General features: G+C 70.1%; 37 protein-coding genes and 1 pseudogene. 19 read left to right on the top strand and 19 right to left on the bottom strand.

Annotated elements, in window-relative coordinates; all coding sequences use genetic code 11:
- Positions 1–109: 109 nt before the first annotated feature.
- The 6 genes from ACRDSK_RS06465 to ACRDSK_RS06490 all read right to left on the bottom strand — a co-directional run bounded on the left by ACRDSK_RS06465 (position 110) and on the right by ACRDSK_RS06490 (position 3,577).
- Positions 110–466 (bottom strand): helix-turn-helix domain-containing protein, encoded by a 357-nt coding sequence (locus ACRDSK_RS06465; protein WP_431439018.1) that lies wholly within the window; start codon positions 464–466, stop codon positions 110–112.
- A gap of 25 nt (positions 467–491) precedes the next feature.
- Positions 492–1,238 (bottom strand): hypothetical protein, encoded by a 747-nt coding sequence (locus ACRDSK_RS06470; RefSeq protein ID WP_431439019.1) that lies wholly within the window; start codon positions 1,236–1,238, stop codon positions 492–494.
- Positions 1,239–1,511: 273 nt separating this feature from the next.
- The gene (locus tag ACRDSK_RS06475) at positions 1,512–1,826 is read right to left on the bottom strand and encodes a hypothetical protein (protein WP_431439020.1); all 315 of its coding nucleotides are present in this window, start codon (positions 1,824–1,826) and stop codon (positions 1,512–1,514) included.
- Between the two features lie 115 nt (positions 1,827–1,941).
- Positions 1,942–2,460 carry a hypothetical protein gene (locus ACRDSK_RS06480; RefSeq protein WP_431439021.1) on the bottom strand — a complete coding sequence of 173 codons (519 nt, stop codon included), beginning with the start codon at positions 2,458–2,460 and terminating at the stop codon, positions 1,942–1,944.
- 258 nt (positions 2,461–2,718) lie between these two features.
- Positions 2,719–3,039: a hypothetical protein gene (locus ACRDSK_RS06485; protein ID WP_431439022.1), complete on the bottom strand. Its 321-nt coding sequence runs from the start codon at positions 3,037–3,039 to the stop codon at positions 2,719–2,721.
- Positions 3,040–3,088: 49 nt separating this feature from the next.
- Entirely contained in the window at positions 3,089–3,577 is a 489-nt protein-coding gene (locus ACRDSK_RS06490) for a hypothetical protein (protein WP_431439023.1), read from the bottom strand.
- A 303-nt stretch (positions 3,578–3,880) separates the two neighbouring features.
- On the opposite strand from ACRDSK_RS06490, the gene ACRDSK_RS06495 reads away from it, so the two are divergent.
- From ACRDSK_RS06495 to ACRDSK_RS06515, 5 genes are all read left to right on the top strand, one after another.
- Positions 3,881–4,891, top strand: coding sequence for a hypothetical protein (locus ACRDSK_RS06495; RefSeq protein ID WP_431439024.1), 1,011 nt, complete (start codon positions 3,881–3,883; stop codon positions 4,889–4,891).
- A 19-nt stretch (positions 4,892–4,910) separates the two neighbouring features.
- Positions 4,911–5,573: a YdcF family protein gene (locus ACRDSK_RS06500; RefSeq protein ID WP_431439025.1), complete on the top strand. Its 663-nt coding sequence runs from the start codon at positions 4,911–4,913 to the stop codon at positions 5,571–5,573.
- An 11-nt stretch (positions 5,574–5,584) separates the two neighbouring features.
- Complete coding sequence (locus ACRDSK_RS06505; protein WP_431439026.1) at positions 5,585–6,298, top strand: WbqC family protein; 714 nt, start codon at positions 5,585–5,587, stop codon at positions 6,296–6,298.
- A 572-nt stretch (positions 6,299–6,870) separates the two neighbouring features.
- Entirely contained in the window at positions 6,871–7,764 is an 894-nt protein-coding gene (locus ACRDSK_RS06510; protein ID WP_431439027.1) for a hypothetical protein, read from the top strand.
- The gene (locus ACRDSK_RS06515) at positions 7,761–8,600 is read left to right on the top strand and encodes a hypothetical protein (RefSeq protein ID WP_431439028.1); all 840 of its coding nucleotides are present in this window, start codon (positions 7,761–7,763) and stop codon (positions 8,598–8,600) included. Before ACRDSK_RS06510 ends, ACRDSK_RS06515 begins: the two co-directional genes overlap by 4 nt.
- Before the next feature lie 137 nt (positions 8,601–8,737).
- Here ACRDSK_RS06515 and ACRDSK_RS06520 read toward each other — a convergent pair whose 3' ends face one another.
- Together ACRDSK_RS06520 and ACRDSK_RS06525 are read right to left on the bottom strand one after the other, a co-directional pair.
- A complete protein-coding gene (locus ACRDSK_RS06520) occupies positions 8,738–9,106 on the bottom strand; it encodes a hypothetical protein (RefSeq protein WP_431439029.1) in 369 nt (122 codons plus the stop codon).
- Positions 9,107–9,979: 873 nt separating this feature from the next.
- Positions 9,980–10,777, bottom strand: a complete 798-nt coding sequence (locus ACRDSK_RS06525; RefSeq protein ID WP_431439030.1) for a DUF2637 domain-containing protein — start codon at positions 10,775–10,777, stop codon at positions 9,980–9,982.
- Positions 10,778–11,289: 512 nt separating this feature from the next.
- Here ACRDSK_RS06525 and ACRDSK_RS06530 point away from each other — a divergent pair.
- Positions 11,290–11,595 carry a hypothetical protein gene (locus ACRDSK_RS06530; RefSeq protein WP_431439031.1) on the top strand — a complete coding sequence of 102 codons (306 nt, stop codon included), beginning with the start codon at positions 11,290–11,292 and terminating at the stop codon, positions 11,593–11,595.
- Between the two features lie 6 nt (positions 11,596–11,601).
- On the opposite strand, the pseudogene rocD reads toward ACRDSK_RS06530, so the two are convergent.
- The 3 genes and pseudogenes from rocD to ACRDSK_RS06545 all read right to left on the bottom strand — a co-directional run.
- A pseudogene (gene rocD, locus ACRDSK_RS06535) lies at positions 11,602–11,771 on the bottom strand (ornithine--oxo-acid transaminase); the annotation flags it as partial.
- Positions 11,772–11,826: 55 nt separating this feature from the next.
- Positions 11,827–12,219 carry a hypothetical protein gene (locus tag ACRDSK_RS06540; RefSeq protein WP_431439032.1) on the bottom strand — a complete coding sequence of 131 codons (393 nt, stop codon included), beginning with the start codon at positions 12,217–12,219 and terminating at the stop codon, positions 11,827–11,829.
- A 322-nt stretch (positions 12,220–12,541) separates the two neighbouring features.
- On the bottom strand, positions 12,542–12,718 hold the full coding sequence (locus tag ACRDSK_RS06545) for a hypothetical protein (protein WP_431439033.1): 177 nt from the start codon (positions 12,716–12,718) through the stop codon (positions 12,542–12,544).
- A gap of 392 nt (positions 12,719–13,110) precedes the next feature.
- Between ACRDSK_RS06545 and ACRDSK_RS06550 the strand changes: the two genes are divergently transcribed.
- The 7 genes from ACRDSK_RS06550 (at position 13,111) to ACRDSK_RS06580 (ending at position 22,082) form a co-directional block, all read left to right on the top strand.
- Entirely contained in the window at positions 13,111–14,154 is a 1,044-nt protein-coding gene (locus ACRDSK_RS06550; protein WP_431439034.1) for an inosamine-phosphate amidinotransferase 1, read from the top strand.
- A 37-nt stretch (positions 14,155–14,191) separates the two neighbouring features.
- The gene (locus ACRDSK_RS06555) at positions 14,192–15,478 is read left to right on the top strand and encodes an ATP-grasp domain-containing protein (protein WP_431439035.1); all 1,287 of its coding nucleotides are present in this window, start codon (positions 14,192–14,194) and stop codon (positions 15,476–15,478) included.
- A gap of 64 nt (positions 15,479–15,542) precedes the next feature.
- Positions 15,543–16,382 (top strand): DUF6597 domain-containing transcriptional factor, encoded by an 840-nt coding sequence (locus ACRDSK_RS06560; RefSeq protein ID WP_431439036.1) that lies wholly within the window; start codon positions 15,543–15,545, stop codon positions 16,380–16,382.
- Positions 16,383–16,435: 53 nt separating this feature from the next.
- Entirely contained in the window at positions 16,436–17,767 is a 1,332-nt protein-coding gene (locus tag ACRDSK_RS06565) for an FAD-binding oxidoreductase (protein ID WP_431439037.1), read from the top strand.
- 22 nt (positions 17,768–17,789) lie between these two features.
- The gene (locus ACRDSK_RS06570; RefSeq protein WP_431439038.1) at positions 17,790–18,707 is read left to right on the top strand and encodes an NAD-dependent epimerase/dehydratase family protein; all 918 of its coding nucleotides are present in this window, start codon (positions 17,790–17,792) and stop codon (positions 18,705–18,707) included.
- A gap of 10 nt (positions 18,708–18,717) precedes the next feature.
- The gene (locus ACRDSK_RS06575) at positions 18,718–19,101 is read left to right on the top strand and encodes a PPOX class F420-dependent oxidoreductase (protein ID WP_431439039.1); all 384 of its coding nucleotides are present in this window, start codon (positions 18,718–18,720) and stop codon (positions 19,099–19,101) included.
- Positions 19,102–19,199: 98 nt separating this feature from the next.
- Complete coding sequence (locus ACRDSK_RS06580) at positions 19,200–22,082, top strand: BTAD domain-containing putative transcriptional regulator (protein ID WP_431439040.1); 2,883 nt, start codon at positions 19,200–19,202, stop codon at positions 22,080–22,082.
- Here ACRDSK_RS06580 and ACRDSK_RS06585 read toward each other — a convergent pair.
- Positions 22,079–22,558 (bottom strand): DUF2690 domain-containing protein, encoded by a 480-nt coding sequence (locus ACRDSK_RS06585; protein ID WP_431439041.1) that lies wholly within the window; start codon positions 22,556–22,558, stop codon positions 22,079–22,081. The two genes, ACRDSK_RS06580 and ACRDSK_RS06585, sit on opposite strands and share 4 nt — an antisense overlap.
- Before the next feature lie 1,015 nt (positions 22,559–23,573).
- On the opposite strand from ACRDSK_RS06585, the gene ACRDSK_RS06590 reads away from it, so the two are divergent.
- The 6 genes from ACRDSK_RS06590 (at position 23,574) to ACRDSK_RS06615 (ending at position 39,604) form a co-directional block, all read left to right on the top strand.
- The gene (locus tag ACRDSK_RS06590) at positions 23,574–28,466 is read left to right on the top strand and encodes a WD40 repeat domain-containing protein (protein WP_431439042.1); all 4,893 of its coding nucleotides are present in this window, start codon (positions 23,574–23,576) and stop codon (positions 28,464–28,466) included.
- Positions 28,467–28,542: 76 nt separating this feature from the next.
- Entirely contained in the window at positions 28,543–32,007 is a 3,465-nt protein-coding gene (locus ACRDSK_RS06595) for a hypothetical protein (protein ID WP_431439043.1), read from the top strand.
- Positions 32,007–34,046, top strand: a complete 2,040-nt coding sequence (locus tag ACRDSK_RS06600) for a WD40 repeat domain-containing protein (RefSeq protein WP_431439044.1) — start codon at positions 32,007–32,009, stop codon at positions 34,044–34,046. The genes ACRDSK_RS06595 and ACRDSK_RS06600 overlap by 1 nt, the downstream gene beginning before the upstream one ends.
- 25 nt (positions 34,047–34,071) lie before the next feature.
- A complete protein-coding gene (locus tag ACRDSK_RS06605; RefSeq protein ID WP_431439045.1) occupies positions 34,072–35,307 on the top strand; it encodes a neprosin family prolyl endopeptidase in 1,236 nt (411 codons plus the stop codon).
- A gap of 34 nt (positions 35,308–35,341) precedes the next feature.
- Complete coding sequence (locus tag ACRDSK_RS06610) at positions 35,342–36,886, top strand: FAD-dependent monooxygenase (RefSeq protein WP_431439046.1); 1,545 nt, start codon at positions 35,342–35,344, stop codon at positions 36,884–36,886.
- A 150-nt stretch (positions 36,887–37,036) separates the two neighbouring features.
- Positions 37,037–39,604, top strand: a complete 2,568-nt coding sequence (locus tag ACRDSK_RS06615) for an SGNH/GDSL hydrolase family protein (RefSeq protein WP_431439047.1) — start codon at positions 37,037–37,039, stop codon at positions 39,602–39,604.
- 56 nt (positions 39,605–39,660) lie between these two features.
- Here ACRDSK_RS06615 and ACRDSK_RS06620 read toward each other — a convergent pair whose 3' ends face one another.
- From ACRDSK_RS06620 to ACRDSK_RS06650, 7 genes are read right to left on the bottom strand one after another with little or no spacing between them, the layout of a single operon-like run.
- On the bottom strand, positions 39,661–40,395 hold the full coding sequence (locus ACRDSK_RS06620) for an SDR family NAD(P)-dependent oxidoreductase (protein ID WP_431439048.1): 735 nt from the start codon (positions 40,393–40,395) through the stop codon (positions 39,661–39,663).
- 2 nt (positions 40,396–40,397) lie between these two features.
- Positions 40,398–41,690, bottom strand: a complete 1,293-nt coding sequence (locus tag ACRDSK_RS06625) for a B12-binding domain-containing radical SAM protein (RefSeq protein WP_431439049.1) — start codon at positions 41,688–41,690, stop codon at positions 40,398–40,400.
- Positions 41,690–43,126: a B12-binding domain-containing radical SAM protein gene (locus tag ACRDSK_RS06630; RefSeq protein ID WP_431439050.1), complete on the bottom strand. Its 1,437-nt coding sequence runs from the start codon at positions 43,124–43,126 to the stop codon at positions 41,690–41,692. Before ACRDSK_RS06630 ends, ACRDSK_RS06625 begins: the two co-directional genes overlap by 1 nt.
- On the bottom strand, positions 43,123–44,514 hold the full coding sequence (locus ACRDSK_RS06635; protein ID WP_431439051.1) for a coproporphyrinogen-III oxidase family protein: 1,392 nt from the start codon (positions 44,512–44,514) through the stop codon (positions 43,123–43,125). The genes ACRDSK_RS06630 and ACRDSK_RS06635 overlap by 4 nt, the downstream gene beginning before the upstream one ends.
- 22 nt (positions 44,515–44,536) lie before the next feature.
- A complete protein-coding gene (locus ACRDSK_RS06640) occupies positions 44,537–45,247 on the bottom strand; it encodes a TauD/TfdA family dioxygenase (protein WP_431439052.1) in 711 nt (236 codons plus the stop codon).
- A gap of 11 nt (positions 45,248–45,258) precedes the next feature.
- Positions 45,259–46,689, bottom strand: coding sequence for a hypothetical protein (locus ACRDSK_RS06645; RefSeq protein WP_431439053.1), 1,431 nt, complete (start codon positions 46,687–46,689; stop codon positions 45,259–45,261).
- 7 nt (positions 46,690–46,696) lie between these two features.
- Positions 46,697–48,046 (bottom strand): 2-hydroxyacid dehydrogenase, encoded by a 1,350-nt coding sequence (locus ACRDSK_RS06650; RefSeq protein WP_431439054.1) that lies wholly within the window; start codon positions 48,044–48,046, stop codon positions 46,697–46,699.
- Positions 48,047–48,354 lie beyond the last annotated feature (308 nt).

Here is a 48,354-nt window from a genome sequence, read left to right on the forward strand (position 1 = left end):
CCGACCTGGACCGCTTCACCTTCCTGCTCGGCGGCAACGACGGCGAACCACTCTTCGACCCCGAATAGCCGACCCGGGGCCAAAAACCGCGGCGACAAGTGGGGCCAACTCACTTGACGAGACTCAGCGGGTCGACCGCCAGCGCGGTGAGATCGACGTCCAGCGCGGTTCGCCCCAGATCTATGTCCGCATGCCTCATCGCCCGACCAAGAACATCCGGGGCAGGCGAACCCACCGTGCGGCAGACCTCGAGCAGACGCACCACCGAGCAGTGCCGAACGCCTTGCTCGTAGGTGGCGAGCGTCTTGACGTGCAGGCGCGACGGCATCCGCGCCACGAGCTCGGACTGCGACCAGCCGACGTGTTCACGCACTCGCCGCAGCTCCTCACCCAACGCCCTGGTGAACACGCGGTCCGCCACCCCGTCGTGCACATCCCCGGTACTCGGCATCTCTGTGCTCGGCATCTGTCTCCTCCGTGACCGGCGTCGGCTAGGCGGTCGTCGCCTCGACGCCGCGGACGCTGGCGATCGGCGCGAACACCGTGTGCACGTGGTCGCCGCTGTTGAACTCCTCTTTGAGGTGTTGGGCGTACCAAACCCGCGCCTCGGTCAGGTCATCAGCGCCCAGCCGGCCGAAGACGCGGCCGGCGATGAAGATGCCGACGCAGTACGCGGGCATGGTCATCGTTCCGTCCGGCCACCGTTCCTGGCCGCGTCTGGTGGCCACGCGGGCCTCGGCCTTACGGCCGGCACCGTGATACCGGAGCCATTCACAGTAGAACGCTGCCGCGGCCACCAACTCGACGTAGCTGTAGGACTTCCCGACGGGGCCTACCTTGTTCATGTCGATTGCGTGGATCGCCGCGAGGATCTCCGCCAGTCCGAGCTCGGCGAACACCTGCTCGTACTCGTCTTCGCGATGACGCAGCTGCCGAACGAGCTTGACCACAGTCGGATGCGCGGCAGGAGAGTTGTTCCGCCGGAACAGTCGCCGTAGGTCTGTGACCAGATACCACGGCCACACGATGACGATGAGAATGATCCCGAGCGCTGCACTCGCGCAAATCAGACCCCACGGCATCGCCGCCGCGCCCGGCACCTTCTCACGCAGCGCCTGAAAGAACTCGGCCTTCGCGCCGCCGCTGAACCGGCGCACCACCAGGTTCGCGCCATACACGACTCCACACAGGAGATACGCGATGGCGTAGAAGTTGGAAGACATCACGCGGAGGAACACCCTGCTCTCATCGCTCTCATACGTGGATCTGGTCGACGGGCGGGGGATCCGTTGCGTTCGGCGTCGGCACGTCGCGCCCGTGTGCACAGTGCGAGAACCAGCAACGCGCCAGCCGCTCGGCCACAACCAGCGCCTTCTCGGCCTCGTCCCGGTCCACGCCCACGTCACGGGCAAGATCACCGATGCGTCCACTCGGCCGCGTGCATCTCACCGGCCAGCCGCGCGGCGGCCTAGCTAGCGCGGACCCGACCGCGCTCGACGCCAGATCGCCGCTCACTCCCGCAGACCAGACTCGTCGGCCGCGGCGTCTTCGGCGGCCTCGTCGGCAGCGGCGTCGGCTGTGGTGCCGGAGGGCCGGCGGTTGAGGGCATCGAGCTTGTCCGCGGTGATCCGCAGCGTGTCCGCCGCCGCGGTGACCAGGGCCCGCGCACCAGGCTCAACGGCACACGCCTGAACGAGCAGTCCCCGAGCGTCGACGAACAGGTCCTCGACTTCCCGCACCACCTTGAGCGCCGACCGCGTCGCCCGCCACAGGTCCGACACCGCCTCGATGCCCGGGCCCGGCAACGGCGAACCAGAACCGGCCATCGACCGATCACTACCGCTGTCAACTGGACGCGACCACGCCGCGATCGGCAACGCCGTCGCCGACCCGAGCAGACCAGTGAAGGCGTGCCGAGGCCCGGCACGTCCACCGGCGTCCTCACAGCACATGACGCAGGCCCTCCAGCACCCGTTCCAGCAGCTCCTTGTTGACAGGGCCGGCCGCCCGCACGCCAGCGCCCGGCCGCGTCGGCGCAGGCACCCGCTGCGGAAGCCATCCCTCCACAACACCGGCCACGGGCTGGGGCGCCACCAGGCACCACACCACCCGACAACCCGGCAGCGGCACCGCGAAATCCCACCGCTCCGCATCCGTGACAGCCAGTGCCGTCGCCAGAGCCTCGTGGGGCGGGGCCTCCGTGCGGTCCCACACCTCGACCACCACCCGGCCGGCGAAGATGCGCAGCCGAACCACGATCACGTCAAGGTCATCGAACGCGGCAGCGTAGAGCGGCTCGTCCTCGACGACCCCGGTCGTGGCCACCGCATGCACCACGAGCTTCTCCGCCACCGCCACCACCCGACGAATGAACCCTGCATCGAACGCCCACCGGTACAGGTTGAACCGCACCAGCAGACGCGCCAGGTTGACCGCGCTCGGCACCGCCGCCAGCGTCAACTCGTCCCACCGACCCGTCCCGTCCCCGCCGGGCGGAAATGACGAGTACGTCATCGGCCTCTCAGCGACCACTGTCACGACAGATCACCGCATCCACTAGTTCCCACCGGAATCTCCAACGTGTGCAGCCCACCGGCCGCCTCGCGGACCTCCCGCACCCGCGCCAACGTGCGCGCAGCTCGCTGCTCACGCGTCAGCGGTTGAAGAGCGATCGGCGTCGCCGCCACACCGCGATCCACCCCCACACGTCGTGGCCCGTCATCCCGGCTCATCGCTCGGCCCCTCCGCCACGTCCCCGGCGATCGTGAGGCCGGAAACGCCAGCGCCGATCAGCCGACTCCGGGCCTGAGCATCGAGCGCCTGCCCGACCGCCACGAGGCGCGCACCCAACTCTCGCTCAACCTCGGACAGCGGCGTCGTGAACTCCGTGAGCCCCCGATCGACATCGAGCACCCGGCCGATATAGCGGGCCATGTCCTGATTCACGCTCGACAGCTCCGCAAGGAGCACCAATTCGTCATGGTTCATCGCTGCCGTCACCCGTCCCGCCTGGTCGTCCACGTCAACGGCGGCGCCCACAGGCCGAACACAGCTCCCGCCACACCGAGCACGCCCCACGCCGCAGGCATCACTGCCACCAGAACGGGAGTGATGTGCAGGGCTGTGTCCCGATCCGCCCCACGGCGGCCAGACCGGTCGAGGCCCGCGGCGGGCGCACCAAAAGCAACCGCGCGCCGGTGTCGCGCACCTGTCCGGCAAGCGTGGCGGCAACAGCCACGTCAGAGGACAGATGGCGAACGTCTACGGCCAGCGCCGCAAACGAGTCCGGCAAGCGCAGCACGTCGCAGAGGCCGACGAACCCTGGCCGCACCACGCTCTGTGGAGCAGCGCCCATGTCGATGAAGACTGCGCATAGGCGGAGGCGTTCCTCCTGACAGAACCGCTCCAGCACGCGACGGCATGCGCTCGCGTAGGTCGGGCGACGTGCCGAGGAGCGCACGTAGCCATAGACCAACGGGTAGTTGCCGGACTCCTGACGGAAGCCGGAGGACTCGGCAATGCCTCGCTCAATCGCCTCCAGCGAACAGTGCCGGTTCCCAGCGCGTTGCCCGTCCATCGTCCGCACCTCCGCTTACCGGTCGCCTCGTGGAGAGGCACCCGGTGTCGGGGCTCCACGCTCCGACCACCCGTCCGGGGGAAGCAGAATGGAGCCTCCCGACACCCGGCGCCTATGAAAGAGCCTGGTCAGTGACCGTCCATTGCGAAATGAACGGCTGTGGCACTTCCGTTGCACTTGCGGTGCACTGGGCGGTGCGGACGTGGTTGCATAGGGAGGCGGAAGGGGGCGCGGAGCGTGGCGTCGATACGGCAGTGGACCGGCCGAGAGGCACGGGCATTGCGGCGTGCCCTGCGTTTGAGCGTGCGCGCCTTCGCCGAGGATCTGGGCGTTGGCGTGCGGACAGTGACAAAGTGGGAAGCCCTGGCCGCAGACACAACACCGCGCCCTGTCATGCAGGCCGTCCTGGACACCGCGCTTTCGCGAGCTGACGCGGACGCCAAGCTCCGCTTCGAACTGTTGCTGATGGAGGACGGGCGCGCTCCGATCAGAGGGTACTACCAGGGCAGTCCTCGCGAGTGGGACTACGAGACCTGGACAGATGACCTGGGGAGAGCGGCAGCCTGCCTCGCACGACAGGACTTCAAGTTTGCGGCCAGCCTGGTCGACCGGTGGCTCCGGCGCTTCGACCCGCACGGCCTGGACAACCACGGTCTGTACTTGCATGCCCGGTCGCTCGTACTGCTCGGTGATTTGCAGCGGGACCAGGGCGACATCCAGGGGCCACTCTCGGCACGCCAGACCTACAAGAAGGCACACCAACTGTTCAACGACCTCGACGTCCCCCGACGGGCGGCGCAGGTTGAGCTGTCCTTGGCCGTCGTCGAGGAGATGGGCGGACGGTTGCAGCCGGCGGCCAAGCGGTACGAGATGCTGGCCGACGACGGTCGGTTGAGTGCACGTGACCGCACGCGCGCTCAACTCTGGGTCGGCACAGCGCTCAGCAAGGAAGGCAACAACGCCTACGCCGTCGGCGTGATGGATGAGGCGACCCGGCGCTTTGAGGAGTTGGAAGAGCCAGACGACTGGTCCGTCGCGCACCAAAAGCTGGCGTTGGCGTATCGGGCGGACGGCGATTTGGGGAACGCTGTGCGGTTTATCGGCGTGGCACTGTCCAACCGGTCAACTGAGTCACCGATGCAGCGAGTCCGACTCGACACAGCCCACGCACACATCTTGCTGTCCGACAAGGCCACCTCGGACAGCGGCGTTCACCTCCTTACACAAGCTGCGGCGACGTCGAGCAAGTACGGGCTGTCGCATCAGTTGGCCAGCATCGAAGGTATTCGCCATGCCTATGAGCAGGCAGAGTAGAAATAGGAGCCGACCTTTCGTGGTTCAGGAAGCCAGTATCACCGATCAGCAATGGCGCGACGCCGAAATCATTTGGGACTACCACCAGATGGGACACGATCTGCGGCCTTGCGAGGTGGCGGTTGGCCTTGGCAGCCATGACTTAGGTGTGGCGACCTACGCGGCCGAGTTATATACGGCCGCCTTCTTCCCTCTGGTTGTGTTCAGCGGCGGCAACAGCCCGACCACCGCCGTCCGGTTCCCACGCGGCGAGGCCGTGCACTTTCGGGATCACGCCATCGCCTCCGGTGTCCCCGAAGACGCCATCCTGGTGGAGCCCAATGCGGGCAATACTGGCGAGAACATTTCACTGTCTCGCGCAGTTCTGGCCCACCACGGCCATCGGCCCAAGTCACTGCTACTCATATCCAAGCCGTACATGGAACGTCGCGCCTTCGCCACCTGCCGCAAGGTGTGGCCGGAAATCGATGTCGTCTGCACGTCGGAACCGTTGAAATTCGACGACTATGTGCAGTCTATCGGTGACGAGAGGCTTGTGGTTGACATGCTGGTAGGTGACCTGCAACGAGTCATCGAGTACCCAAAGCGGGGCTTCTCCGCTCCGCAGGAAGTGCCAGCCGACATCTTGGCGGCGTACGCCCGCTTGCTCGACGCGGGGTTCGACAGCCGCTTGCTGAGATAGTGCGGTAAGAAATGACAGACAGAACAACGTGCGCCATCCACCAACCAAACCTATTCCCGCGCCTATCGACGCTGGCAAAATTGTACGCTGCCGACACCTGGATAGTGCTCGACGATGTGCAGTTCAATGCGCGGGACTACCAGCACCGCGCATGGCTCCAACGGCCCGACGGCATCCGAGGGCAATGGCTAACACTACCCGTTCATAGATCATTCGGCCGAGCAACGCGAATGAATGAAGTCTCGTTGCTTGAAAAAGACAAGACGGCAAGACGTGTCGCACAATTGACGCATCACTACTACGGAAAAAGTCGACACTGGCCGGAGTTGCGAGACATAGTCCAACAGGTAGCCACAGCGACCCGGTTCAGCAACCAGTTGGTGGACATAGCCGAACTTTCAACTCGGCTAATACTTGAACACATGGGCTGGCAAGGCACCATCGTGCGAAGTAGCCAGTTCTCTGTCCGGTCCGAGCGTTCGGCGCGCCTAGCCGACTTGGCGACCGCACTTGGCGCAAGCGAATATCTGTGCGGGACGGGAGGCGCAAGATATCTCGACGAATCACCATTCGCGCAGCAAGGCATAACCATCAGATACGTAGCGTTGCCCCGCGCGCACGTGCTGCACAAAAGCAAGCGGATAAGCGGACTATGGTGGCTGGCCGCTGCGAGTTGGGACGAGTTGCGAGGGTTGTTCTGGCGAGACTGGGCCATCGCGAGTTGACGAACTCGTTCAGATCTGCAGGCGGAATGGGGCCGGTGCGGTCGACGCCGGGCGGCCACACATCCTTCCCGGTCAGGAGCACGCTGCCGTCCGACCGGAGCCGTTGTCGATTTCAGGCCCTACGTCGCGAGCGCGGCGCGCGCAGACAAGACGTTGTGCGAGAATCACCGCGTGCAGCATCGTCAGCGTCCCGTGATGTTGGGCGCCGTGCTGTGCGCGTCTGCGATGGCTGCCGGCTTTCTAGGACTCGATGGCCCACCATCGTTGTGGCAGCTGATGTGCATCGTCCTTCTCGGTGCAACCGCCATAGCCGGCGTCCTGCTCGCTCCTCCAGGTCAGCCGACCGGATCGCCGCCTGCGGTGATCGTCACTGAGCTTCAAAAAAAAAATTCTGAAGCTCGCGCAAATGGCCGATACCAGCTGTTCCTCGTCGGTTCCTAGTTCCGTTGGGAGTCCCGATCTGCTATAGGACTCCCAACGCGCTTGGGCGCCAAGGGGCTAGCAGTGGAGCTCGTCGACGACCTCGGCGTGTCCGCGCGCCGGTGCCCACCGCGCGGTTCTAGCCTCCCCGCATGCGACTGCGGGCCGACTGGTTGAGCCGCGTGCTGAACGTCCCCTACGTGCCGATACTCGGGCCGACACACCCCGACCAGTTCACCGCGGAGATGTTCACCGACGTGTTCGCTGACATCCTGCACGCCAGCCGTACGGGCAGCGCGCTGCCGTTCGACAAGGACCACCGCTGGTCACCACGCAAGACCGACACCGTGCTGGTCGACGAGATCGTCCACCGCCCCGACCACACGATCATCCCTACCCTTACCCAGCGCAGGGGCGGAACGGTCAAGACCTTCTACTACGGTCGCGAACCCAACCGCGAAACCCTCCGCAGCGCCACCCGCGACTGGTGCACCCGGTACAGCGCGGCCCATGGCCGGGTCATCTGGTTCACCCCCGACGACACCACCCCCGAGACCCCCGCCGGGGACCCCACGCGGATCCTGCTCAAAGAGTTCAACAACGAACCTGAACCACCACCCGACGGCCCGGTGGTGAGAAAACTGGACGACTGCACGACCTCGGTCGCCGCCACGTTCGAGACGTTCGCCCACGCCATGGCCGACCACGGCTTCCGCTTCCTGCTCCGCCGACGCAGTACCGACCAGAGCGACGGTCCGGTCCTGGTCAGCCAGGACAACAACGCGATCGTCGGCGCGATCGGACCACTGACGATCATGCCCGACCGGGCTGGCGGGCGGATGCTGCTGCCGCAATACTTCGGCGTGCTCTCCGAACAGCGCGGCGCCGGCCATGGCCGAGCCCTCTGGCGCGCCGCCCAACGCTGGGGCGCGCGCCACAACGCCGACTACCAGCTGCTCCAAGCCCAAGCCGGCGGCGCCTCCGAACGACTGTTCCTCGCCGAGGGACTGCGCTCCCTCGGCATGATCGCCACGGTGACCGCGTGACCCCCAACACTGCCTCGGCCGCCCGCGCGATGACCCCGACCGCAGCCCGAACCGGTTGGAACGAGCTGCCCGACCAGGTCCGCGCAGCGGTCGAGTCGCTGACGGGCGAGGTTCACCACGTCACCACGATCAGCAGCGGACTCAACGCCGCGTTCACCGCCCGTCTGAGCACCCACACGGGTTTGGTGTTCGCCAAGGGGGTCCCCGCCACCCGCGCCACCGCGCAACGCCGGGAAGCGGCCATCAACCCGCAGGTCCAACCGATCGCGCCCCGACTGCTCTGGGAGATCGACACCGAAGGTTGGCACGTCCTCGGGTTCGAACACCTCGACGGCCGCCCAGCCGACCTCCGCCCAACGTCGACCGACCTGCCCGCCGCGGCCGGTGTACTCGGTCAACTCACCGAGCTCGACGCACCCGACGCTGGATGCAAGCGGATCGAGAATCGCTGGGCCGACGCTGCCGAGCGCGCCGGCGCCAATGTCCGTCTCCTGGCCGGCGACCACCTGCTCCACACCGACCTCAATCCACACAACATCCTCATCACCACCACCGGTCCACGGATCGTCGACTGGTCCTGGCCCACCCTCGGAGCCGCATGGATCGACACCGCATGCGCCGCGCTGTGGCTCATCGCCGAAGGCCACAGTCCAGGCGCCGCCGAATCATGGGCCAGCGGCCTACCCCCATGGGACACCGCCTCCACCGAGGAACTTGACGCCTTCACCGCGATTAACGCCGCTCTCTGGGGCCAAATCGCCTCAGCCGATCAACGCTCGTGGAAGCAACGCATCCACGAGGCCGCGGTGGTCTGGTGCAAATACCGGACAACGTGAGACATCCATCCGCCGACGCCTAGCCTGGCTCGCCCGCCGCTGGCGGATCCGTCCGTCGTTCGTCGAGTTGGCGAGTTGTCCTCACAGCCGTTCAGCCAGATGCGGCGGTTAGCGGGGCAGCCACCTGCGACACGCCACTAGGCTGGCTTCCATCCGCTGCTGGCACCACCGCGCCAGACGGCTTCCATTTCCACCACTCGTTTATCCGACGTCGTGCTCCCTTGCCCACACGGCGCTGCCGCACCATTCGGGTCACTTACGTCCTGGATTCTGCCATCAGCCAGCCTAAAACGTCCGTACACGCCGACGCCGTCGGCGTCCAAATCGCACACCCAGAAGAACAGGTGGTCGGAACTCGTTCGTACAGAGCCTTTCGTCTCGCCGTTAGCCGAAACATAGTGAGTCACGCCGTGGGCCGACGCTGGCGCCGCATCGATCACTAGGATCCCGGCCAGGCTGATCAGCACGGTTGCGATGCCGCGCAATGTTGGTCGTCGGGTTGTCATGCGCGCCTCCAGAAGTTTCCGCTGAGGAGCGCGCCTGCGCGCCTTTTCTCCTGCATTCATATCCCCAGTCTCCATCCATAAACAAGCAACCACCAAGTTAGCCGACGACGACCATCAGAGGCAATCAATTAACGAACGTTGAGTACTATTCGATTAGTACGACCTGTTCATGGGTGACGACATCGTCGACGACCATTCGACGATAAGCCTGACTGCCGCCAATTATTGGCAACGACGCCGAACCCCGGACACAGAGAGGCGTCGATAATCGGATACCCCCTGATTGTGACCGTGCCTATTTGCTCCGGCGTTGACGAGACGCTGCCGGTTCGGGCGAAAGTTGACCGATTGGGCCTTGTGCGTGGACAACCTGTTCGCTCGCCCTGCGAGACGGATGGAGTCACTCGGATGGACGGTTTCTCGGTGGTGTGCGCTGGTTAGACTAGGTGTTACGTGGAGGGGAGTATTCCTTCGCGGCGGCCTCGTCAGCACGGGCGGTTGCATATGGCCCCGGGGTCGTCGGTCGGCGTGTTCGCTGGCGGAAGAGACCTCCGGTCTGTGGTTCAGCCTTATTGAACGCAGCCGGAGGTGCCCTCACGGTTCATCCGGCTGACGGGTCGCCGGAGGTATCGGATGAGCTTTCTTCACGTGGTCAGCGAGGTGGCGGGCGTTATCGCCGCGGTCCTGGCCATCCCCACGACGATCGTGACCCTCAGGCGTCGCCGCCGCCGCCCACAGGACGAAAATCGCGATCAAGGTCCGGATGGCCAAGCGTCTGGGAGTGGACGGCCGTGAGATCGATCCGAGTCGTCCGTAAGTCGAGGAGGGACGGTTGCCTGGCAGCACTCGCCGGGTTGGCCGCTCGCGAGGCGGCTATCCCACGCCGTCCTGCTCGGCTGTCGCGCGGTGCCCGTTGAGCTCGGCAGCCGCGGGGATGCGGCCTTGTTCGCGCCACTGCCGCAAGACGGTGCGGCCGTAGTTGTTGGTGCCGGCAACCCGGTCCAGTTCGGCACCGGTCGGCGTGCGTCCACTGGCCTTCTCACGCAGGTAGTGCGTCCACATGACCTCTTGGGCGGTCGTTGGTTCAGCCGCCACCCCGGTGTCCAGTGTGACCTCAGCGAGAGTGATCACCTGCCCGATCTCGGTGCCGCTCTCGCTGCCCGAATGAGCGTTCGTCTCGGCGGTCTCGCCGCCGCGGTCCACCGCCAGGCCCGGCCTCTCGGTCTCGTGCGCGGCCGGTTCGGTCTCGTTCTGAACCCGGGAGCGGGGGCCGTGGGCCAGCAGCTCGACCGCCAGCAACAGGGCCACCGGCGGCCAGCCAGCCACCAGCACCGGCTGCCACTCCAGAGCGGGTGCGGCAGCGATGTTCGCGACCAACGACATGACGATGCCCAGCCAGAACGACAACCACACCGCGACCCGACCCCGACCACTTGCCTGCTGACCAGCCCTGAGCACCCCCACGGTCGCCAACACCAGCAGACCGTCAACCGACAACGGCCACAACACAGCACCGGCTGGATCAGAACCACCGCGCAGGGCGAACTCCCGCTGATGCTGGAACGACGCGTACGCAGCAACCCCCGCCACCACCAGGGTGCACCCCCGCCGCACCCACTCATCCAGATCCACCCGCCACCGTGGCCGGGCCACCTCGGTCGCCGCGGCCATCAAGCACCGCCCTGACCACGATGGCGACGTGGCACCGCCACCGTTGCGGAAACCAGCAGCTCACGGCGGGTACGGGTTCGTGCGGATGCTGTTCGAATCGCGCCGGGGGCACCCACTCTGACCAGCAGAAGCGCCCCGGCCACGAATGCGACCGGGGCGTTCTCGTCTTAGTTTCCGTCTCAGTTGACCTCTGTTACCGACTGACCGCACAGCCCAACCAGCACCTGGCTGCCGCCTACCGCGCCGAAGGTCACGCACAGGACGCCCGCTTTGTTCTCATCGCACGACAGCAGGATTTACGCGCGAGGGTGAGCTCGGCGGACCACTGACAAAGGCATGGCATCAAGTCAGCGGCCTGACCATCGGCTACGGCTATCGACCGGCCCGAGCCCTGCTGGGCTTGCTGCTCACTGTCATCATCGCTAATGGCCTGGTCCTCGCCGCCGCGGCATCCGACCGCACCACACGCACTAGCGCTGGCGAACCGGCTGCGCACCCGGATCCGAACGCTGATGGCCGAACGCGGGGCGGACCTCGCATACGGTCGCACGCCGCCCCGGCTGCTGCGTGAGTCAGACCTGACGGACGTTGGCGCCGAGGCCTACTTTCCCATCGCGTCACGCGCGTGCGCGGTCCTGGAGGCGGCCACGGTCCAGCACGTCCGCGAACAGCTCCTGGCCGCGGAACTGGCGACGACCGAGGAGATCGAGACGCATCTCGCGAACGTCGCGAACGGCGACCTGGACCTCATGCTCGCACCGATGATCACCGCATGGGGCGCGAGCCGGCCTGAGACTCCAGACCAAGGCTCAGCTTGACCAGTAGTTTGACGGCAGCACCATCTCGGTACCGGCCAGCTCACGACAGAACACGCCGAACTGGTCGTGGTAGGACACCCGGCTGGTCACGTCAGCCGGTTGAACTGTGCCTTCGCCGCGGCGGCGATGTCGGGGTGGCGGTGGCCGAAGTTGAGCGCGGAGTAGCCGGCGAGAAAGCCTCGGTGGCAACGTGGTCATGCGTGGAGGTGACGTCCGCAGTCATTTCGACACTCATTCAGCAGGGTCGTAGAGGTAGTCGCGTTCGATTTGTCGTAGTTTTCGGAAGTCGGCGACAACCTTCGCCGGGTCGTCGGAGATGAGATATACGAAACCCGGCTGCGTCGCGACGTCGACCGTCCTGGGAAGCGACTGCCCTTCCGGATGCCACATGACGGCGTCGACATAGGACGGCAGCGCGCGAACGGCGGCCATCGCCTCGTGGGACGGGATCACGCCCTGCTCCCGTGGGTTGATGAGGGACACGAAACGTGCCCGTCGCAGCAGCTGGTACTTCGCGGGCAGGCGGTCGAACTCGTCCGGTCTCGCCGCGGTCAGCGCTACGAGATCCACCTGGTTGGTGCCGAAACAGCTCGAGATGATCTCCGAAGTCTGACCACCGCCCATGCGCCTCGCTCTCGACGAGCACCGGCCCCCGGGCGGTCAGCATGATCTCGGTGTGACCGGCCGCGTTGCGAATCTCCAGGGCATCGAGCACCTGGTGTGTGTACAGCACCAACCTTCTGGTGTCCGGGTCGTCCGGTGACATCGGCTCGTCGTAGTCGTAGATGAATCCACCGCCGGGGACTCGGCGTTTGAAGTACCGCCAAATGTCGACCATGTGGTGCTTGCCGTCCCGGCTGACCGTGTTGACGAAATACTCGTCGCCTTCCAGGAACTCCTGCGCGAGCACCATCGTGTTGCTGTTCGCGTACCGGTCGACACTGGGTCATGATCTTTCGTGCGCGGCGCGGGCCTCCTCCGCGGACGAACAGGCCAGCTCGACGCCCGACTCGTTGCCGGCGAGCACACCGCTGACCCCATGCTCGCGCAGCGCGGCCGCCGTCGCCACGACGTCGCCCTCATGTCGAATCTCGTCGACGAACCCGTCGGCGTGGAGCCGCACGTGAAACGTCGGGCTCCGGCGACCGGACGTGCACACACTCCGCGCCCAGCCGGTGCAGCGCGGCCGGCAGGTAACGCCCTGTCGAGGACGCGTCGACAATCGCCACTCGCGGCGTTCCCGTGCGGAAGCTGGTTGGCATCGCCAGCTACTTCCCTCCCCCACGGGCCGGTCAGCAGCACCAGGGTCGACCGGGTGTGCGACCGGCGGAACCAAGAGTGACACGGGACGGCACCCGGGCGGGGTAAGCGAAATGCGCAGCCGCGGGTGAGCACAGTCAACGCAGTGCGTCCACGTGGCTGAACTTGTCGCGGACGCGCGTGGCGCCGGCGCGCCCGTAGCGTCCCTTGCGACGCGGCGACCGCCGGCGGCGCCCAACATGGAGGGACAACCCGATGAGTCTGGTCGATGTTCACACGGAATGGGATCCGCTCGAGGAGATCATCGTCGGGACCATGGCCGGCGCACGGATGCCGGTCGCGGACCGGAGCCTGATCGCCATCGAGCACCCGGACCTAGTGAACGACCCGCAGCAGATCCAGACCGGCCCGTACCCCGGCCACGTGGTGGAGCAGACCGAGGCCGAGCTCGAAGAGCTGGTGGACCAGCTCAAGGGCCTCGGCGTGACCGTGCGGCGGCCCGGCGGACGCGACCACAAGTCGATGGTGTCCACCCCGGACTGGAGCACGGACGGCTACTTCGACTACTGCCCGCGAGACGGGTTCCTCACGGTCGGCAACACGCTGATCGAGACACCGATGGTGCTGCGGTCCCGGTGGCTCGAAGGGTTCGCCTACAAGGACTTGTTCGTGGAGTACCTGGAGAGCGGTTCGCGCTGGCTGTCGGCGCCCAAGCCGCAGCTCGCCGACGAGATGTTCGAGCCGACCGCGCCGCCCGGGCAGCGGCTGCGGAACCTGGAACCGGTCTTCGAGGCGGCCAACATCCTCCGGTTCGGCACGGACCTGCTCTACCTGGTCTCCGACGGCGGCAACAAGCTCGGCGCGAAGTGGCTGCAGACGGCGGTCGGTGACGAGTACACGGTGCACCCCTGTGAGGGCCTGTACACGTCCACACACATCGACTCGACGATGCTGCCGCTGAAGCCCGGCCTCATCCTGGTGAACCCGGAGCGGGTCAACGACGACAACATGCCCGAGTTCCTGAAAAGCTGGGACCGGGTCAACTGCCCGGAGCTGGTGGACACCGGCTACGTCACGGACCACTCGCACGGGTCGGTGTGGATCGGGATGAACCTGCTGGTGGTCGCGCCCGGAAAGGCCATTGTGGACAAACGACAGGTGGACCTCATCCGGGAGCTGGAGCGCCACGGCGTCGAGGTGATCCCGATGCAGCTCACCCACGCCAGGAGTCTCGGCGGCGGGTTCCACTGCGTGACGCTCGACGTGCGCCGCAAGGGTGAGCTCGCCAGCTACCGTTGACGCATCGTCGACCAGGAGTGCGAGAGAAGGAGTCGTCTTGTCCCACGATGTCCCCACCGGCCGACAGCCCTCGGCGGGCGCCGGCGGCCGGCCTCGTATCCTGGTCGTCGGTGGCCAGCCCAAGCAGGTGCGCAAGGCCCACGAGCTTGGTCTGGACGTGGTGTACGCCCAGTTCCCGAACAAGTACGGCAGCGAACACTGGCCCTACGTCGAACAGGCGCTGCTGCTCGACTACGCCGACGTCGACCGGCTCGTGCCGCTCGCGCGCGCGTTGCACGAGGCGTACCCGTTCCGGACGGCCGTGACGCTGTCCGAGTTCGGGCTGCTGTCGACGGCGAGGGTCAACGAGGCGCTCGACCTCGACGGCGAGTCGGTCGAGGTCGCGGAGCTGCTGATGGACAAGTGGCGGATGCGCCAGCACCTGGCCGCGAAGGGCGTCAGCCCGGTGGCCTCCGCGGTCGGCCGTACCACGCAGGACGTCAGGGACTTCGTCGAGGAGCACGGGCTGCCGATCATCGTCAAGCCGACCCGCGAGTCGGGCAGCCTGGCGGTGTACCTCGTCGACGACCCCGCCGGCGTGGACACGATCGCCAACCAGTTCCTGTCCCTCGTCGACAAGGAATGGGCCGAATGGGATGTGGCCTTCGAGGACACCTTCGACCAGTTCCTCATGGAGGAGTACCTGGACGGCCCAGAGGTCAGCGTGGAGTCGCTGTCCTTCGACGGCCGGCACGTGATCATCGCGATCACCGACTACGTGAAGAGCAGCGAGGGTTTCGCCGAGATCGGGATGTGGCACCCCAGTGGCTACCCGGCCGAGACGCAGCGTGAGATCACGGAGCTGGTGACGGACTTCCTCGACGCGGTGGGGCTGCGCAACGGTCCGGCGCACACCGAGGTCAAGCTCACCACGCGCGGCCCGCGGATCGTCGAGTCGCACAACCGCATCGGCGGCTACGCGATCAACGAGATGGTCGAGGTCGTCTACGGCGTCGACATGGAGCTCTACGCGCTGGGTGCCGGGCTCGACGTGATCGAGCCGCTGACCACGGCGCCCGAGCCGCGGTGCGGCGTCGCGCTCCAGGCCCTGATGCCGGTGCCCGGGCGGGTGGTGGAGGTGACCGGCGTCGACGCCGTGCGCGCGGACCCGGACTTCGTCGCCATTCAGGTGAAGGTGAAGCCGGGCGACGTGGTGGCGCCGCTGACCTGGAACGAGGACATCGGCGGCTACGTCGTCGCCCGCGGCGCCGACGCCAAGGAGGCGATCGCCAACTGCGAGCGGCTGGTCGCGGCGATCGACGTGCGCACCGAGCCCGTCGCGTGAGCGGATGACTGCCGTCATCCGGCAGGTGAACGGTTTTCGAGGTGGTCCCTCATAGACTCCAGGCGTGGGTGAGCCCCAGAGCTACGTGGAGCGGATCCCGTTGCGCTCCTTGGCGACGCGGGTGCGCACGGTCTGGGTGCAGCGCACCGGACCCGAGCCGTACGTCCAGCGCCACCTGCCGACTGGTGGCGTCGAGCTGCACTGCCGGATCGGGGCGATCCCGCGGCTCGTCGGGCCCCTGACCGCCGCCCTGGTGGAGGTGCTGCCGGCCGACGCGACCATCGTCGGCGTGCGGTTCTGGCCCGGGGCGGCCACGCCGCTGCTCGGGCTGCCCGCGGACGAGCTCGTGGACCAGGCGATCTCGCTGGCGGACCTGTGGCGGTCCGAAGCGCTCCGGCTCGGCGAGCTGCTTATCGACGCGCCGGGGCCCGACGCCGCGCTCGACCTCCTCCAGCGACACCTCGTGTCCATGCAGGACGAGCGCGACCGACCCGACCCGCTCGTCGCCGTCGCGGCGCAGCGGCTGATGCCGTGGCAGCCGGTCGGCATCAGTGCGTTGACCACGGAGCTCGCGATCTCGGCGAGCCAGCTCCGCCGGCGGTTCCTCACCGCCGTCGGCCTGGGGCCCAAGCCGTTGCAGCGCACGCTGCGCTTCCAGGGCTACCTAGCGCTGGCGCAGGCCGCGGGATCGCCGGCGGCCCGGCCCCTCGGCGTGGCCGACCTCGCCGCCGACGTGGGGTACGCCGACCACGCCCATCTCAGCCGCGAGTGCCACCGGCTCACCGGCCTCACGCCGACCGAGCTCCTCCTCGGCGACGTGGACCGGTGCGGATGCGGACACGACCACGCGGCGTCGTACCTGCCCTTCCTGGCCGGTCGCCGGCAGGTGCCGCGGGCGGGCTGAACGCGCACGTTTCGTTCAAGCCACTGTGGCCGCACGCCCTTAGCGTCGGAACCGTGGATGATCTGGACCGGCTGCGCGACGTGCTCCAGGGTGACCTGGTCACGCCGGGCTCGCCCGACTACGAGGCGGCCCGGCGACCGGCCTTCGCCCGCCACGGCGGCGTGCGGCCGCGGGCCGTCGTCCGGTGCGCGTCGGTCCGCGACGTGGTCCAGACGATCACCTACGCGCGCGACTCCGGCACTCCCCTGGTGCCCCGCGGTGGCGGGCACTGCTTCGCCGGCCGCTCGACCACCGAGGGCGTCGTGCTCGACCTCGGTTCGCTGAGCGCGGTGGCCGTCGCGCCGGACGGTCGGGCGAGGATCGGGGCCGGGGCTCGGTTGGCGCAGGTCTACGGCGCGCTGGACGCGCACCGCCGAGCCGTCCCGGCCGGGTGCGGTCCCACCGTCGGCATCGCCGGGCTGACGCTCGGCGGTGGGTTGGGGCTGCTCGGCCGCCGGTACGGGCTGACCTCCGATGCCCTCACCGCGGCCGAGGTCGTGCTCGCCGACGGTCGGGTCGTCAGGTGCGACGCCGACCGGGAGCCGGAGCTGTTCTGGGCACTGCGCGGGTCCGGCGGTGGACAGTTCGGAGTGGTCACCGCGCTCGAGTTCGCGACGGTGCCCGAGCCGCGGGTCACGCGCGTCGAGCTGCGCTGGGCCGGGGACGCCGCCGCCGTGGTCGCTGGTGTCGTCGCCGCGTGGCAGGACTGGGCGCCGCGCGCCGCGGCCGAGATCACCGTGAACCTGAGCGTCGCCGCCGAGCCCGGCCGGCCGCTCGAGGTGACGGCGTTCGGCGCGGCGCTGTGCGACCGCGACGGGACGGCCGCGCTGCTGGACGGACTGGTGAGCCGGGTCGACGCACTTCCTGACGTGCGGCTTCGCGACGACCTCACCGTGTGCGGCCTCAAGCGGTCCTTCGCACCGGCTGGCGAGCCCACGGCACTGACGACTCGAAGCCGCTCCGAGCTCTTCGCCCGCCCGCTCCCGCCGAGCACGGTCACCGCGCTGCTCGACGACCTGTGCGCCGGCCCGCTGAAGGGACGGCGCGAGCTGGCCTTCACCGCGCTGGGTGGGGCCTACGACGAGTTCGCGCCGGACGCGACGGCGTACGCCCACCGCGGGGCGCGGTTCCTGCTCGAACATGTCGGCGAGGACGGTTCCGAGTGGGTCGACCGGTCGTGGGCGCTGGCGCACGCGCACGGGACCGGGCGCGTCTACGCCAACTTCCCCGACGTCCACCTCGAGGACTGGGCGAGCGCGTACCACGGCGACCACCACGCCCGGCTCGTCGCGGCCAAGCGCGCCTACGACCCCGACCGTCTCTTCGACTTCCCCCAGGCCATCTGATGACACGACCGCGAGGAGAGAGATGTTCCTGATCACCGGTGGGCTGGGCACGATCGGCTCGCAGACCGCCCGCGCCCTGCTCGACCTGGGCGAGGAGGTCGTCGTGACCCGGCGCCACAACGCCGACGTCCCGTCCTTCCTCGCCGACCGGGCGATCGTCGAGCACCTCGACGTCACCGACCGCGAAGCCTTTCTCGCCCTCGGGGATCGGCACGAGATCACCGGCATCGTGCACCTCGCGGCTGGGGGTCTCGAGGTGCCCGACCCGATGGAGTTCCTGCGCGTGAACACGACCGGCCTGCGCAACGCGCTGGAGGCGGCCCGCGCTTGGGGTATCCGACGGTTCTCCGTGGCCAGCAGCATCAGTGTCTACACAGGACGCCCCGAAGGCCGCTTGCACGAGGAGCTGGACCTGCCCGACGCGTTCGACCTCCACCCCATCCCGGCGTTCAAGAAGGCGGCGGAGATCCTCACGATGATCGCGCTGGCCGACAGCGACGTCCAACCGATCCTGCTCCGGATCGGGACGATCTGGGGGCCGCTCGCCGATCCGGCGTCGCCGTTCATCCCCTTCCCCGCGCTCGTCAACGCGGTGGCCAAGGGCGAGCGGCCACCGACGCTGCATGCCGACGAGGGCGGCGACCGCTGCTACTCACCGGACGCCGGCCGTGCCATCGCACTGCTGATGACCACGCCGACGCTGCGGCACGCCGTCTACAACGTGTCGAGCGGCCGGCCGTCGACCAACCGCGACTTCGCCGAGGCGTGCCGCGCCGTCGACCCTTCGGCGCGGATCGACCTGCTGCCCGGGGGCGGGGCGGCCAACCAGCCCCACCTCGACATCTCCCGCCTGACCGCCGACACCGGGTTCGTGCCGGCCTTCGACATCAAGGCGGCGGTCGCCGACTACGCCGCCTGGCTCACCGACCACCGACGCTGAAGGAGAACCGATGCTCGAACCCGACGTGCGCCGCGTACTCGAGGGCACCTCGATCGCGCACCTCGCCACCGTCCTGCCGGACGGCTCGCCGCACAGCGTGCCGCTGTGGATCGGCACCCATGGCGACAAGATCGTGTTCCTCACCGGCCCGAACACGCGCAAGGCCCGCAACCTGCGCCGCGACCCCCGGCTGGCCTTGTCCATCGCCCCGGCCGACGACCCGTTCACCCCGGTCGTCATCCGCGGGCACGTCGTCGAATGGCTCGAGGGCGACGCGGCCTGGGAGATCATCGACGGGCTCGCCATGAAGTACATCGGCGGGCCGTACCCCCGGGACCAGGAGCGCAACGTGGCCGTCGTCGAACCGGAGCGCCAGACCGTCGGCGTCGGTTGAGCCGTGCCGCGCGGCTGGGCCGAGACAGGTGTGACGAATCGTGAGTTGCTGTACCGTTGCCGCTCGGACGCGTTGCCACTCTGGGGGAGGTAGTGGGCGTGCGGTTCCGCTTGTTGGGGGCGCTGAACGTATTCGACGGCAAGGACTGGCTGGACGTCGGCGCGGCCAAGTGGCGTTCGCTACTGGCCGTGCTCCTTGTTCGGGCTCCGGATGTCGTCTCGATGGACCAGCTCGTCCTCGAGCTGTGGGGTGACCGTCCACCTAGGACTGCCACCGCGCAGGTCTACGGGTACGTGCTGCGGCTGCGGCGGCTGCTCGGCGACCACGACGGGCGGTTGCTGCGCACCCTCGCGCCCGGGTACCAGCTCGCCGTCGGCCCCGCGGACGTCGACGCGCACCTCTTCGGCGCGCAGCTCGAACGGGGGCACGAGGCCTTGCGGGCGGGGCGGGGCAACGCCGGCGACGTGCTCGCGCAGGCGCTCGCGTTGTGGCGTGGGCCCGCACTCGTCGACGTCGCGCCGACACCGCTGATCAGCGCCGAGGCGTCCCGGCTGGAGGAGCTGCGGCTCGTCGCGTGGGAAGCCCGCGTCGACGCCGACCTCGCCCGTGGCCGGCACGCCACCTTGATCGGCGAGCTGCGCCGGCACGTCGACGAGCATCCGCTGCGCGAGCGGCCGTGGGGCCAGCTGATGCTCGCGCTGCACCGCGGCGGTCGCCAGGCCGAGGCGCTGCGGACCTTCCAGCGTGTGCGGCGGATCCTGGTCGAGGAGGTCGGCGCCGAGCCCGGCGCGGAGCTGCGCCGGATCCAGCAGCGGCTGCTCTCCGGCGACCTGCCCGACGAGGTCGAGGTGCACGCCCGCCCGGCCGCTCCCCTCTGCCAGCTGCCCTCCGACGTCCCGGACTTCACCGGTCGGGAACCGCAGCTGCGGCAGCTGCTGACTCGGCTGCCGGACCGGGCGGAGCACGGGCCGCCACCGGTCGTGGTCGTCCGCGGCGGGCCGGGGGTGGGCAAGTCGACACTGGTCGTGCACGCCGCGCACCAGGTCACCTCGCGGTTCCCCGACGGCCAGCTCTACCTGGACCTGGCCGGTACGTCCGACGAGCCGCGCGAGCCGGCGGTGCTGCTCGCCGAGCTGCTGCACGCGCTGGGCGTGACCGGCGCCGGCGTGCCGGACGGGGTGCCGGCGAGGACGACGCTGTTCCGCTCGCTGCTTGCCGGCCGACAGGTCCTCCTGGTGCTCGACGACGCCGCGAACAGCGAGCAGGTCCGCCCGCTGCTGCCGTCCACCGGCGGCTGCGCGGTGCTGGTCACCAGCCGGGGGCTGCTCACCGACCTCCCAGGCGCGCAGCACCTCGAGCTCGACGTGCTGGCCGAGGCGGAGGCACACCGGCTGCTCGCCGGGATCATCGGGACCGACCGGGTCGCCGCCGAACCCGACGAGGCCCGGGCCATCCTTCGTGCCTGCGCACATCTGCCGCTGGCGATCCGCGTCGCGGCGGGCAAGCTGCTCGGCCGCCCGGCGTGGCCGCTGCGGCTGCTGCGCCAGCGGCTCGCCGACGAGTCACGGCGGCTCAACGAGCTGCGGCTCGGCGAGCTCGGCGTGCGGGCGAGCTTCGAGACGAGCGTCTGCGTGCTGCCCGAGGACGCGCTCCGCGGGTTCCGCCTGCTCGGGTTGCTCGGCCCGCGGACGGTGCCGGGCTGGGTGCTCGGCCCGCTGCTCGGTCGCCGCGACGCCGACGACGTGCTCGACACGCTGGTGGACGGGAACCTGTTGCGCCAGACCGGGATCGACTGCGCCGGCAGCCCTCGCTACCGGCTGCACGACCTGCTGCGGGCCTTCGCGCTCGAAGGGGCGCGGACCATTCCGGAGGCGGAGCGGCGGGAGGCCGTGCGCCGGCTGCTGGACGCCTGGGTCGCCCTGGCCGCCCACGCGGCCGACCGGCTGCCGCCGAGCCTGTTCCGCGTGCCGTCCCGGGCGAGCGGGCTCGACAAGTCCACGATGGACTGTCTGGTTCCGGATCCGGTGCGGTGGTTCGAGGCCGAGCGCGACACGCTGCTCGGCGCGGTGGCGCTGGCCGCGGAGTGGCGGCTGGACGAGGCCGCGTGGCTGTTGGCCGCCACCGTCGCGCCCTTCTACGACCACCGCAGCCACTACGACGACTGGCGGCGCGCGAACGAGCTCGCCCTCGGCGCGGTGCGCGCGGCCGGGAACCTGCGCGGCGAGGCCGTGCTGCTGCACGGGCTCGGCCAGCTGAACATCTACCGCGACGAGTTCGACGCCGCTCGGCTCAACCTGCACCGTTCGCTGGACCTGTGCCAGCGGGTGGACGACAAGCGCGGGGCGGGGCTCGCCATCGGCGGCCTGGCCACCATCGACCGGGTGCTCGGCAACCACGACGACGCGCTGGGCCGCGTCGGGCAGGCGCTGGACATGGTGGTCGCCGCGGGCGACGAGCGTTTCGAGGTGCAGCTGCGCAACGCGCTCGGGAGCGTGCTGACCGCTCTCGGCCGGTCCGCCGAGGCGCTGACCTCCTTCGAGGCGGCGCTGCGGATGTGCCGATCTCTGGGCGACACGCACCGGGAAGCGGTCGTGCTCCGCGAGGCGAGCGTGCTGTACGCCGGCGTCGGCGACCCGGATCGGGCCCGCGACGCGCTGCGGCGGGCGTTGCAGATCTTCGAGGACCTGGACGACGAGCGGTGCGTGGCGTACACGCTGCTCACCTACGGCCGGATCTCCGGACGGGACGGCCGGCGCGCGATCGCGGCGCTGGAGCGGGCGGCCGCCATCTTCGCCCGGCAGGGCAACCGGTCCGAGGAGGCGCACTGCCTGCTGCTGGTCGGCGACCTGCGCGAGGACCGGTCCGGCGCGCGCGGCGACCTGACCCGCGCGCTGGGACTGTGGCAGGCGATCGGTGCCCGGGACCAAGCGGACGAGACCGAGGCGAGCCTGGCTCGCCTCGGTCTCGTGGGTGACTGCTAGCAGCCGCTGGACTTGACCTGCACGTCCCAGCCGCCCAGGTTCCAGTCGGCCATGCCCCAGGAGCAGTTGTTGCCCGGCGAGTACACCATGTTGCCGTAGTGCACGCCCGCGCTCGACGAGGCGAAGAAGTCGACGTACTTGTTCCGCGGCGCGTCCCACACCGTCAGCTGGAGCTTTCCGTCGGGCCGGCTGCTGCCGCCCGCGTAGTTCGGAACGCGAACCCAGTTGGTCTTGCAGACGCTCGAGTAGTACAGGTGGAACGTACCCTTCGCGGTCGACTTGCTGGCGACGGAGCTGCCGCTCGACGCACACCCCGTGTTGACCGGGTCCTTGTTGTCGCAGCCGGTGCCGCTGCAGGTAGCAGCGGCCACGGGCGGCGCGGCCGGAGCCGCGGCGGCCTGCGCCGGCGCGATCAGCAGCACCGAGGCGAAGCCGGCTGCCAGCAGCGCGAGCATCGCGAAGAATCGACGTGTCATTTGCCCTCCCAGTTGACCTCTTGTGGAGGCCGTGCAAGTGGAGATTTCCTGCGCCCCTCCTCGAGGCGCGGGATGACGGTATGACGCGCCGCTTTGCCGGACATTTATTGCACATTCATTGGCGCTGTGGCGCTTTCCGACGCCTTTCTGGACCTCCGCCTCGCCTGCTGACTCCGCCTGATCTGCGCCGCGGAGCTGCCGTTCGCCGGCGGGCCGATCGTGCGGAGCCCGGCCGGCGACCGGCTCGCCGTGGGGTCGGCGCTTCGACGAAGGGCAGGTCGGCAGGCACGTCGTCAGCTCGGCCGCCCGACTGCTCGCACTCTCCTCGGACGGAGCCACCGACCAGCTCCGGATGTACCAGACGGTCTCGGGGTTGCCGGTGTGGCGGTTCCGGACGGCGGCGCGGTGAACGCCTTCGCGATCAGTGCGGACGGCCAGTGAGGTCGCGGCCGCCCGTGGCGACAGACCGCGCGTGTCCACAGTGCCAGCGTTCGGCGGCGAAGGCGCGTGGGTCGCCACCGGCTGCGCGAACCGATCGACCCGGGTACTCCACGCCACGAACGGCGAGCCGGCGCACCGCTTCGAGCACGACGGCGCGATCGAGGAACTCGTCTTCGCCGGGACGCGCCTCGCTCGTCGAGCGACGCCTGCCCACCAGGATCACCGCGCTGCGGTTCCATCCGACCGACCGCCGCGTCGCCGTGGTCACCGAGGGCTCGATCGTGCGGGTTCACGACATCGCGATCAGCGCCGCGGGAGACCTGATCGCGACGGCATGCGGGGACGACCCGGCGCGGATGTTCGACGGGCGGTAGCCCATCAGCCGGACTGCGTCGCTACTCGCCGACGATCCGTTACGGGTGGACAGTGACGACCCCCGCCGCGGGCGAGGCCGTTCGGGCAGTTCCCCCCTACTCACCGGCCCACCCGTAACGAGATCGACTGGGTGCGGCGACTCAGAAGGAGGACCCGCGTCGACTGGGCGCGTGTCCGTGCCGTGACGGAGGTGTCGTCGATGGCGTCCTTTCTGGTGGTACGAGCCGACGATCACCTGGTGGCGGGAGTCCGCTGGTCCGGGTTCACCACGACGGGCGCCGATCCGGCGGGCGTGCCGATCCTGACCGCGTCGGCACAGGCCCGGCTGGTCGTGCTCTTCCCACCACAGCACGTCGGCGAGGAGAGCTCGCCGAGGAACTCCGCGGCGCCGCTGCCACTGCCCGCCGGCTCGACGGGCGGGACGGTCCCGGGCTGGCGCGGCGTCCTGTCCGGCGGCACTCGCGTCGTGTTCGCCGTCGCGGCGGGCACTCGCGTCAGCCTCACCGCCGAAGGCATCCTCGCCGCCATCGCGGGCAGCCCGCTGGTCACCGCCGCCGGCGTGCCCGGCGCGGACGAGACCGCCATCGAGCTGCCCTGGCGCCTGCTCATCACTCCTCGCGGACGGTCCGCCTCCGGTGCCGTCCGCGGCCGGCACCCGACCGAGCCGGTGGTGTCCGAACAGGTCAGTGGCATGTGGCGGACGGGCCTCGTCGACGCGTCGAGTCCAACCGGGACCGCCGGGCCCGACGCCGGGCTCACGCTGCGGGCGCCCGACGAGGCGACGGCCGGCACGGCCGACCCGACGTTCGCGCCGAACAACTCGCTCCCGCTGACGCGCGCCAGCCGGGTCCGCGTGGTCACCGAGACCCGCAACCAGCCCGCGTCCGTCTCGCGCCTCGAGCTCAGCGCGCTCGGCGGCACCCTCGACGCGGTCGGAGTCTGGCCGAACTTCGAGTGGGAGCACCACGCCGTGCTCGGGCGCGACATGCGGGTCCGCGTGGTGACCAAGGGAGTCATGTACCCGCTCGGGCACCGCGCCGTGTTCCTGGAGTACTCCGAACGCGTCTTCGACGCCGGCACCGCGGTCCTGCGCTCGGTCTTCGTGCTCACCATCGTCGAACCCGTGCGGCGGGCACCCGCCGACGGCCCGGTCCAGCGCGGGTTTCCGTTGGGCGACACGGAGATCACGACGACGTCGTACCCAGACCTCGCCCCGCCGGACTTCGCGTTCACCGACCTCCCGGGCGTGGGGAGCAAGCCGACCCACTGCTGGCCGACCATTCTCGGCGACCAGAACGCGCGGGTGAGGTTCCCGATCCGCGCCGCGACGAGCAACGGCGACGTCCGGTTCGAGCTCCCGCTGCTGTTCGTGGCGGATCTGCTGCCCACTGTGGACTCACTGGCCAGCCCTGAGCTGGCGACGCGGCTGGCGGGCGACTACGGCACGCACAAGGCGGGCCTGCCCGGTGCCGTCCTCGACGTCACCGGCTCGGCCGGCCGCGCGGACCGGGCGACCAGCGACGCGCACGAGGTGCACTCGATCACCGTCAAGGGCCTCAAGCAGCTCGACCTTCGCGACGGCTACCGCGCGGGGCTGGACCAGCTCGAGGTCGCGCTGCCCGCGCTGCGGGTGCTGCGCGGGGACCCCCGGCTGTCGGCGGTGAAGTTCACCGAGAAGTACCTGCGCAACGCCGCCGAGGACGTCGCCCTCCAGATGCTGCCGGCCGAGGTCCGGGACATCGACTTCTCCGCGGCGGCCGACAAGGCGGGCGGGCTGGTCGCGCCCAAGTACGCCACCGACGCCATCTCCCGAACCCTGGGACCGGTCAGCCTGGCAGCGCTGCCGAACCCGGCCACCGGGCTGATCGACCCGGCCTCGCTGTTCCCGTCCGACAAGGCGAGCCTGCTCGGCTTCCCGCTCAACAAGCTGCTGTCCCAGCTGAAGCTGCCGCCGGAGATCACCGCGATCCCGGTTCCCGGATCCGCGCCCGAGATCCGCATGCAGTGGCGCAACGTGGCGCTGAAGACGATCGGCCCGTTCGTCGCCACTCCCCAAACGCGCCTCGACCTGGACATCACGGCCGCGGCGAACCGGAACTCGACCGTGTGCACGGTGAAGGAGTTCGCGCTCGAGCTGCCGCCCGGCCCGAAGCGGATCCTGCGTGTGAAGTTCGCGGAGCTGAAGTTCAGCCAGCAGGACGGGAACTCGCCGAAGGTCGACGTCAGCGGGGTGAAGGTCGAGTTCCTCGGCGAGCTGAAGCTGCTGGAGAAGCTCCAGAACATGGTCGACCTCGGCGCGGCGGGCAAGCTGCTGGACGTGCGGCCCAGCGGGGTCGCGGTGCGGTACGCCCTGCCGCTGCCGCCGGTCACCGCCGGGGCGTTCGTCATGCGCAACATGGCGCTCTCCGCCGGGATCGACATCCCGTTCAACGGAGATCCCTTCCGGGTCGCGCTCGGGTTCGCCAGCCGCGCGAACCCGTTCCAGCTGGCCGTCATGATGTTCGGCGGCGGCGGGTACGTGGAGATCTCGCTCGACCGCGACGGCCTCCAGCTGTTCGAGGCCTCCCTGGAGTTCGGCGCCTTCGTCGCGGTCGACTTCGTCGTCGCGTCCGGCGAGGTGCACGCGCTCGGCGGAGTCCGGTTCACGCTCGACCGCGCCGGCATCGTGACGCTGAGCGGCTACCTGCGCATCGGCGGCTGCATCGAGGTGCTCGGGCTGATCTCCGTCTCGGTCGAGCTGTGCCTGACGATGACCTACAACTCCGAGAGGAACTCGCTGGTCGGCCGCGCGACGCTGGTCATCGAGATCGACCTCACCTTGTGGTCGGAGAGCGTCGAGCTGGACAGCGGGGAGTGGGTGATCGCCGGCGGCGGCGCACGCGCACACCCGCTCGACGAGCTCTCCAGGGCCGCCGACGACGAGGCCGCACTGGCCCGGTGGCGGGAGTACCGGAAGGCGTTCGCCGACGAGTCGAGCGACCAGATCGTCGCCGCGCCCAGGTCCGCGCGGGCGGCCGGCGAGCTGCCCGAGCACGTCCGCCTCCTGTGTCACACGGAGGTGCCGCACAAGGCGGGTCGCGTGGTGTGGAGCCCCGACGATCGCTGGGTGGCCGTCGGCGCCGGCACCCTGCTCAACGACCCGAACGGGCTGTCGGTGCTCGACGCCGCGTCGGGTGAGCTCCGCTGGCGGCTCGACCAGCACTGGTGCCGCGACATCGCCTTCTCCCCGGACGGACAGCGGGTCGCGATCAGCGGCACCATGGGCGTCGAGGAACGGCACATCCGAATGCTCGATGCCGGCACCGGGCAGGAGCTCTGGCACACGCCGGGCCTCGGCCATCTCGTGTTCAGTCCCGACTCCACGTTGCTGGGGGTCACCGGGTTTCCTCCGTCGGGCGAGGCCGAGCAGGTCGCCTATGTCCTCGACGCCGAGACCGGCGACCTCCTGCACAGCCAGGGGCGATGCCTCGCGAAGCCGGCGTTCAGCAGCGACTCCGAGCTGACGGCGACCGGTTCCCCGGCAGTGGTGCACAGCCGCGACGGCGCGATCGTGTGGCAGGTCGACGAGCACGACGGGTTCGCGTCGGCGAGCGCGTTCAACACGGCCGAGGACGCCGTGATCGTCGCGAGTGGACGGTTTGGTGTGATCACCCACTACGCCACGCGGGACATGGCGGAGCTGTCCCAGGTCGCGGCCGCCGATTTGACAGCGGCCAGCCGGTTTCGCGAGAGCATCCGCATCGGACCCGACCGCAGCACCGTGGCGTTCCTCGGGTCCGGCCTGTTCGGGTTGTGCTCCGTCGTCGACGGGCGCACGGTGTTCCGGCACCGGGTCCTGCGACCCGCCACCGACCACTCGGTGTCGTTCCACCCCGACGGCGGCCAGGTCGCGGTCAACTACCTCGCCCCGGCGACACCGACGGAGGTGGGCCGGCCCGGGCTGACCGTGCTCGACTCGGCGACCGGCACGCCGGCGTGGAGCGTGGCCACCCACGCCGCCGATGTCGCGTTCAGCCACGACGGTTCCCGGCTCGTGGCGGCCGGCGTTGACTCAGTCAGGGTCTACGAGGTCGGCCGGCCGGCATGGGCCAGCCGGGACTGCGGCGGGCGGGTGACCATGGTCGCGGTGAGCGCCGCCGAAGCCGGTATCGCCGCCGCGATCACCGCCGGCGACGAACCGAAGCTCGTCGTGTTCCGGGTGGCGACCGGGGAGGAGATGCTCGCGCGCGTCCACTCGGGATCGATCGCCTCGGTCGCGGTCAGCCCCGACGGACACAGCGCGGCGACGGCCGGCGCCGACGGGCGCTGCGTGGTCTTCGACACGATCACCAAGGGACGCTGGGTCGCGCGGCATGGCGGACCGGTCAACGCCGTCGCGTTCAGCCCCGACGGCGAACGGCTCGCGACCGCCGGCAACGACCGAGCGGCGCGGCTGTTCGACCGCCGGCTGCCGGCGGGGGCCGACCCGGACGACCACCGTCCACGTTGGACGGCGCAACACTCCCACACCGTCACCCACGTCGCGTTCGGCCCGGACGGCGCGTGGGTGGCGACCGCCGCGCTGGACCGGAAGATCCGCATCCTCTCCGCCGAGACCGGGGACGAGCTGCACGGTTTCGAGCACGACGCGAGGATCCGCGCGCTGTCGGTCGGCGCGAGCGGCCTGCTGGTCAGTGCGAGCGACGACGGCAGCGCGAGCGTGATCGACGCCGCCACCGGGCAGCGCCGCCACCGGATCGAGCATCCCGGGCCGCAGCGCGTCGCGGCCCTCAGCGCCGACGGGACGCTGCTCGCCACCGCCGGAACCGACGCCCAGGTCCACATCTGGCGCGTCGACGGTCCCGATGCCGTGCTGGTTCGCCGTTTCGCGGTACGGGCCGCGGTGATCACGCTCGCCTTCCAGGGGGCCGGCCACCAGCTCGCCGTCGCGACCGAGCATCCGATCGTGACGATCGTCGACGCGGAGGGCGAGGCCGAGGTCGCCCGGCTCATCCATCCGGGTCCGGTCAGCCATCTCGCGTTCGGAGTGGACGGTGCGCTGCTGGCCACCGGCTGCGAGGACGAGCACGCCCGCGTCTACGTCATGGAGTGATCATGAGCGAGCTTGCGAGCGAATCAATGTCACAGGGCGACCGCGAGCGGCGGCACCGAGCCTGCGAGGGGGCGTCATGAGTGAGTTGCTGTGGGTGGCCGTCCCCGACGGGATTCGGCCGTCGGGCAAGGCGTCGGTCCGGGTTCTCGTCGTGCCGCGGTTGGGCGAGGGACACATCGCCCAGAACTTCGGGCTGGCGGACTGGCCGGCGTTGCTCATCGACGAGGTGAGCTTTCAGCTCCGCACGAAGACGTCCGTCGGCGAGACCATCGCGTCACACCGCATCGAGCACGTCGCGCGGGCGCGCTCGGAGGTCTGGACCGAGTTCTTCAGCGGCGACGGCGGCATCGTCAACGAGTGGCAGGACAAGACCGTCCCCACGCCGGAGGTGTCGAGCACGGTCGAGGACGCGAAGAAGGCCGCCGCCACCTACCGCGCCGCCGGCGTAACCGGCGCGCTGGACGACCCCGCGGCGACCGACGCCGCGATCCGGACCGGGATCGACGCCTGGGCGGGCCCCGAACCGGTCGCGCCACCCGCCGACTTCGACCCGCCCATCCCTGTGGTCCCGGACTTCCACCAGCTCGTGGCGAACCTGCGAGAGCACCCGACGGTGCTGCTCGACCTGGGTCTGATCTTCGAGCTGCTCGTCGACGTCGCGGACCTGAGGCTCGGCGCGGAGAGCGCCCCGCGGTCGCTGTCGATCCGCTGCACCGACCCGCCGTTCCTGCGCTCGCTCGTGACGTCGCCGTGGACCCGCTACGAGGGACCCGAGGACGAGGTGTTCCGCCCCGCGTCCGCGCCGGGCTCCGCCACGGGCATCCGCGCCGGCGTGCTCAACCTGGGCGACTCCGTCTCGCTCGACGAACCGGCGGCGCGCGCCGATGCCCGGTGGGCCATCGCCACCTTCGACATCAACGGTGCCGTCGGCGGGTTGCGGCAGGCTGCCCACGACAACGCCAAGAACCCGCCCCAGCACGCGACGATGCCACCGGCCCGGTCGATCGGGTTCGCGCTCCTGCGCCCGGGCCGGGGCGCCGACTTCGACCGGCGGCAGCGCAGCGCGGGCACCCGCCGGGCCGCCGCCTCGATGGCCGACACCGAGCTGACCGCCGACGACCTCGTGCTCGGCTACCGCGTCGACGTCCGCCGTGCGGGCTCACTGTGGCGCTCGGTGTGTGAGCGCGACGTCGACTACAGCGTCAACGGTGTCTCCATCGGGCGCGCCGACCGCGAGGAACGGGTTCGCGAGGAGGGCCACGTCAAGCCGTTCGCGGCGGTGCGGCAGGCCGACGGCGAGCTGCGCGCGGACGAGGTCGTGCTGCGGTGGAACGGGTGGAGCCTGGCGCTGCCGAAGCCGAACCTGGTCGGCGACACTCCCGGCCCGGTGCGCAGGGGCCAGGCGCTGCCGTTCGACTTCCGGTGGGACTTCCAGGTTCCCGAGGGACGGCTGCCGGCTCTGCGCTTCGCCGACAGCTACCAGCTGCGGGTGCGCGTCGCCGACATCGCCGGCGGCGGGCTGTCCCTCGGCGAGCTGCAGGACCCCGAAATCGCCAGCACGAGCGTGACCTACGTCCGGCACGACCCGGTGCGGCCGCCCACGCTCCTCGGTCCGACGACGTTCGCCGCGGGCGCCGCGCTCGACCGGCTCGTGATCCGCAGCGACCACGACCTGACCGTCGAGCAGCTGCACGCGGCCGACCCGGACTACCCGCTCACCGAGGCCCGCGAGCTGCGCGCGCCGACCGTCTCGTTCGATCTGATCGAGCAGCACCGCATGCTCGAGAACAAGACCGTCGAGGAGTCCTTCGCGCTCGCCCGCCGCGCCATGCACGCGGACGCCGCCGGCACCGGACTCGCCGACCCGGTGGCCAGCGGCGTCACGGCGCACATTTCGAAGGCTCCAGGCGGACCACTCACGGACATCAGCGACGAGAGCGCGTGGGTCGGGCCCTGGCCGGCGCGCAAGGCAAAGATGATCAAGCTCGCGGCGCGATCCCAGAGCACACCACCGGTCACCATGCGCTGGAACCCCGACACGAACACGTTCGAGGTGGCCCTGGCGAAGGCCGAACAGGCAGTCGTCGAGCTGTCCTCGACCCTCGACGGCGAGCTGAACAACCACCTGGCGATCCGCGAGGTCCTCCTCGCCCACCCGACGATCTCGCCGGAAGCCACGAGACGCGGGCGCAACCCCGTCGTCACGCCGCCCCGCCGGGTGCTCGTGGTCCACGCGGTGCGGCGGCCGCTGGCCGAGCCGCGCTGGAACGTGCCGCTCGAGGTAACGCGGGCACACCACGACACCACGGCCCTGCTCAAGCCGGTCTTCGCCGCGGACACCGGGCTGCACACCGACAGCACCGGGCGCCTCGACGTCGCCGCCGCGTGGACCGAATGGGAGGACGTCGGGGAGACCGCCGACCCCGGCAAGCGCCCCGTGACGGTCACCCATCTGCACAGCCGGTCCATCGACCGCGGCGACCCGCCGAGGCCCGAGATCCGGCAGGAGTTCGGCGACACCAAGCACCGCATGATCACCTACACGCTGAACGCGGTCAGCCGGTTCCGTGAGTACTTCAAGGACACCGATCCCGCGTCCGCGTTCGAGCTGTCCCTGCCGCAGCCGGTGGTCAACATCCTCTCCTCGGCCCGGCCGAACCCGCCGGTCCTGCTCGGGGTCGTGCCGGCGTTCCGGTGGCAGCGGCAGCGTTCGGGCGACCGCATCGAGAACACCCGGCTGGGGCAGCGGCTCCGCGTCGAGCTCGCGCGCCCGTGGTACGAGACCGGCGAGGACGAGCGGCTGGCGGTGATCGTGGCACCCACCGGCTCACCGTCGGCCAAGATCGCTCCGCTCGTCACCCGCATGGGCCGCGACCCCCTGTTCGGCACGCCCGCGACGGCGATGTTCCCCACCGCGGACCTGTTCCGGCCGCCCTCGACCACACAGCTCGTCCCGCCCGAGCTCACCGAGCCCGTCGGCGTGGTGCCCTTCGGTGTGAAACCCGGCGGCGACCGCTGGTTCGCCGACGTCGAGCTCGCCGTCGGCCAGTCCTACAACCCCTTCGTGCGGCTCGTGGTCGCCCGCTACCAGGAGCACAGCGACAGGGGACTCCAGCTGTCCCCCTTCGTCACCGCGGACACGGTCCCGCTGCTGCCCGACCGGCGCGTGGTGGTCGACCGCGGCGGGGCGCAGGTCCGCCTCACCGTCAGCGGGACCTCCCCCAACCCGCTCAACCGCCTGGAGGCGACGCTCGAGGCCTGCCCCGCCGGTGTCGACCCGGACGCGCTCGACCTCGTCGTCGACGGCGCGGACCCGGACCCCGCCGTCCCCGCCTGGCGGCCGGTGGCCGGCCAGACCGTGGTCCGCGCGGCCGACGGCACCATCCCGCCGCTCACCCTGCCGGCCGTGCCCGGCCGGCTGCGCATCCGGATCCGGGAGTCGGAGAACCTCACCGCCGTCGCCGCCGGCGACACGCCGGACCTGGGGCGCCGCAACGTCTTCGTCGACACGATCGTCCTCCCGGCCGAGTGGCGGCCGTGATGGGCGACGCCGGTCAGCTGATCAGGTCGGACACGTTGTCCTTCCGGGCTTTCGGGCTGGCCTGGCTCCCCGACGGCCACCTCGCGGTCGGCGGCATCAGCGGATCGGACTTCGACCACGGCGTCCTCACCGTCATGCCGGGAGGACCCGGCCCGGCGCGCTGGACGCGAGGGGACGTCGAACCCGTCAACCACCTCGCGGCCAGCCCCGACGGCCAGTGGCTGGCCGTGGCCGGCTGGCGAAGCGCGGTGGTCAGCACCGAGGACGGCGAGGTTCGCTTCCCGGCGTTCGACCAGTTCCGGGGAGAGGTCGCCGGCTTCAGCCCGGACGGCTCGCTCGTAGCGTGGAGTGCGTGGGTCATCGGCAGGGGTAGCCCCCACGTCACGGTCGTCGACGCACAGACCGGCACCATCCGGCTGAACCACGGGGATCTCCAAACCCTCCAGTGGGCGTTCAGCCCCGACTCGCGGCGCATCGCGATCGCGGGCTCGAACGCGGTCGACGTGGTCGACATCGACACCGGTGGCAAGGTGCGACTGCCGCTCGCGAGCGAACCCGCCAGCCTGGCGTACAGCCCGGACGGGCAGTGGCTCGCAGCCGGCTGCGCGGACGGGACGGTCCAGATCTTGGCCACCGCGACCAGCCAGCCGGCGCAGACCGTGCCGGTGCACGAGACGACCGTGCGGTCGATGACGTTCAGCCCGGACGGACGGTGGGTGGCGGCGACGGTCGACGTCGGCGTGGGTGTGTTCGGCGTCGATGACGGCACACCACTGCTGCCCGAGCTCCCGATCCTGCCGGTCGGCATCGTCGTCTTCAGTCCCGACCTGCGGTACCTAGCGGTGGTCCGGCCGAACAGCGATGGGTTGCCCGAGGTCGCCGTGCTCGGCGCGGCCACCGGTGCGACGATCTGGCGGGCCACGATCGTGGACAACTTCCCGTCGCGCGTCGAGTTCAGCGCCGACGGTCGCCGACTCGCCTTGTGCGGCAGCAATGATCACGAGACCGGGGTCGTCAACATCTACGACACCGGCGTCGACGTCTCCCGCCACGAGCACGATGCCGCGGTCACCGCCCTCACGATGTCGCCGGCGGGCACGCCGCTGGTCGCCTTCGCCGATGGCAGCCCGGCGGTCACCGTGCTCGCGGCGGAGACCGGCACCCGGCTGGCCCGCAAGCCCGTTCCCGGCACCCTCGCGGACCTCGCGTTCGCCGACGGCGGGCAGTCCGTGGCCGTCGCGGGCAGCGCCGGAGTCCGGCTGTTCTCGATCCTCGGCGACCGGTCCTGGAAACTCGAGTCGATCGGCACGGTCAACGCCATCGCGGTCGGCGGGCCGGCCGGCGAGTGGGTCGCGACGGCCGCCGGGCGGACGGCCCGCGTGCTGAGCACCGAGGACGGCGCCGAGCACTGGGCGAGCCCCAACACCCATCCGCAGACCGTCACCCGCGTCGCGATGAGCCGCGACGGCCGGTGGGTCGCCACCGGGTGCGCCGACCGCAGGACCCGGCTCCTCGACGCCACCACGAGCGCCGAGGTGTTCGGCACGGCCGCGGACGGGAAGATCTTCGACGTCGCGTTCGGTCCACTTGGCACACTGCTGGCCACGGCCAACGAGGACGGCTCCGTGGTCGTCGTCGACACCGCCGCGGTGGCCGAACGGGCGCGCATAAGTCGGAGCTTCGCGTGCTCGCTGGTCGCCTTCAACCACGACGAGACCTTGCTGGCGACCGCATGGGACGACAACACCGTCTCGATCCACGACCTCACCGCGGCCGGCTCGGCACCCGAGCTGCGGCGGCTGAGCTACGCCAACCCGGTCACCACGCTGGCCTTCGACCCGGCCGGGCCGGCGTTGTGCGTCGCGACCGGCACGCCCACCGCCGTACTCGTCGACCCGCAGAGCGGCCTCGACCTCCGCTGGCTGCCCCACTCGAAACCCGTGCGGCACGTCGCGTTCAGCGCCGACGGCAGGCTCATCGCGACCGCGAGCGACGACGACGTCGTGCGCGTCGTGTCCTCAGTAGACATTCCAGAGTGACATCGCTCGATCGAAGGGATTCGCCATGAGCACGCCGTCCGCGATCCAGCCGTTCGAGGACTTCCGCGACTCGCTGTCGTCGGCGAAGTATCCGGAGGTGCGCGAGCGGCTCGCACTCAAGCCCGACGACGAGGCGTTCGACGAGATGCGCGAGTTCCTGCTGACCCGCTACGAGGGCGTCGACGTGCGGCACAGCTTCCTCGAGTCGGGCGGCGAGGTCGTCGACTGCATTCCGGCCGAGCAGCAACTGTCCTTGCGCGACGGGAGCGAGGTGCCCGAGCCGCCGAGCGAACCGCCTCTGCCCGACACGATGGAGGCGGGCGACTCGCCAGGCGCGACGAACCACCTGCCGCCGCAGCTGCATCCCCGGTACTACGACCCGCTCGGCAACCAGATGTGGTGTCCACTTGGGACTGTGCCCGTTCTCAGGCACACCCTCGACCGGCTGGCCACCGACCACCCGACGCTGGACGAGCTCCTGCGCGGGCCGCGAGCCGACACCCGGCGATGGGCGGCGGGCCGGCAGGAGATCGAGAACCTCGGCGGGGCCAGCAACATCAACATCTGGACTCCGCAGCTCATCCCCCCGAGCCTGCTGTCGTCGGCGTCGCAGCAGTGGTACTCGAACGCGGGCCTGCCGTTCGTCCCGTACCAGACCGTGGAGTGCGGCTGGCGTGCCGGCATCATCGATGGCGCGCCGGGGCAGACGGACTCCCTGCCGCGGCTGTTCGTGTTCTACACCCGCGACGACTACAAGAAGGGCAACAGCTGCTACAACGACTACTGCCAGGGCGGTTTCGCCTACCACCCGGGCGCCAACCACGTCCTGCACGGCGCGCTCTCCCCGACCTCCCAGCAGGGCGGCACCCAGTACGACATCCGCATGGGCTTCACGCTCACGGGCGGGCGGTGGTGGTTCCACATCGCCGGCGCCTGGATCGGCTCCTACCCGGCGTCCTTGTTCTCGAACGGCACGCTCGGCACCAGCGCGCGCACGGCGTCCTTCGGCGGCGAGACGACCGCGGGCTTCGGCGTGTTCCCCACGATGGGCTCCGGCCGCTTCCCGACGGAGGGCTTCGGCAAGGCCGCGTACCAACGGACCATCGCTGTCAACGACATGACCGGCGTCGCTCGACACGCGCAGCTCACGGCCGGCCAGGTCTCCCCCGCGTGCTACAACTCAGTCATCACGAACAACTCGTCCACCGAGTGGGGGAGCTACCTCTACTTCGGTGGCCCCGGGGGGCTGAACTGCCCCTGACCCGCCTGCTGGACCTCCGGGAGCTGAGGGGCACGTGGACGTCGACGTGGTCATCGTGGGCGCGGGGCCCACCGGTCTGATGCTGGCCGGTGAGCTGCGCCTGGCCGGAGCGCGACCCCTGGTGCTGGAGAAGCGGCCGCTGCCCCGAGAGACCCCGAAGGCCAACGGAATCGGCGGGCAGATCCTGCGGCTGCTGCACTACCGAGGCCTGCTGACCCGGTTCGAGGCGGCCACCACCGCCCCCACCCCGCCGGCCGTCTTCCCGTTCGGCGGCGTGCACGTGGATCTCACCAGTCTGGCGGACTCCCCGCTGCACGCGCTGCCGCTGCCGCAGCAACGACTCGAGCAGCTGCTCGACGAACGCGCCCGCGAGCTCGGCGCCGACGTGCGCCGCGGACACGAAGTGGTCGAGGCGAGCCAGGACGACGCCTCGGTGACCGTGGACGTGCGCGGTCCGGCCGGGCCGTACCAGGTCACCGCCCGGTACCTGATTGGCTGCGACGGCCCAAGCAGCCGAGTCCGCGACCTCGCCGGCATCCCGTTCCCCGGCACCACCTACCCGGAGGTCAACCGGCTCGGTCAGGTCAGCATCCCCGAGTCGGTCACCCTGCTCGACGACGGCGACCTCGACGTTCCCGGGCTGGGCACGATCCGGGCGGGGTTCACCCGGACGGACGCCGGTGTGTTCGGGCTCGGGTCGCCGACGCCCGGCGTGCTGTTCCTCTACACCACCGAGGACGAGGCCACCGAGTACGACGACGACGCACCGATGCCGCTGACCGAGCTCCAGGACAGCATCCGCCGCGTGCTCGGGAAGACCCTGCCCATGGGCGAGCCGATTCGGTTGTCGCGCTTCACCTTTCATGCTCGGCAGGCGCAGCGGTACCGCGCCGGACGGATCCTGGTGGCCGGCGACGCGGCCCACCTCTTCCCCGCCACGGGCGTGGCGCTCAACGCCGGCATGCTCGACTCGGTCAACCTCGCCTGGAAGCTGGCCGACGACGTGCACGGCTGGGCACCGCCCGGCCTGCTGGACACGTACCACGACGAACGCCACCCCGCCGGCGCCCGCACGCTGTTCCACACCCAGGCCCAGGTCGCGCTCAGGCGCGGTCACGACCCGGCCGCCGAAGCGCTTCGGGAGGTCTTCCTGGAGCTGCTCGCCGACGAGCAGGCGAAGCGCCGCGTTGGAACGCTCATCGCCGGTACCGACATTCGCCACCCGATGCCCGGTCCCGACCACCACGCCCTGGCCGGCACGTTCGCACCCGACCTCACCCTGCACACCGACCAAGGGACGACCAGCGTCGCGGAGCTCCTGCACACCGCCCGACCCGTCCTGCTCGACCTCGCCGACCGGCCGGACCTGCGCGAGACGGCCCGAGACTGGCAGCCTCGCGTCGAGATCCACACGGCCAAGACCGAGCACCGGCCGGCCGACGCCCTCCTGATCCGCCCGGACGCCCACATCGCCTGGGCCGCGGCCGTCGACGAGCCCGGCGACACCGCCACGCCCGCGCTGCGAGCGGCGCTCGCCGGCTGGTTCGGCACGCCCCCGCCCGCGGCGAACGGCGGCTGACTGGGAAACAGCCCGGAAGTTTCCGCCCGACCGTCCGTTGACCCTGGTCAGGTCACCCTCGGATACTTCGCGCACGGTGACGTCTACTCACGTTCCGTGCGGCGCGGGATCAGCTTAGGGGGCTCCACCTTGAACGTCCACAAGAGACAAATGGCGCAAGACGCAGTCGAGCACGCCTGGCTGGAGAAGGTCGCCGGCGAGATGCTCGCCGAAGCCGACCCGCCCGCACCACCCGAAGTCTCCCGCGTCACCGACCGGGACCGCCCGGCCCGCCGGCGCCGGCCCAAGCATCTCAAGCCGAAGATCGCACGCGACGGCTACGGTCGTCCGCTGCGGTCCGCCCCCGCCCCCGCCGCGCCGCCGGCACCGAGCAGCGAGTGCGACGGACTGCCGGACACGCCCCGAACCGGCCATCCCCTCGGCATCACCGGCAAGGTGCTGCTCGGCGCCGCGCTCACCGGCGTCGGGCTGGGCGTGGCCCCGGGCCTCGCGGCGGCCGAGCCGCTGCCGGACAACGGCACCACGACGTACACCCCGCCTTCCCGGCCGGCCGACGTACGGTCGATGAACGACCGGCAGCTGGGTCAGGAGCTGGGCCGGGTCAGCGGCAAGGACACCCTGCGCGAGCAGGAAGTCGTCACCGAGATGAAGGTGCGCGGCATGCAGGTCCTCGAGGCGTCGCCGCCGACCCCGGGCCTGCTCGGCGCCGACCGCGTGAACGGCGGCGTGCTCCCCAACGCCACCACCCCGCCGGCCCTCGCGCCGACCGACGTGACGAAGCCGACGGTGAAGGTCGTCGTCGTCGGCGACTCGTTCACCAGCGGCGAGGGCGCGACCTCGTCGACCTACCGCCAGGTCGAGGTGCCGGTCACCGGCCCGGACGGCATCACCTACCAGACCCTCCAGATCGACCCGGCACACCAGTCGTCGACGGCGCCGACCCTCCAGGCGCTCAACCAGATCCAGGCGGCCAACCCGGGTGCGAACATCCAGGTGTCGTTCGTGCCCGTCTCCGGCGCCACCCGCGACAGCCTTTACCAGACGACCAGGCAGGGGACGCCGTTCGAGCAGGCGCCCCAGATCAACGCGGTCCGGGGCGCGGACGTCGTGATCGTCGGCATCGGCGGCAACGACGCGCGCTTCGCCGACTGGGTCAGGACGTCGCTGTTCAACAGCGACTCGTCCTCGGCGGAGCAGTTCCCGGGGTTCATGCAGCAGCTGAACGACGGTACCTATCTCGCCAACCAGACCAGGCTGCTCACCGACGTCTCGAACCTGGCCTCGCCGAACGCGACAGTTGTTTCGCTCGGCTATCCCAGGGCGCTGCCGGCCACCGTGCCCGGCACCCCGACGTGGTGGTCCCCGTTCAGCTGGTCGACGATCAGCCAGGGCGAGGCGGAGCGCTCCAACCAGCTCGCCGACGCGCTGAACCGGAACAACCAGGACGCGTCGACCGCCGCCGCGGCGGCGCATCCCGGCCAGCAGTGGATCTACGCGGACGTCTCCACCGCGCTGCAGGGTCGCGAGCTGCTCACCCAGCAGGAGGCGCTCAACGGCCTGACCCCGTCGAACGTTCAGGGGTCCTACCACCCGAACGACCTCGGGCAGCAGCTGTTGGGCAGCGTGCTGCAGCCGTACGTGGAGCAGGCGGTCAACAGTCAGCTGGCACAGCGGGGCTTCCAGGGCGCGGAGAACGTGCCACCGGTCAACCCGACGTTCGCCTACCAGTGGAACCTGCGGGTGGACGTCCCGCTGCAGATGCAGAACCAGCCGACTCCGCAGCAGCCGCCGACGGAGCAGCCACCGGCCAACCAGACGCCGGCCGAACAGGCACCGGTCAACGAGACGCCCGCGGAGCAGCCGCCGGCGACCGAGGTGCCGGCCGACCAAGCCCCAGTCAACGAGGTGCCGGCCGAACAGCCGCCGGTGAACCAGACACCGGCCGAGCAAGCTCTGGTCAACGAAGTGCCGGCGGAACAGGCGCCGGTCAGCGAGACTCCGGCCGAGCAGGCGCCAGTGAACGAGGTGCCGGCCGAGCAAGCGCCGGTGAACGAGACGCCCGCCGAGCAGGCGCCGGTCAACGAGGTGCCGGCCGAGCAAGCGCCGGCGAACGAGACTCCGGCCGAGGTGCCGGCGGATCAGCCGCCGGCAGAGGTGGCGCCGACCGAGTCCGATCGCTCCGACTTGGGCTCGGGCAACGAGTTCGCCAACGTCGACGACGGTTCGGGCAGCTTCACCGGCGACCTCGACACCGGCGCCAGCCGCTCCATCGCCGGGAACACGGGCTCGGATCTCTCGCCCGTCGGCTCCGTCAACTCGGACCTCGGTAACGGGTTCACGGACACCGGCAGCTTCGGCGGCAACGTCGACCCGGTCGGCTTCACGGACACCGGCCTCGGCACCTCCGGCGGCTTCAACTCCGGCGGATTCGACTCGGGCAACACTGGCGGATTCGACTCCGGCAGCTCGGGCGGATTCGACTCGGGCAGCTCCAGCGGTTTCAACTCGGGCAGCTCGGGCGGGTTCGACTCCGGCAGTTCCGGCGGGTTCGACTCCGGTAGCTCCGGCGGGTTCGACTCCGGTAGCTCCGGTGGATTCGACTCGGGCAGCTCGGGTGGGTTCGACTCCGGCGGCGGCAGCTTCGACTCCGGCGGCGGCGGCGGGTTCGACTCCGGTGGCGGTGGCAGCTTCGGCGGCGACAGCGGCGGCGGCTTCTGACCCGTGCCTGCGCTGTCCGAAGTGGACATCGCAGGTGCCGGGCAGACCTTGAAGGCTCAGCTGCCCGCGCGGATGCCGTAGCCCCCGTCCACGACCCAGGTCTGCCCCGTCACGAAGCTCGCCGCGGGTGAGCCGAGGAACGCGATCACCTCGGCGATCTCCCGGGGCCACGCCGACCGGCCCAGCGGGGTCAGCTCGTCGAACCGGCTGGTCGTTCCCTCGGCCGCGGTACCCGTCAGCTCGGTGAGCGTGTTCCCCGGCGCGACCGCGTTCACCCGGATGTCCGGGGCCAGCTCGACCGCCCACGCCTGCGTCATCGCCGCCAGCGCCGCCTTCGAGGCCGAGTAGGACACCGCCGCGGGCGAGCCGGTGACGCCGTAGATGGAGGTCACGTTCACGACCGCCCCGCCCCTGGCGCGCAGCGCGGACGCGGCGTGTTTGACGACCCACCACGGCCCCATCGTGTTGACCGCGAAGGTGTCGGCCCAACTGGCGGCGGCCGCGTCCCAGTGGCTGGTCCGGTCGATGACACCCGCGTTGTTGACCACGAGGTCGAGCCCGCCGAACCGCTCCTGGGCCGCGGCGACCAGCGAGGCCGCCGAGTCCTCATCGGACACGTCGGCCCGCACGGCGAACGCACGGTCTCCCAACTCGTCGAGCAAACCGCTCACGTCCGAGGACACGTGGTTGACGACCACCCGAACGCCCCGCCCGACCAGCAGCCGGGCGGTCGCGGCGCCGATGCCCCGGGCCGCACCCGTCACCAGCGCGACCCGGCCTTCGAATCCCACGGTCAGAGCCGGACCGCCTTGCGCATCACGTTGGAGACGCGGTGCGGACTGCGGTCGTGGTACTCGAAGAACCAGTCGAGGTCGCGCAGCTGCAACGACGACTCGCCGAGCACACCGGACGGCCGGTCCAACGCGTCCCAGCTGTCCAGCTCCAGCCCCGAGTCACGCGCCAGCGGAGTGCCGGGGCGCCGCTGGAACGTCGAGAGCGAGTAGTACACCTCGGACTCGGTGAGCCAGTCGTTCAGACTCCGCAAGCTGTCCTCGGTCTCGTTGGGCAGCCCGACCATGACGAAGCTCAGGACCTCCAGCCCGGCCTCGCGAATCATCCGCACGGCGGCGTCGATGTCGCTGAACGCGATCTTGTCCTTGCTGAGGTAGCGGCGCTGCTCCAGTTCCGGCGACTCGACGCCCAGCCACACGCCGGCACACCCCGCCGCCTTCATCTGCGCCAGCACGGAAGGGTCGATGCAGTCGACGCGGGTCTGGCACATCCACGAGACGTCGAGCCGGTGGCGCTGGATCTCGGCGGCCAACTTCTCAACCCACTTCTTGTCCACTGTGAACGTGTAGTCCAGGAAGAAGTAGTGCCGGACGTCGTAGTCGTGCCGAAGGCGCAGCATCTCCTGGACCGTCGACTCGACTGGGCGCCGGCGCAGCCGCCGCCCGAACAGCAGGTAGCAGAAGTTGCAGGCGAACGGGCACCCGCGGTTGGCGAGCAGGAGCGCGCTGCGCACCATGTCGAGCTCGCCGTCGACGAACCCCTCGCTGGCGTACTCGACCATCGGCGCCAGCTCGTAGGCCGGCGCGCCGAGGCCGGCGAGCTGCTCCTCCGTCGCCGCCACGGCCTGCCCGTCCAGCGGCCACACCGGCGGGACCGAACCGGTCGCGCGCACGTGTTCGACCAAGCCGGGGACGGCGAACTCGAACTCGCCGCAGACCACGCCGTCCACCGCGGTGAACCGACGCGTCAGCTCCGGGTCGACGGTCCCGTGGGAGCCACAGCAGACGATCTTGCGCGCACCCGCCGCCCGCAGCCGCGCCACCTCGTCGGCGGCGGGCCGCAACGACGGATAGCACTGCGCCAGGTCGTAGTCGGTCGAGAACACGACCACCAGGTCCGCGTCGGCCAGTTGCGCCACGCTCGGCTGATCGGCAGCTCTGCGCCGCAGGTCGGCGAACAGCACCTCCACCCCGGCCACGCGCAGGGTGGTCGCGGTGTACAAGGCCCCGATGGGCACCTGGTTGAAGTTGTTCTTGCCCGGGGGGTCGGCGGGGATGACCAGCGCGACACGCATTACGAATCCTCTCCCGAACCTAGCGCGGCTTTCTCTGTCACGGCCGACTCCCAGGCGTCCACCCGCTCCAGGAAGAAGTGCTCCGCCTCGTCGAACGTGATGCCCGGGTCACCGTCGATGCGGGCCCGAACCTCCTCGTGGACATGTGCGGCCACGGGGTCGGCGAACTGCCAGCGACCGATCGGCCAGTCCTCGGTCAGCAGGCCCTTCGCCGCGTACTCGGCGTGCAGCGGCGTCCCGGGGTAGGCCGTGATGCGGTCGAGGAACTTCCGCGGCGTCTTGTAGGTGAGCGACCGCAGCAGGCGCGCCGTCTCCCGAAGCTCCCGCGGCGTGACCGTGGGGTGGAACATGATCGTGCCCGGCACGATCTCGATGCCGCGGTCCTCGAGCGCGCGCAGCTTCTCGCCGGCGTCCTCGTCCGCGCGCACCGACCGCTTCCGGTACGCGATCAGCTGGTCGCGCGAGCCCGTCTCGATGCCGATGAACACGCGGCGCAGTCCCGCCGCGTACATCTTGTCGTAGAGCGAGAAGTCCTGGACCGAGTCCATCCGGGCGTCGATCATGAACGTCACGTCGACCCGGCGCCGCAGCAGCTCGTCGGCGAACTCGTGCGCCCGCGCCTGCATGTTCGGGTGCTTGGACAGGAACAGGTCGTCGGTGATCGACACGTGGTCGACGCCGAAGTCGCGGACGAGCCGCTCGATCTCGTCGACCACCGACTCCACCGAGCGCGAGCGGTAACTGTCCTTGCCGAGCATGTCCGAGATCGCCCCGGTCCCGCAGAACGTGCAGCGGTACGGGCAGCCCCGGGTGCTGTAGACGGCGGCCGAGAACCCCGACCCCAGGACGGCCGGCAGCTCGTCGCGGGCCGGGGGCGGGAGCTCGTCGAGCGCGTGCAGCTTCGGCGGCGTGGCGACCAGCGTCCCGTCGGCGTCCTGGCGCGCGATGCCGGGGACCGCCGCGTCCCGCCTGCCGCCGGCGACCGCCTGGTAGAGCTCGGTCACCGCGACCTCGCCGTCACCCAAGCTGACGTAGTCGAAGCAGTCGTACTGGGCGAAGATGCGCTCGTAGTTGAGGCTCGCCATGACGTTGCCGAGCACGACCGGCACGTCGGGCCAGTGCCGCCGGAGCCGTTCCGCGAGCCAGACCACCTCGGCGATGGTGTCGATGATCGAGAACCCGACCAGGGTCGGCCGGCCCGCCGCGCGCATGGCCCGCCAGGTCTCGTGCACCGACTCGTGCGACTCCACCAGGCCGTTGACGGTCCGGACCGGGACATCCCGCGCCCGGGCGTACGCGGCCATGGACATGATGCCCAGGTGCTCCATGGGCATCGAGCGGTACTGCTCCGGACGCAGGTTCCTTTTCTGGTCGGCGAAGAACGAGCCGGACCGTCCGGGCCGAATGCCAGGTGGGTTGACGAGGAGCAGCGTCATGTCCCGGCACGCATGTAGTCCAGCGCCTGCGGATGGTGGGTGCGACGTGCGGTGTCGGTCGCGAAGACCGACGCCACGTCGTTGTTGAACGCGCGACCGTCCATAGTGCACACCAGGCGCTCGTCGTGCACCTCCGCCAGGCCGACCGATGCCAGCAGCTCGATCTCCTCGGCGTAGTAGGAGGCGAAGTCCTCCCCCGTGGCGGTGCGGAAGGTCGCGAAGTCGATCTCGAAAAGCTTCACGCCCAGCACGGCGAACCGGGTGACGCTCTCCGCCCGGTCGAGGCGCTTGCCGGTCAGCACCGGCGGACGGCCGGCGACGACATCGGCGTGGTACTTCTCCGGATCGTGCTGGTTGGTGTAGATCCAGCCGTTGAAGAAAGAGAAGGCGCCCGGCCCCAGCCCCAGCGTCTCGCGCTGCGGCAGACCCCACCGGCCCACGTGGTAGTGGCAGCGGTCGGTCAGTCCGAAGTGGTACGGGGTGTACTGCTCATAGCCCTCGGCGCCGAGCCCGTCGCTGACCGCCTCGAACATGCTGCGGTAGTCGGCACGTCCGGCCTGCGCGTCCACCCGGCCCTTGTCGATCCGCCGGGCCAGCGAGGTGCCCTCGTGCGGCACGTACGGGAACCACGACATGTGGTCGATGCCGCGTCCGACGACGTCGTCGATGTCGAGGCGCACCTCGTCAACCCGCTGGCCGGGCAGCCGGTACATCATGTCGATGTTCAGCGCGAAGCCCTCGCCCTTGATGAGCGCGATGACGTCGAGGGCCTCCTCGCGCGTGTGACCGCGGCCGAGGATCTTGAGCTGGTGCGCCTGGGTCGACTGCACGCCCATGCTGATCCGCCGGATGTCGTGCCGTCGCAGCAGCTCGATCTTGGCGTCGGTGAGGTTCTCGAGCGCCGGCTTGATCTCGACGGTGAACTCGTGGGCGTGCCCGAGGTCGAACTCGGCGCGGAGCACGGTGAGCAGCTCGTCGAGGAACTCCTCCTCCATGACGGTCGGGGTGCCGCCGCCGACCCAGACGGTGCCCACGCGCAGGGAGCTGAAGTCGTGCAGCTCCTTGATGACCCGGATCTCCCGCTTCAGCCCCTCCAGGTATCGAGCCGCGATCGTCGGGTTGTACGGGTAGACGTTGAACGGACAGAAACCGCAGATCGTCTTGCAGAACGGGACGTCTACGAAGATGTCGATCTCCCGCCGGAGCGGCGCCGGGACCGGACTGCTCCCCGCGGCGAAGACGACCGGGGACTCCGGCACGTGCCTGAGGTCGGGCGGGTAGTAGCGGACGCATTCCTCGACGCCGAGCAGCGACTGGAGATCCTCCATGGGCTCGGCCGGCGCCGACTCCCCGCCGTCAGCGATCTCGAGCGGAATCGGTTCCTGCATCAACGCCTCCCTCGTTTCTCCATCAGAACACCCAGGCCCGGAAGATGCGGCGGCGTGAGCCGGCCGACAGTGCGGTGCGGCCGTGTAGGAACCGCCCGTTGGGTATCAGTGCCAGGTGGCCGTCGCCCAGTGCGTGGACGACCGGCTCGGCCGCGTCGACGTGCTCGTGCAGCCACGCGGCCGCGTCCGCGGCGCGGGTTCCGTTGTCCCGCACGGGTTCGGGCCGGTAGAGGTGATCGGCACGCCATCTCATGAGCCACGCACCGTCGCCGCGTCGGGTGAGGACCGGGCCGACGAACGAGTCGGTGAGGTCGCCGTCGTAGGTCTTGAGGAACCGGAACTCCGCCCGCGCGAGCCCGTCGACGACCCACGACGGCGCCGCCCCGACGACATCGTCCACGGGGATGAACGTGCTCGCGCCGCCTCCCCCGGTGTCCGCCCGCCGGCAGCTCAGGACGAACCACGGGGGAGGCCGGCCGAGGAACGACCCGTCGGTGTGCGAGGTGAGCCGGTCCAGCGAGAGGGCGGTGCTGTCGTGCACCTCGGGCGTGTACTCGATCACCCGAACGTCGACGGAGTCCGCCGGCGTGGGCCGCGTCGACAGGCCGGCCACCAGCTCCTGGACACCCTGTGTCTCGAGTGGAGGGTCGAACTCGGCGACGATGATGCTGTCGCGGTCCTCCCGGGCCACGATCCCGATCTTGTCCGGGTCCACGACTCTCATGTGGTCCATGCGTGCCCTCCTCACCTGGGTGCGCCGACGGTGCTCGCCACGGCTCGGGTGGGGCGTTGGGAGAGCCGGGGAATGGACGGGACGGACGACGGCATCGACGGGGCGCACGCGACGGTGGCGAGCCAGGTGGCCGCGTCCCGGTCCTCCTCCACCCGCGACTCGTACTCCCGCACCCGCACCCGGCCGGTGTCCCCGCTCGGGGTCAGCGTGAACGGGACGAGGCACTCGTCGGCCGCCGCGATCTTCTCCGCCAGCTCGACCGGCCGGTCGTCGACCTCGACCCTCAGGCCGTGCTCGACGGCGCGCGCGGCGACCTCGCCGCCGGCCCGCCAGGCGTCGGGACTTTCCAGCAACCGCACGGTGACCGGCGCCAGCCAGTACGGCAGGGTCACCCGCCGGCCGGCTCGTTCGAGGCGGGCGACCCGATCCAGGTGGGCATGGATGAGCCGCTCGACGCTGCCGGTCGGGACCACGTGGGTCGTGGTCAGCTCGCCGTCCGGGACCGACAACCCGATCGCCCGGGTGATCCTGGTGTCCAACTGGAACGTCGCGAGCTCGCGCGGGAACCCGTTGACATCGAGGAACTTGTACTCGAAGTCGAGCTCGATGCCGTCCTGGCACAGCGCACCCGGCGGGGAGACCAGCACCAGGGCCCAGCGCGCCGTCTCGGCGACCATGGCCGCGATCGTCCCCGCGTTCGCCTGCCACGTGCGATGCGACGCGCTGACGAGGATCACGTGGTCGGCGTCCAGGTCCGCCATCGCGAGCGAGAGGCGGCGGTGCAGCTCGCGGGCCCCGTCGAGGGCCGCCTCGAACGACCGGTCGTGGAGGTGGGCCTCCGGCAACCGGAACCGCCGCACGCGGAACAGCTGCTCGACGTCCTCGTCGGTCTCGCCGCGAAAGCTGTCGGACACCTCGAACAGGCACCGCGGCAGCGGGGTCGAGCCCATGTCCCACTCCGCGGCGATCGCGAACTTCTGCAGGCACGCCGTCTGCCGCAGCAGCACGCCGGCCCGCGTCCCGCCGAGCGCGTAGGGCTCGGCGCCGTACAAGGACCCGTCGTCGTGGATGAGGTCGAGGTAGTCGGCGAGGGCGGCGGCCCGGGTGTCGACGACGAGGACGCCGGAGACCTCGTCGAACGGCAGCCCGCGCACCCGCGCGATGTCCTGGACGTGGCGCCGCGCGTGCTCCTGTGCGCAGGCGTGCATCCGGCTCGCCCACGGCTGCATGCGCACGTGCCCGGGCTCCGCCCAGGGCTCGAACTCGAAGCCGAACCGATCCATCAGCTCGACCACCCGAGGACTCGGATGCCCGTTCCGTCGGAGATCGACCTCCTGTGCCAGCAGGCCTTCGAGGGCGACCGGGCGGTCGCCGTTCGAGGACGCCAGCGGAGTGACGACACCGTCGGGATCGATGGTCAGGAGGCCAGTGGCCGACCGCATCGAGTCTCTACCGGGCCCGGGTCTGGTACGGCTGGGGCGGGTTCTCGAGCTTGGTGAGCAGCTTGTGCGTCTTCAGGCCCACCGTCGCCTTGGTCCGCCAACCGAGCCGGTACGTCGCGAGCACGCCGTCGCGCAGGGCGCGCAGCCGAGCTCTCGGTGGCAGCGTCCGGTAGACGTCCAGGAACGCCCGCAGCTCGCCCCGCTCGCAGCGGTCGAGCAGCTCGTCCTCGTCCTCGACAACCGAGCCAACGCTGCAGTTGACGAAGACCGTGCCGTCCGGGATCGAGTTGACGAGCTTGCGTGAGACCACGTCCTCGGCGCCGTGGTGGGGCAGGTGGATCGTGAGGATGTCGCAGGAGGTGAACACGTCGTCGAGCGAGACGTACTCCAGGCCCCAGGCCTCCTCCAGCTCGGGCTTGCGGGTGCGGGAGTGGTAGACGACCCGCATGCCGAAGCCCTGCGAGGCGATCTGCGCGACCCGCGAACCGATGCGCCCGAGGCCCAGGATGCCCAGCGTCTTCTCGCGCAGGCTCGCCCGCTTGGGCTCGAGCTGCGCGACGTCGACCACCGAGCGCAGGTCGGACCGGCCGGCGATCCGCTCGGCCACCCAGGGGTGGCGGGCGCCGTCGTAGACCAGGATCTGCGCCTCGGCCAGCACGTCGTCGACCGGCCGGAACGCCGTGTCCATCGTGTGCGGGGCGTCGGCCAGCGAGTAGACCAGGTTCATGCCGAGGCCCTGGGTGACGAGCTGGACCAGGCCGGGCGTCACCAGGTCGGGGCCGAGCACGCCCACGGTCATGCCCTTGAGGGTCTCCGCGGGAATCCCGTCGGGCGAGTCGATGCGCAGCCGGCCGGTCTTCACGTACTCGTGGAACCACCGGCCGGTGAGGTTGTCCTTGATGTTCGACGACAGCAGGCGGACGTCATCGCCGAACCGGAACACGATCTCCTCGTCGACCGCCGGCCGGGCGGCTGTCTGGTCGCTGGCCGGGTCGCCGGAGCCGAACATCGAGAGCAGGCCGAGGAAGACCAGCTCCGCGACGGAGTCGGTGCCGTAGTCCGGAATGGCCGGGACGTGGATCCCGTGCGACTTGGCGTAGTCGGCGTCGATACGGTGCTCGAAGTCGTGTGTCCAGAAGGCGATCGCCTTCAGCTGCGGGTTCTCGTCGACGATCCGCCGCGGGATGTCGACCCAGCAGCTGATGATCGCGTCAGCCCCCGCGCAGCGTTCGCTGACTTCGTCCTCGCTGCCGCAGGTGTTGTACTCGACCACCTCGCGGGCGATGCGATCGAGGCGCTCCCGATGTTCCGGATAGAAGATCACTGAGTCGAGCACGACGACTTTGTCGAACAGCAAAGGTCTACCTCCGGGTCCCCCGTGACCAGTACCCAGGCGCCAGAGCGGTAACTCAACGCCTATCAGGCACTCACTTTTAGTGACGGACCATCCACGTTACCTCCGAGATGGCCCATGATCAAGGGGGCCGAAAGTCGCCCTTGCCGCATCGGCGACAAGGGCGACGAACGTCCCGGCGGGGCCTAACCCACGAAAATCGGGCGCCTGCTCAGCAGTTTCGGCGTGTTCAGCGGGCGCTTGGGCTGACCGGCCGTCTCGGCCTCGAGTCGCTCGACGAACTCCTCGATGGTGGCCGAGAACCCTTCCCC

The organism is Actinophytocola sp. (genome assembly GCF_050699915.1).
In the GTDB taxonomy this organism is placed as follows: Bacteria; Actinomycetota; Actinomycetes; order Mycobacteriales; family Pseudonocardiaceae; genus Actinophytocola.

Coding starts and splice junctions, on each gene's coding strand:
- ACRDSK_RS06465 (WP_431439018.1), bottom strand. CDS start 466: ATGCCGAGCACAGAGATGCCGAGTACCGGGGATGTGCACGACGGGGTG.
- ACRDSK_RS06475 (WP_431439020.1), bottom strand. CDS start 1,826: ATGGCCGGTTCTGGTTCGCCGTTGCCGGGCCCGGGCATCGAGGCGGTG.
- ACRDSK_RS06490 (WP_431439023.1), bottom strand. CDS start 3,577: ATGGACGGGCAACGCGCTGGGAACCGGCACTGTTCGCTGGAGGCGATT.
- ACRDSK_RS06505 (WP_431439026.1), top strand. CDS start 5,585: ATGACAGACAGAACAACGTGCGCCATCCACCAACCAAACCTATTCCCG.
- ACRDSK_RS06510 (WP_431439027.1), top strand. CDS start 6,871: ATGCGACTGCGGGCCGACTGGTTGAGCCGCGTGCTGAACGTCCCCTAC.
- ACRDSK_RS06520 (WP_431439029.1), bottom strand. CDS start 9,106: ATGACAACCCGACGACCAACATTGCGCGGCATCGCAACCGTGCTGATC.
- ACRDSK_RS06525 (WP_431439030.1), bottom strand. CDS start 10,777: ATGGCCGCGGCGACCGAGGTGGCCCGGCCACGGTGGCGGGTGGATCTG.
- ACRDSK_RS06530 (WP_431439031.1), top strand. CDS start 11,290: ATGGCCGAACGCGGGGCGGACCTCGCATACGGTCGCACGCCGCCCCGG.
- ACRDSK_RS06540 (WP_431439032.1), bottom strand. CDS start 12,219: ATGGGCGGTGGTCAGACTTCGGAGATCATCTCGAGCTGTTTCGGCACC.
- ACRDSK_RS06550 (WP_431439034.1), top strand. CDS start 13,111: ATGAGTCTGGTCGATGTTCACACGGAATGGGATCCGCTCGAGGAGATC.
- ACRDSK_RS06570 (WP_431439038.1), top strand. CDS start 17,790: ATGTTCCTGATCACCGGTGGGCTGGGCACGATCGGCTCGCAGACCGCC.
- ACRDSK_RS06575 (WP_431439039.1), top strand. CDS start 18,718: ATGCTCGAACCCGACGTGCGCCGCGTACTCGAGGGCACCTCGATCGCG.
- ACRDSK_RS06585 (WP_431439041.1), bottom strand. CDS start 22,558: ATGACACGTCGATTCTTCGCGATGCTCGCGCTGCTGGCAGCCGGCTTC.
- ACRDSK_RS06590 (WP_431439042.1), top strand. CDS start 23,574: ATGGCGTCCTTTCTGGTGGTACGAGCCGACGATCACCTGGTGGCGGGA.
- ACRDSK_RS06595 (WP_431439043.1), top strand. CDS start 28,543: ATGAGTGAGTTGCTGTGGGTGGCCGTCCCCGACGGGATTCGGCCGTCG.
- ACRDSK_RS06600 (WP_431439044.1), top strand. CDS start 32,007: ATGGGCGACGCCGGTCAGCTGATCAGGTCGGACACGTTGTCCTTCCGG.
- ACRDSK_RS06605 (WP_431439045.1), top strand. CDS start 34,072: ATGAGCACGCCGTCCGCGATCCAGCCGTTCGAGGACTTCCGCGACTCG.
- ACRDSK_RS06615 (WP_431439047.1), top strand. CDS start 37,037: ATGGCGCAAGACGCAGTCGAGCACGCCTGGCTGGAGAAGGTCGCCGGC.
- ACRDSK_RS06625 (WP_431439049.1), bottom strand. CDS start 41,690: ATGCGTGTCGCGCTGGTCATCCCCGCCGACCCCCCGGGCAAGAACAAC.
- ACRDSK_RS06630 (WP_431439050.1), bottom strand. CDS start 43,126: ATGACGCTGCTCCTCGTCAACCCACCTGGCATTCGGCCCGGACGGTCC.
- ACRDSK_RS06635 (WP_431439051.1), bottom strand. CDS start 44,514: ATGCAGGAACCGATTCCGCTCGAGATCGCTGACGGCGGGGAGTCGGCG.
- ACRDSK_RS06640 (WP_431439052.1), bottom strand. CDS start 45,247: ATGGACCACATGAGAGTCGTGGACCCGGACAAGATCGGGATCGTGGCC.
- ACRDSK_RS06645 (WP_431439053.1), bottom strand. CDS start 46,689: ATGCGGTCGGCCACTGGCCTCCTGACCATCGATCCCGACGGTGTCGTC.